This is a genomic window from Dolichospermum planctonicum, from assembly GCF_005402965.1.
Classification (GTDB): domain Bacteria; phylum Cyanobacteriota; class Cyanobacteriia; order Cyanobacteriales; family Nostocaceae; genus Dolichospermum; species Dolichospermum planctonicum.
In genome coordinates this window covers 1-40,847 of sequence record NZ_BJCF01000043.1, presented here as the reverse complement: position 1 = coordinate 40,847, position 40,847 = coordinate 1, and the positions used below count along the sequence as shown (strand labels likewise).

Here is a 40,847-nt window from a genome sequence, read left to right as displayed (position 1 = left end):
GACGTTTTTGGTGATTTACTGTTTCTCAAATGCCTTTTTTCACTTTATATGTTTGTTTTGATGCTCTCTTTAATTTTTTCTCTACGTAATTTACCTCTGTGACAGTTTGGGGTGCGGAATGTGGGTTTTAACTGGAGTGTGAGAAATAGTATTATGATCTGGCACAATAAAGATAATTTATATTTGATAACTTCATGATATTGCAGGATTTTCAAGTTGGTGACGGCGATTTAAGTGATGCTGCCCTTTCTGAGTATTTAAAAGCTTCAGCGATCGCTGTTGATACAGAAACAATGGGACTTTTGCCACAACGAGACCGTTTGTGTCTGGTTCAACTTTGTAACCCAGAAGGCCAAGTCACCGCTATTCGCGTATCTAAAGGACAAACAGCCGCACCTAATTTAAAAACACTTATGGAAGCAACCCATATCGTCAAAGTTTTTCACTTTGCTAGGTTTGATATGGCTACTTTAAGGCACAATTTAAACATTTTTGTTCAGCCCGTCTTTTGTACTAAAATTGCTAGTAAGTTAGCACGTACTTATACAAATCGTCACGGGCTAAAAGACGTAGTATTAGAAATAGAAAAAGTAGAATTAGATAAAAGCGCCCAAAGTTCTGATTGGGGTAATGCTAGTAATTTATCCCAAGTACAATTAAGTTATGCTGCTAATGACGTTCGTTACCTACTGAGTATACAGCAAAAACTTACAGTTATGTTAAAACGGGAAGAACGTTGGCAACTGGCCCAAGAATGTTTTCAAACTTTATCCACAATTGTCACCTTAGATTTATTACAATTCAAAGACTTATTTGAACATTAGACATCTTAGGGACTTACGCAAAGTAGGGCTAATTTATGAAGTTCCCCTGAATAAGATAGGACTTACCCACGAGTCACGGAATAGCGTTCGCGTAGCGTGTCCATAGCTTGCGTAGCGACGCAGGAGCTATACACCACTCCAGGTACAGAGGTCACGGAGAAATGGGGGTTTAGGGAGAGATATTTTGCGTAAGTCTTGTAAGAATAGGCTTTCAATAATCCAAAAACTTGATAATCATCTTCTCAGTCGCTTTAATAAGTTGGGTATTTCGTGATCAGGTGTAACTAATTTAGCTAGAGAATTAAAAATAACCAATAACCAAAAAAATTTCCACTACTATAGGGGCTATTTAAGATTTTGTAAATACTGCTTATGACACTATTTAAACAGTCATACAATATTGAATTACCTCTGATCTACATTTTTGTAAATACTCCTTATGACACTATTTAAACAGTCATTTGATACGCAATTGAAGCCTGACATTTTCTCTACTATTTAGAGGCACAAAGTGCCAATTTGGCTGACTAGTTACTGAAAACATAGTATTCTATATGTAATAGTGTCACAATGGGTATTTACAAAACTGTAGATAGCAAATGTCAGGAAATATTTCAATATTGTATGACTATTTAAATAGTGTCATAATTAGAGTAGCTGTATTTCCTATTCGTTATCAAACAATCAAATTAAGTATAAAATCTGGGAATTTACCTATATTTTTTACTAATAGAAGGGTAGTGAGTTTAGTAATTTACCAATTTATACACTCAAACAATTCAGAATCTAATCTATGTAGATAAAAAATTGCCCATGATATAACAAAGATTACAAAACTAATAATTACTTGACAGATATAGGGTTACTTGAATGTCAACCACTTCTGAACAAAGCTCACAAAAACTTAATAAAGTTCTCTGATAACCACAAATAATATTGATATTTAATCGAAAAGTTATCGCTATACTCGAATTTAGATATCAAAGTTACTTACCAAGAGAATTGAATCCTTTGCATATTACGTGCATATAACGCTGTGAGATCAGATATCCCATGAATTTCTCCATGTAAGTGGGGATTTAGAGGATTAGAAGTCAGGAGTTAAAAGACTGATCAAATCAGGATAAAAATTCCCAAATTTGACCATAAAAGTCTTATTAATTTGGACTAGAAAGATTCTCTATTCTCAGTTATTACGACTTATTAACTTTCAGTCCTACAAGATTAAATCAGGGTTAGTTATGAACTATCAAGCTTCTTATTCTCAGAAAGATTTTCATAGTGTTATCACTCCTGAACAATTCAATCATATCATCGAAGCTATTGCTGATGGTCGGTATTCTTGGGCTTGTGTGCTGATTTTACGTTATATTGGTTATAATCCAATCCATTATATTCCTCAACGTACTTACAGCCGATTAATTAAAGAAAACCGTCAAATTTCTGCACTGGTAACAGCTAGTAAACAAAAAACGAAAGCTGATATTCAAGCTTCTGTCAATAGTCCTAATTACAGAGATTTATCTCAACTTATAACCGCAGGAGAAAGGTAGACTCAACTGTAAATGATTTCGGATACCTGTTGTTATATATCCCATGCTAAAGTTAGTATGGGGTATTTTATAGTATGGCAGGGAATTAGTTTGAATATTAGCCAATAGATAGATGAAAATTATGATAATTTTTGCCAGTCTAGAAGACAGAGTAATCTTTAATTCATGAAGATATAAGACAATGGCTAAAATATTACAGTCCAATACCGATATTTATCAAATTGATGTCAAGTTGCTTCTGGAAGATATTACTCCAGAGCAAACAGAGGTTTTTTTAGGGGGTTATTGCGATATTGATTTATTCAAAAATAAGTTAAAAAAACAAAATATCAGTGGAGATGATAAATACAGTAAGCAGAAAATTAACAGTATAGATAATTCCAAAAAAACCTACTTTAATGGGGTATCTATACCCAGGAAAGGAAACACTGTAATTATATACGAATAATATAAAGATATAAATAATATAAATATGAAAAATAAAATTTTTGCCACTATAGACGGTAATGAAGCTGTTGCTCAGGTTGTTTATCAATTAAACGAGGTAATTGCTATTTACCCTATTACACCATCTTCACCTATGGCTGAATGGTCTGATACTTGGATGAATGAGGGAAAACCGAACATTTGGGGAACTGTTCCCTCAGTGGTGCAGTTACAGAGTGAAGGGGGGGTTGCTGGTGCTGTACACGGTGCTTTACAGACGGGTTCACTGACAACCACATTTACAGCTTCCCAGGGATTGATGTTAATGCTCCCAAATATGTATAAAATTGCGGGAGAGCTTACACCTACAGTATTTCATATTGCGGCGCGATCGCTGGCAGTGCAAGCGCTCTCAATTTTTGGAGATCATAGTGATGTCATGGCCGCAAGAAGTACCGGTTTTGCTATGTTGTGCGCTGCTTCTGTGCAAGAAGCCCATGATTTTGCCCTTATTTCTACACGCGCAAGTTTAGAATCACGGATACCTTATTTACATTTTTTTGATGGTTTTCGCACTTCTCACGAAGTAGATAAAATAGAAATATTAACAACTCAAGACTTAGAGAAATTCATTCCCATAGAGTTAGTAATTGCCCATCGTTTACGAGCTTTAACACCTGATAACCCGGTATTACGAGGAACGGCACAAAACCCTGATGTTTATTTTCAAAGCAGGGAAACGGTAAATTCTTTTTATTTAGCTTGTTCAGATATAACTCAAAGGGTCATGGATGAATTTTTAGAAATGACAGGAAGAGAATATAAAATATTTGATTATTATGGACATTCAGCAGCAGAAAAAATCATTATTCTCATGGGTTCTGGTTGTGAAACCGTCCAGGAGACTGTAGATTATCTTAACCAACACGGGGAAAAAGTTGGAGTAATCAAAGTGAGATTATATCGTCCCTTTGATGTCCAAAAATTTATTGATTCTCTGCCCAAAACTACCCGCAGTATTGCAGTTTTAGATAGAACAAAAGAACCGGGTGCTATTGGTGAACCTTTATATTTAGATGTGGTGACAGCGTTAGCAGAAAACCAAATTAATCAAATTAAAGTTGTTGGTGGTAGATATGGTTTATCATCTAAAGAATTTACACCGACGATGGTAAAATCAGTATTTGATAATTTAGATATTGAAATACCAAAAAATCATTTTACGATTGGAATTAATGATGATATTACACATACTAGTTTAGGATATAATCCAGAATTTAATATTGAACCGGATAATATAGTCAGGGCAATTTTCTACGGTTTGGGTGCAGATGGTACAGTGAGTGCAAATAAAAATTCAATTAAAATTATTGGAGAAGAAACTGATAATTATAGCCAAGGTTATTTTGTTTATGATTCTAAAAAATCTGGTTCTGTAACGGTTTCTCATTTGCGCTTTGGCTCTGAGAAAATTCGCTCTCATTATTTAATTACGAAAGCCAATTTTATCGCTTGTCATCAATGGGACTTTTTAGAAAAATTCCCGATCTTAAAAGAGATAATTCCTGGTGGTACTTTTTTATTAAATGCACCTGATCATCAAGATGAAATTTGGGATAAATTACCAGCTTCCATACAGCAGGAGATAATTAATAAAAATCTCAACTTTTATGTGATTAATGCCTATAAAGTCGCTCGTGAAGCGGGAATAGGTGGACATATTAACATAGTTATGCAGGTTTGTTTCTTTGCTATTTCCGGTATTTTACCAAAGGCAGAAGCTATTGCTAAAATTAAGGAATCTATCCATAAAACCTACGGTAAAAAAGGTGAAGAAATTGTCGAATTGAATATTAAAGCAGTTGATAAAACTCTGGAAAATCTTCATCAGATTATAGCCAAAGCAGCAAAAACAGAACTATCATCTATTCCCGAACCTACAGCAGATTTTGTTCATAATGTATTAGGTAAAATCATAGCCCGTCAAGGAGATGATTTACCCGTGAGTGCATTACCAATAGATGGTACATATCCCACGGGAACATCTAAATGGGAAAAACGCAATATTGCGGCAGAAATTCCTGTTTGGGATAGTGACGTTTGTATTCAATGTGGTAAATGTGTAATGGTGTGTCCTCATAGTGTAATTCGTGCTAAAGTATATGCAGCAGAAGTATTAGAAAATGCACCAAAAACTTTTAAAAGTGCCAATGCGAAAGAACATGATTGGCATAATTTAAAATTTACCATTCAAGTAGCAGCGGAAGATTGTACAGGTTGCGGTATTTGTGTTGATATTTGTCCTGCAAAAAATAAGGCCGAACCTCGCAGAAAAGCCATTAATATGGAACCACAAAGACCATTGCGAGAACAAGAGCGAGAAAACTGGGATTTCTTCTTAAATATTCCTAACCCAGATAGAAAAAATTTGCAGTTGCATCATATTAATCAACAACAAATGCAAGAACCTTTATTTGAGTTTTCTGGTGCTTGTGCGGGATGTGGAGAAACACCCTATATTAAATTAGTAACACAATTATTTGGCGATCGCATGATCGTCGCTAATGCCACCGGTTGTTCATCTATCTATGGGGGTAATTTACCCACCACTCCTTGGACAAAAAACGCCGCAGGTAGGGGTCCTGCATGGTCTAATAGTTTATTTGAAGATAATGCCGAATTTGGCTTAGGTTTCCGCATTTCTATAGATAAACAAGGGGAATTTGCAGCCTATTTACTTCAACAATTTGCACCAGAAATAGGTGAAACTTTAGTAACAGATATCCTCAATGCTGAACAAAAAGATGAAGCAGATATTTATGAACAACGAGAACGAATTTCTCTTCTCAAACAAAAATTAGATCAACTTCTCGAATCTATAACCAAAAGCAATCTCAAATCCCAAATCCAAAATTTAAAATCCTTAGCTGATTATTTAGTTAAAAAAAGTGTTTGGATCATTGGTGGTGACGGTTGGGCTTATGATATTGGTTATGGTGGTTTAGATCATGTAATTGCTAGTGGCCGCAACGTTAATATTTTGGTATTAGACACAGAAGTTTATTCTAATACCGGAGGTCAAATGTCTAAATCTACTCCTAAAGGTGCAGTTACAAAATTTGCAGCAGGTGGTAAAAGAACAACTAAGAAAGACTTGGGTTTAATGGCTATGACCTATGGTAATGTTTATGTTGCTAGTGTAGCAATGGGTGCAAAAGATGAACAAACTTTAAAAACTTTTTTAGAAGCTGAAGCTTATAATGGTCCATCCTTAATTATTGCCTATAGTCATTGTATTGCTCACGGAATTAATATGAGTACAGCAATGCAAAATCAAAAAGCCGCTGTGGACTCTGGACGCTGGTTATTATATCGTTATCACCCCGACCGCATTAAACAGGGGAAAAACCCTCTACAACTCGATTCCCGCACTCCTAAGATACCAATAGAAAATTCCATGTATATGGAAAATCGTTTTCAAATGTTGACGAAAATTAATCCAGAAACAGCAAAACAACTTTTAAAAGAAGCACAAGTTGATGTTAACAATCGGTGGCAAATGTATCAATATTTAGCCGCAGGAAAATTGCAAGAAACCTAAATCAGAACTCAGGAAAAGGAAGAAAATCATTAAATTACCAAATTATTAACCCAAATTATTAACCCAAATTATTAACCCAAATTATTAACCCAAATTATTAAAATTATGAATTTAACTACCACATATTTAGGCTTAGAATTAAAATCACCTTTAGTTCCTTCCGCTTCTCCACTTTCACGGGAAATTGATAATATTAAAAGTATGGAAGATGCGGGTGCGGGTGCTGTGGTTATGCACTCATTATTTGAAGAACAATTAACTTTAGAAAAATCCCAACTTCATCATCATCTCAGTTATGGTACAGAAAGTTTTCCCGAAGCTTTAACCTATTTCCCCGATATAACTAATTTTCGGGTAGGACCTGAAGAATATTTAGATCATATTCAGAAAGCTAAGGAAACAGTAGATATTCCCATTATTGGCAGTCTTAATGGTTGTTCTGTTGGTGGTTGGACTAAATATGGTAAACTCATGGAAGAAGCGGGGGTATCAGCACTAGAATTAAATATTTATGATGTTCCTACAGACCCAGATTTAATAAGTGCAGAAATTGAACAGAATTATATTGATATTCTCACATCGGTGAAAGCCGCAGTTACCATTCCTGTAGCTGTTAAACTCAGTCCCTATTTCACTAATATGGCAAATATGGCCAAACGTTTAGATCTTGCCGGTGCTGATGGTTTAGTATTATTTAATCGCTTTTATCAACCAGATATTAATTTAGAAATTCTAGAGGTTGAACCTAATGTATTATTAAGTACCCCCCAAGCCATGCGTTTACCTCTGCGCTGGATAGCCATTCTCTATGGACATATTCACGGTAGTCTTGCTGCAACTAGTGGTATTCATAATGCTCAGGATGTAATTAAAATGCTGATGGTAGGCGCAAATATTACTATGCTTTGCTCTGTATTATTGCGGAGAAAAATTACTTATATACAGTGTTTAGAAAAAGACCTGCGTGAATGGATGGAAATACACGAATATGAATCTGTACAACAAATGCAAGGTAGTATGAGCCAGTTAAATTGTCCTCATCCTAGTGCTTTTGAACGCGCTCAATATATGAAGGCTTTACAAACTTATAATCCAGATTCGGGTAGAGTTTATACAAAAAGTTAGGTAATAGGTAATAGGTAATAGGTAATAGGTAATAGGTAATAGGTAATAGGTAATAGGTAATAGGTAATAGGTAATAGGTAATAGGTAATAACTAAAAACTAACAAATAATGAAAAAACGTATTGGTATTCTTACTAGTGGTGGTGACTGTCCTGGGTTAAATTGTGTGATTCGCGCCGTTGTCAGTCATGCAATACAGACTTATGATTGGGAAGTGGTGGGTATTCCCTACGCGACTCAAGGACTGCTAGAGCGGAAAACTGTCCCTTTAAGTATCCACAGTTGGAATTTGCACGGTATTGACCCGCTGCTCAACATGGGGGGAACAATTTTAGGTACTATTAATCAAGGAGATACCTTAGCCCATGCTGATGAAATATTATCAGGTTATGAAGCGATCGCTTTAGATGCTTTAATTGCTATTGGTGGAGATGGTAGTTTAAATATTATTCACCAATTAGCAGTTTTAGGTAATTGGCATTTAGTCGCTATTCCTAAAACTATTGACAATGATGTCGCTTTTACAGAACGTTCCATTGGCTTTGATACCGCAGTTAATACCATTGTTGATGCTATTAATCGGCTTACATTCACTGCTGCTAGTCATGACCGAGTCATGATTATCGAAGTTATGGGACGGACTGCGGGACATTTAGCATTATACTCAGGAATTGCTGGCGGTGCTGATGTGATTTTAATTCCCGAAGTTCCCTATAGTATTCAGGGTATATGCAATCATTTAGGGGAATTACGCCATGGCCGTGACGGCCAAAGCGATGGCTGGTACAGGAAATTTGCTATTATTGTCGTATCTGAGGGTGTATCTGTTTCTGCGGAAGATACAGATGGTGCTGCTAGTTGTATGATTGATAAATGTGGTAAAGGTCAATACATTGCCGAAAAAATCGCTAATGGTAGTAATTATTTAATTGATACTAGGGTTTCTGTGTTAGGACATATTCAGCGCGGTGGTATTCCCTCAGCTTTAGACAGACTCACAGCTACTATGTTTGGTAAAGTTGCGGTTGATTTAATTGCTCAAGAACAGTACGACAGAATGTTAGCTTGGCAAAATGGAAAAGTTGTAACTTTCCCCATTGAAGATGTTATCAATCATAATCCCTCCCTTGTTGATCCTCACGGTGATTTAATCCGAACCGCTCAATGTTTAGGGATTTATACTGGTGAAGAAGTCTAAGTAGTTTAATTTAATCTCTCAATAACACAATCAACTTGAGCGGGCAAGATGCCCACACTACAAGATTTTTATTGAAAATGCTATTTTCCTGCTTCCGCAAGTGCTTCTAAATGAAAAGCCACATTTTTAAGTGCCATTTGAATTTCGTTACTGTAACCAATACTTCTCCACCTTGGGGTTGTGGCATTGTCTAGCGCGGTTGTATCAAGGTATTGTGCAAAAACTATCAGTTTTTCGGTGTCTGTTGCTGCTGTTGCCAAATTTTCTAAAAATTCTTGAGGTGTCATAGATTTGCCAGAAAAGGGTAAAAGTCTCAGAAATCAGTCAATTGTATGAGCATAAGTTGTGTAATCTCAAAAATCTGTCCAAAATATCCAAATATTCATTCAAATATTCATTCAATCACGACTTTACTCCTGTCTTCAAGACACTATGGTAACACTCACCAAGGCTAAATCCCTGACTACAAACAGAGGACAAGATTTAATTTTTCCAGTAATTCTTGATTGCTATAGGGTTTTAATAAAATCGCGGCAACTTGAGCTTCATTATCTGGTTCTATATTGCGTCCACTACAAGCAATTATTTGCACTTGGGGATTAATTTCTTTTAATTTGCAAATGGCGGCATTTCCATCCATTTCTGGCATCATTATATCCATTAATACTAGTTTGATTTTGTCCTGATTTTGGGTATATATATCAATAGCTTCTTTGCCATTTCTAGCAGTGATAATTTGATAATTGTAGTTCTCTAAAATGGTTTTTGTAACTTCAATAATTTGGGCTTCATCATCTACCAATAAAATCAACTCTCCCCGTCCTTGATACATTTTATGATCATCGGATTTTAAAAGTGAAATTTCCTGGTTTATTGATGGTAAAAATACCTGAAATTTGCTACCTTTTCCAACTTTACTATCAACATTAATAAACCCCTTGTGGCTTTTAATAATTCCTTGCACTGTTGATAGTCCTAATCCTGTTCCTTTACCAAAGTCTTTAGTAGTAAAAAATGGCTCAAATATTCTTTCTAATATTTCCGGTGACATTCCTATACCCGTATCCGTAACAGTAATAACAATATAATTCCCACCTTTAGCATGACAATTGATTTGCTGGATCTCCTCATCAATATATAAATTTTGCGCAGAAATAGAGAGATGTCCACCATTGGGCATAGCATCAGCAGCATTAACGACTAAGTTCATTACTACTTGATGCAGTTGGGTTTTATCCCCATAAACTGGATATAGTTGGGGAGAAAGATAGGTAGAAAATTTGATAGATTTGGAAACTGTTTGTTTGGCAAACTGTATAGTATCATTAATCAAATCATTAACTTGTAAAATCGTATATTTACCTTCAAATCCTCTAGCAAAGGATAACAGTTGTTTGACTAAAGCTGCTCCTTGTTTAGCATTATTTTCAATGATTGTCAGCATTTGTAAAACACGATTATTGTCTTGATAAAATCTAGCTTTAAGTAATTGAGCAGATCCTAAAATCGGAGTTAAGATATTATTGATATCGTGAGCAATACCACCAGCTAAAATACCTATACTTTCCAATCTCTGAGCGCGGAAATACTGCTGTTGTAGTCGTTTCTTTTCTGTAATATCAGTATCTACTGTCAGAATAGATTTGGGTTGTCCATCAGTATCTAACATTAATGTCCAGCGACTTTGAACAATAATTTCCTCCCCTGATTTTGTTTTTTTGTATAATTCACCCTCCCAGCTTCCAGATTTAAATACAGTTTTCAGGGCTGCTATTTCTTGTTCATTATCATTGGATTTATAGAAAATATCCTGGGTATTTCTCACTAAAACTTCCTGACTTTGCCAACCATAAATCCTTTCTGCTCCCTGATTCCAAAAGATGATTTGAGATTTTAAGTCTCGCACTAAAATTCCATCAGTAGCGATATCTAAAAGGGCAGCTTGTTCAGATATTTTCCGTTCTGTTTCCTTGCGGTCGGTAATGTCTCTAGTTGTGCCAATCATTCGTAGCGGCTGACCATTTTCATCATAGTGGAGTTTAGCCCTAGTACCCAACCACCTGAGACTACTATCACTAGATATCACCCGATATTCACAGGACAAATCAACTCCTTTCTCAAAAGTCTTATGCACACAATGACGAAAATGCTCACGATCTTCACTGTATATTAAATTGAGAAATTCTGCGTCTATAGGAGACAAAGCATGACCAGATAGACCACACATTAAACCCATATTTGGAGACCAAAAAACCTCATTCTTTTGGATATGCCAATCCCATATCGCTGTATTCCCCGCTGCCATTGCTAAACTAAGTCGTTCTTCACTTTCTTTCAATGACTGTTGAATATTTTCCCGTTCAATAATTTCCTGTTGTAACCGCTCATTAGCAATTATTAACTCTGCCGTGCGTTCCGCTACTTTGATTTCTAAAAGGTCACTATTTTGACGTAGTGCAGCTTCTAATTTTTCCCGTTCATGAAGTGCAGCGTGCTGTTCACTAACATCAGATATTGACCAGAGAAAACGAATGCTTTTATTTAGATGATCATACAAAGGATTAACTCTGACTTTGCTAGGAAAAGGTGAACCTTCACGAGGACATAAATACATTTCCCATTCCTGTAAATTCTGCAATTTCCCTAACCTGGATACAAAATCAAAAGGGCATTTGTCAGCAATATACACCACTAATGGCTTACCAATAAGTGCCTTTTGAGGGACAGATAATAAGAATGATGCAGCTTGATTAGCCTCTTGAATCACACCTAAACTATCAGTTACAAAATAACCATTGGGTGCAAATTCAAATAAATTTTGATAACGCAGTCTTTCTGCTTCGGTAATTTCCCGAGCCAGGATTAGTTGTTCATTTTGTTGACGCAGTTCCTCTTCCGCAATTTGCAATTCTTCTAAGGTTTCTTGAAGTTCTTCATTAACTTTTGGATGATCAGCAATTTGTTTTTCTGCCCATGCTTGCAAAGCATTAGAAAGTTGCCCACGGATTACTTCTATTTGTTGATTAACTGGGTTGTGTTCTGTCGTTGATTCTGCAAAATTTTCACGCAATGCTTGCATTCTACCAACTATTTTTTCTATATTTAAGGCTTGTAATAAGTTCTTCTCTGTGATGATACCTATTAATTTCCCTGCATTATCTACTATTGGTAAATGCTGAATACAATACTGCTCTAAAAGGGTGAATGCTGTTAAAATCTGCTCAGATGCTGATGCTTTTAAAGTAATTAGTGGCTGAGTCATCACTTCAGCTATTTTTACCCCTAATAGGTTGATATTTAAGGCAATTACTCTCAATACATCTTTAATGGTAAATATTCCTTGCAACTCGTTTTGATTTACTACTAAAACATAGTCGTTTGCTGTTTTAAGTGGGTTATTAACTTGATAATTTGGTGATTGATTTATTAAGTTAATAGCATCCATAACACAACTATCGGAACTAATAGTTAAAGGAGAATAATCAATGATTTGACCTAAACTAGGTAAGTTAATAAATTGCTGGTGAAAACCGTTATTTAATGAATCCATTGGTTTGATATCAGGGGTAGATGTTGTTGTCACTAATTTTATACTTATAAAACTCTAATAATGAGTAGCTAATCAATTTGATAGATATGAATACTTTGGTTTTGGAGAATTAGAAGATTTATTTCTATCAAAATAGAAAGTCAAATCTGGCACAATTTGGTACTAGAGATATAATGGAGATATAATTCGATTATAAACTTCCTCCTTAGATTGTAACCTGAAAACTTGATATATAAAGTTTTAATTTTATAAATATTTCCCATGGTGAGTATTCACAATTACTATATATAGTTTTGTGAAGACATCGGCAGAAAGGAAGATTTATGTTGAATTTTTTTTCATACCAATTACCAAGAATGTAAAGCTCTTAACTGGGGTGTTTTCTTAACTTGGTGGGCTTGCATTCTGGTGAGGACATCATCTAAAATACCCACAGCTTCAACAATATAAGCACCTTTGTTCAGCATAACACATTCTGCTCGTTCTGACATGGCCGCATCGGTAATTTCTGCCCGTGAAGGCATTCCATGTTTGACGAGATTTTCTAATACTTGGGTTGCCCAAATTACGGGTATATGGGCAGCTTCGCATAACCATAATATTTCCTCTTGAATTTCCGCTAGACGTTGATAACCAATCTCAATAGCTAAATCTCCCCTAGCAATCATAATTCCAAAGGGTTGTTTACCTGCGGCTTGAATAATTAATTCTGGAAGATTGCTAACGGCTAGGGGTGTTTCTATTTTAGCAACTATGGCAGGTATGGGAGAATTTTCTGGTAATCTTGCTGTTAATTCCTGTTGTAAAAGCTGAATATCTTCAGCAGTTTGTACATAGGAATAGCCGATAATATCAACTTGAGCCGCATGACTAGCAATAAAGTCTAAATCCTGCTTATCTTTTGCCGTCAGGGAACTCAAATGCAAATCAGTCTCAGGAAAATTGATGCCTTTTTCTGGTAATATCTTTTCACCTTTAAGCCGCGCATGGGTGATTTTTAACCATACACCCTGGGGTGTAATTGACTCTACATAAGCGCCAATACGTCCATCATCAATCCAAACTATTGTGCCAACTTTGAGTTCTTTTAATACCTCTGGCATTGTACAACTAACTTGAAAATATTGAGAATTAATTGCAGTTGGTAAATCCTGGACCAGGAGGAGAGATTCACCTTTAAATATCCGCTGTTTGGGGCTGGGGGTAAGAGCAGATTTAATTCGGGCTTTGGGACCACTCAAGTCCATGAGAATTTTACAGACAGATCCTAATTCTAATTCTGCTTGTTTGACATGATTAATCATTGCTAACCACTCAACAGATGTATCATGAGCGCAATTTATTCTAACACAGTTTGTGCCTTGACGAATTATATTTTCTATAAATTCATAATTAGTCGCGGCTTCATTTGGTAACGTCACCATAATTCGGACGCGACGCTTATCGACCGTGTTACCAAATAAATCTTCAGTATTTTGTTGCAGCAAGCGATCGCCTTCAAAAAATAATTCCAAAGCAGGATGTATAATTGTTGAGTCTTGTTCTGGGCGACAAACTGCCTGTAAGGTGGCAATGACAGCATCTAAAGTCGGTAAAACCTTAGCTTCTATCCTCCCTAAAGAGGATAAACCCCAAGGCATTAAGGCCGCTTGTAGTTCTCTTAAATCGTGTCTTCTCAGTGCTAGATAATAGGCCAAATTGAGGCTACTTTTAATGAAAGATTGACGGTGAATTTGCTTTTTCCATTGTTGAAATATTTCTGTTCCTTCTTCACTAATAGATTGACGAAGTTCCTGTAATGTGGTAAGCAAAATACAGGGATTAGATAAGTCTAAATCTAGATTTGTTGTTTGCATATTGGTTAGTTGTCAGTGGTAAGTTGTTAGTTGTAAAACTATTACCTATTACCCATTACCCATTACCCATTACCCATTACCCATTACCCATTACCTATTCCCCTTTTTCTGCTTTGGCAATTTCTAACATTGTTTTGATCACAGAATCAGGATTTAGACTAATAGAATCTATACCTTGTGCAACGAGGAAACGAGCAAATTCTGGATAATCACTGGGCGCTTGTCCACAAATACCGATTTTGCGGCCATTTCGTTTAACTGTAGTTATGGCTTTAGCAATTATTCGTTTTACAGCTTCATTGCGTTCATCAAATAAATGTGCAACTAATTCAGAATCTCGATCTAATCCTAATGTTAATTGGGTTAAGTCATTAGAACCAATGGAGAAACCATCAAATACTTGGCTAAATTCATCAGCTAATAAAACGTTACTGGGTAATTCGCACATGACGTAAACTTCTAAGGCATTTTCACCTTTAACTAAGCCATTTTTTGCCATTTCTGCTAATACCTGTTTTCCTTCTTCGGGAGTACGACAAAAGGGAACCATCAAAATCATATTGGTTAAACCCATTTCATTTCTTACCCGTTTCATGGCTTGACATTCTAAAGCAAAACCTTCACGATAACGAGGATCATAATAACGAGAAGCACCACGCCAACCAATCATCGGATTTTCTTCTTTGGGTTCAAATTGTCTACCTCCTAAAAGATTAGCATATTCATTACTTTTGAAATCAGACAATCTCACAATTACAGGTTTAGGATAAAATGCTGCTGCAATTGTACCGATACCTTGGGCTAATTTAGTAATAAAAAATTCGGCTTTGTTTTCATATTGTGCCGTTAATTCGCTAATTTTATATTTGGCAAGTTCGTCTTCTAATTTGTCAAAATGTAATAATGCTAAAGGGTGGGCTTTAATATGGTTAGCAATAATAAATTCCATTCTCGCTAAACCAACACCATCATTAGGAATTGCTGTCAAACCCAAAGCCTCCTCTGGATTACCCACATTCATCATAATTTTAGTGCGGGTACGGGGTAAATTATCTAATGGTAATTCTTGGATGTCAAACTTTAATAAACCTGAGTAAACTTGACCCGTTTCCCCTTCGGCACAACTAACAGTAATCTCTTGTCCAGTTTCTAAAATTGTAGTTCCATTTCCGCAACCAACGATAGCAGGAATGCCCATTTCTCTAGCAATAATTGCTGCATGACAGGTTCTGCCTCCAGAGTTAGTGACAATAGCACTGGCTTTTTTCATGATTGGTTCCCAGTCCGGGTCTGTGCGATTGGTAACTAGCACTTCTCCGGCTTGGAAAAGGTTAATTTGATGGACATCAAGTATGATTCTAGCTTTACCTTGACCGATCATTTCGCCCACGCTACGACCTGTTAATAAAACTTGACTTTTTTCCTTGAGTTGATAAGTTCTGAGAACGGTTTTTGATTTTTGAGATTGAACTGTTTCTGGTCTAGCTTGGACGATAAATAATTCACCAGTTACCCCATCTTTTGCCCATTCAATATCCATTGGTGTGGTTATTCCCCGAATTTGGGAATAATGATCTTCAATGATACAAGCCCAGTCAGCTAATTGTAATATTTCTTGATCATTGAGGGCGAATTGATGACGTTCAATTTCAGGAACACGAACATTTTTAGTTAATTTTGACCCACCTATGTCATAAATCATTTTAATTTCTTTTGTTCCCAAACGCTTTTGGAGGATGGGCTTATAACCCTGTTTTAAAGTGGGTTTAAATACTAAGTATTCATCGGGATTAACAGCGCCTTGAACAATAGTTTCACCCAAACCATAAGCAGCGGTAATTAAAGCTGCATCTTGAAAACCTGTTTCCGTATCAATAGAGAACATTACTCCAGAAGATGCTAAATCAGAACGTACCATTTTTTGGACACCGACAGATAAAGCCACTTCAAAATGATCAAAACCTTTAATTTGTCGGTAGGAAATCGCCCTATCTGTAAAAATAGAAGCAAAACATTTATGACAAGATTCTAATACTCCTTGCAGTCCATGAACATTCAGGTAAGTTTCTTGTTGTCCCGCAAAACTCGCATCTGGTAAGTCTTCGGCTGTGGCACTAGAACGTACAGCTACATCAGTATTAATACCATATTCTGCACATAAACTTTGATAGGAATTAGCGATCGCTTCTTGTAATTCTAGCGGAAATGGAGTTTCTAACATCAATGATCTGGCTTTTTTTCCACATTCCCGCAGATTATCCATATCTTCGACATCTAAATGTGCAAAAATCTTCCTTAATTTTACCTCTAAACCAGCCGCAGTTATAAAATATCTATAAGCACCAGCAGTAGTCGCAAAACCATGGGGAACTTTCACCCCTTTGGAATTTAATTGTTGAATCATTTCCCCCAAAGAGGCGTTTTTACCACCTACCAAGGGAATATCTGCAATTCCCACGGAATTAAAGGGTAATACTAAAGCTTCTGGGATAGTTTGGCTATTTTCTTGATTGCGTTTAATTTCCAGCATCTTCTGAAATTCCTTAAATAGCTAATATTATTTAATTCAGAACCGAATTTAAATGTATATCTTTGAGAATGTTGCTGATATATTTGTATTCTAGACTATAATTCGACTTGAGAATAATATGGCGAAATAATACGTAATATATATAGGGTTTGCTGAATAAAATTTATTTTTACAAAGTTTTATTTTTACAAAGTGACATAAGTATAAATTCATCCTACTCTGTGATCTCTGCGGCTATGGGTGAGACAAATTCATACTTTTATTTAATTTAATTTATTTAATTTATTTAATTTAATTTATTTAATTTAATTTATTTATCACCAAATCTCACTTAAATCTAACACAAATCCCGGCAAAATATCCTCACCAGTTAATGTTTGCGGATTATCTAATTCTTCAACTCCACAATTAGGCCGATAAATAAATACTTGGCGTTGTTTTCTATCAATTAACCAAGCTAATTGTGTGCCATTGTCTATATATTCTTGCATTTTTTCTTTTAATGTAGATAAACTATCATTTTCTGAACGCAATTCTACTACAAATTCGGGACAAATAGGCGCGAATTTCTTTCTTTTGTCTGCGGGTATTATTTCCCATTTTGTCCGTTTTATCCATGCTGCGTCGGGAGAACGGACTGCACCATTAGGTAGGGTAAAACCACCACTAGAACCAAACCCTACTCCTGTACCATCTTGTTTTGTCCAAATACCTAATTCACCAATTAAATTAAAATTGCGTTGACCTGTTTCTGAATCTGTAGGAGACATAATGAATAAATCTCCAATTTGATTACGTTCGATTCTAAAATGACGATTTAACTGACAGAAATCAAAAAACTGATCATCTGTCATGACCATATTGGGTAGCATTTGTAATACCATTGGTAATATTTCTAAATCTACAGATAATTGTGTGTTCATGATCATTAAAAATGGTAAGATGATTCAGATCCCCGACTTCTTTTTAGTAGAAGTCGGAGATATTATGGTTCTAAAACTCTCCAGCTAAAGCAGGAATACACCGTTCACAGAGTAAAGGATGTTCTGCTGATTCACCAACATGGGGCGAATAATTCCAACAGCGATCGCATTTCTGATATAATTTACCATTATGGTCTTGTTCTGCGGCGTTGACTACCCCAATATCCCAATTATCCTCACCTTGAACTCGCAAAGTTTTTAATCCTTGTAATGTGTCAGGTGTATCTAATAATTGCACCTCAGAAGTGAGGAATAAATATCGTAATTCATCAATGCCATTACCGCTAACATTCAAAGGTTCAATAGCAGCGCGTAATTTTTCATCACTGAAATAAATCAAAGCAATAGCTTCTAAAGAAGAACCAATTAACTTTTCTACCCGCGCTTGTTCCAATACTTTATTAACATCACTGCGAATGCGTCGCAATGTTTTCCAAAATTCCGCTAATTCGGGATGATCCCATTCATCATTCACCTTAATCCAACCAGCTTGAAAAACTGATTTATATTGTGTTTCGTAGGGAATAAATTGCCAGATATCCTCCGCAGTATGACACAAAACGGGAGCGATCGCTTTAGCTAAATTTTCCAAAGCAATTTGCAAAACTGTTTGACAACTACGACGACGGAAAGCATCAGCAGAACTGATATATAATCTATCTTTCGCAATGTCTAAATAGAAATTTGACAAATCTACAACACAGAAATTCTGCACAGTTTGAAAAAAGCGGAAAAATTGGAAACTATCAAAAGCTTCCGTCACCTCATTAAACACCTCACGAATGCGATGCAGCATATATTTATCCAAATCTGGTAAATCATCAAAGGCTACAGCATCCTTCTGAGGATCAAAATCATGCAAACTACCCAATAAAAACCGTGCCGTATTGCGGATTTTATTCCTTACATCAGCTAATTGCTTGATGATATTACCACCCAAACGGACATCACCAGAATAATCTACCGAAGAAACCCACAACCGCAAAACATCAGCGCCATAAGCGGGTTCTTTTTTCTGGTCTTTTCCACCCAAAATCATTAATTGAGGGTCTACCACATTTCCCACAGACTTACTCATTTTCCGTCCATGTTCATCCAAGACGAAACCATGAGTTAAAACAGTTTTATAAGGTGCAATACCATTAACCGCTACACTAGTCAACAAAGAAGATTGAAACCAACCGCGATGTTGGTCAGAACCTTCCAAATACATATCCACAGGATAACACAACTCCGGTCTTTGCTTCGCCACCGCTGCCCAGGAAGAACCAGAATCAAACCAGACATCCATTGTATCAGTACCCCGGCGGTAAGTCTTGCCATGATTGCGGTATTGTTCCGGTAATAACTCCTCCACAGACAACTCCCACCAAGCATCAGAACCCCTGGCAGCGATGATAGCTTGAACATGATTAATCGTGTCCGCATTCAGCAAAATTTCCCCAGTTGCTTCATCATAAAACACCGGAATCGGCACACCCCAAGAACGTTGACGAGAAATACACCAATCCGATCTTTCTGCTACCATTGGCGTAATGCGGTTTTCACCTTGGGGAGGAATCCAGCGTACCGAGGAAATAGCCGTTAAAGCCTCATCCCTAAATCCTGCCACAGAAGCAAACCATTGTTCAGTAGCGCGGAAAATCGTCGGTTTCTTCGTTCTCCAGTCATAAGGATACTTGTGAGGATATGCTTCCTCCTTCAACAGAGAACCAACCTCATGCAAAGCGTCAATAATCGCTTGATTGCCTTCGCCCAAAACATTTAAGCCAGAAAACTTACCAGCTTCATCCGTAAAATTACCACTATCATCAACAGGAGCAAGAATCGGCAAACCGTAACGCTGACCAACGATGTAATCTTCTTGACCATGACCAGGAGCAGTATGTACCAACCCAGTCCCCGACTCAGTAGTGATATAATCACCACCAACCACAACCGGACTTTCACGGTCAAAAAGAGGATGACGGTAAATAGTACCTTCCAAATCCTTGCCGACAAATTTGGCTTTTACCGTTAACTGCATATTCAACTTAGTAGCTAAATCTGCTACCAAATCAGCCGCAACAATCAGATATTTGGGAAGTTGTTTTCGTTTTCCCTCTGTTGCTAGATGTCCCAAAGCTTGCATATAGTCAGCATCTTGACCAAGTTTATTTTGCTGCGGTCTGCCTTTTGCTTCCCAAATTTCTCTAGCTCTATTTTCAACGTCTTGTTTTGTAAGTCCGTGTTCTAGTTCTAGTAAAGCCTGCATATAGTCAGCATCTTGACCAAGTTTATCCTGCTGCGGCCTGCCTTTTGCTTCCCAAATTTCTCTAGCTCTATTTTCAACGTCCTGTTTCGCAAATTCCTGTCTAGTTGACACTAAAGCATATTCCAACGCACCATTTACAGCCACAGCCAAATTACCGGGGATAGTCCAGGGGGTAGTAGTCCACACAGCCACGCCCAAATCAGGCAGGAACGGCTCTAAAACTGATTTTAATAGTTCCGTAACCTTCACCACCGGAAAAGCGGCGTAAATGCTGCGAGAAACGTGACCTTCAGGATATTCTAACTCAGCTTCGGCTAAAGCGGTTTTAGAACTAGGACTCCAGTGTACAGGCTTGAGACCGCGATAAATATAACCTTTGAGGAACATTTCCCCAAAAACGCCAATTTGCGCGGCTTCGTATTCTGGCTGTAGAGTTAAATAAGGATTTTCCCAATCACCCCAAATCCCATAGCGTTTAAAACTTTCTCGTTGCTCATCTACGGTTTTTAGTGCGAACTGTTTCGCTTTTTGACGCAATTGCAAAGGAGTGAGATTTTGGCGTTCTGCCTGTTTCATATTTTGCAGAACTTTCAACTCAATGGGCAACCCGTGACAATCCCAGCCAGGAACGTAACGAATCTTACGACCTTTTAGCAATTGGTAGCGGTTAATAATATCTTTGAGAATCTTATTTAAGGCATGACCAATATGTAATTGACCGTTAGCATAGGGAGGACCATCGTGCAGTATAAATAATTCGCCGGGGTTGTTTTCAGCCAGTTGAGAATAAATGTTGTTTTCTGCCCAGAATTTTTGGATTTCCGGTTCGCGCTTAATGGCGTTTGCCCGCATATCGAAGTTAGTCTTGGGTAAGTTGACGGTATCTTTGTATTTTCCAGTTTCGGTCACAGGTTCATGCCTAAATGTAGGTGTGCAGGTTATCCGATCAATTATAAGTCGTCGGTTGGGTTGAGAAAACCCAACAACGGTTATTGGTATTTTGGGGTTAATTTTTTGTTTTTGCAGGTTTACAACATATACAATATATAAAGTTACCCACAATAGACTTATGACACTAACCCTCAGCTTACCACCAGAATTAGAACAGTATTTAATACAGGAAGCACAACAACAAGGTCTTTCTGTGGAAACTTATACATTGCAACTTATTCAAAAATCTATTTTCCAATTAGAGAAAAATTCATCTCTTGAAGAAACACCCACAGAAATTGTCATTGAAGGTATTCATCAGGGAATAAAGGAAGCATTAAGTGGACAAACTATACCTCTTTCACAAATGTGGGAAGGAATAGATGCAGAATAATGAACCACTATCAATTGAAATTGCTATTACTCCTCGTTTTCAAAGAGATTTGCGAGAACTAGCTAAACGCTATCGTTCCATTCGTTGAAATAATTGAACAAGCAATAGCTCAATATGAAGAAGAAAATACCATTCCAGAACAATAAAAATATAAAATTCAACTACTTGAGTAAATAGAAATTAATGAATATATTCAACGTAATTTTGAAAATCAATTTCATCTCTAATTAAATGTTCCCAAAAACGATATTGCCATATAGTCCGTTGTTTTTTCTTTTTTCTAGATATAGATATATTTTCTGGTGAACTAGTTTCACATTGACGACTAAAATAACTTTTAATTAACCGCCAACGAGTAGAAAAATCATGATCATTTTCTGGTAATGTCCAAATACAGTGGAGATGATCAGGTAAAATAACAGTAGCATCTATAATAAATGGATGTTTCTGCATTACATAACCAAAAGCATCTCTTAATCAGGATTTATGCAGTAGTAAAGCACCCTACCAATGTGCCAGTTGCGTAAGTCCTGATAATATGTTGGTGGGTGATGTTGGGTTTCGTTCCTCAACCCAACCTACAAATATTGGCGGTTATAAAGAATGAGTAATTATAATATGTCGGTGGGTGATGTTGGGTTTCGTTTAGGTTTAATCACAAATCCAAAATTATCAGATAAAAGCCTTGCTTGTGCTAAATGGCTACAAATGCTAATTTTTTCAGGGCGGAGTTTGGGTTACATAACTGGTTGCTCACAAATCAAAAATAACTCAACAAAGATACAATTTTATTAGGTGGAAAATACCCACCTAATTATTTACCAAATATAGAAAATATCAGTTATTCAACTGTTACTGACTTCGCTAAGTTCCTCGGCTGATCTACATCCAAACCCCGCCGCGCCGCAATATGATAAGCTAATAATTGCAACGGTATAACTGTGAGAATTGGTGACAGAATTTCCTCTACTTCCGCAACCGGAATTAAATCATTAAATATCTCCCCCGCTTCACTATCTTTAACAGATGTTACCCCAATTAAACGGGAATCTCTAGCCTTTGCTTCTTGAGCATTAGAAATCACCTTTTCATATACATTACCAGGAACAGCGATCGCTACTACAGGAACTTTAGCATCTAATAACGCAATTGGTCCATGTTTCATTTCCCCCGCAGGATAACCCTCCGCGTGAATATAGCTAATTTCCTTTAATTTTAAAGCTCCTTCTAAAGCAATGGGAAAATTAATTCCTCTCCCAATAAAGATAAAATCTTGCGTTTCTGCAAAATCATGTACTAAATGCTCAATATAACGTTCTTGAGTTTCTAAAATCGCTTCAATTTCCCCCGGTAATTCCCGTAAACCAGTGAGAATTTCCTCAAATCTAACAGCATTAATCTCATGACGACGATAAGCCAAATCTAGCGCCAAAGCATAAAAAGCCATCAATTGCGCTACAAAAGTTTTCGTCGCGGCCACACCAATTTCAATTCCCCCATGAGTATTGATAATATTTGTAACCATATTACCCAAACTACTTTCCGGGCGATTCGTGATTCCTAAAAGTCGCGCTTGATACTTAGCCTCTTTACCCTGTCTTCTTTCCTTCTCCATAGACAAAGCCGCCAAAGTATCAGCAGTTTCTCCCGACTGAGTTACGCCAATAGTTAGAGTATTAGGCGTTAGCGGTGATGGTGCATACCTAAATTCAGAAGCATATTGTACCTGAGTGGGAATTCCCGCCAATTGTTCTAATAAGTATTTACCCACTAATGCTGCGTGCCAACTTGTACCACAGGCGACAATTTGAATCTGTTCTATATCTGCGTAAAATTCGCTACCTAAACCGAAATTTACTGGTGATTGATCACTATTTACGCTCTCTTCCGTAGAAAAATAAGCCTCCAAACAATCCCGTACTACCCCCGGTTGCTCATAGATTTCCTTGAGCATAAAATGTTTGAATCCCTGCTTTTCTATCATAATAGGATTCCAGTTCAGGGTGCGAGGATGCTTTTTCAAGCGGTGTCCAGCGAAGTTATAGACCTCCACCCCCAAAGGAGTTAAACGAGCGATTTCGCCGTTTTCTAGGGTCAATACAGCGCGGGTATAGGGAACAATTGCCGGCGTATCTGAAGCACAGAAAAACTCACCTTGGCCAAAACCAATGACTAAAGGCGCTTGTTGACGAACTACAATCATTTCATCAGGGTAGTCAGCAGAAATAACAGCGATCGCATAAGCTCCCTCTAACTTACTTACAGCTTCCCTAACCGCGTCTAAAAACACAGAAGCGGAAACTTGAGTTTTAGAAGAATGCTTTAAACATTCAGCAATCAAATGAGGAATTACCTCTGTATCTGTTTCCGAACGGAATGTGTGACCTAAAGCCTTTAATTGTTCCCGTAACTCTCGATAATTCTCAATAATGCCATTTTGCACTACCGCTACCCGCAGAGCCGTATCTAAATGAGGATGAGCATTGTACTCTTCTGGTTTACCATGAGTTGCCCAACGGGTGTGACCAATACCAATTTGGGCAGGATTTTCCATTTGTTCCAGTTTAGAGCGCAAGTTGAGTAATTTACCCTTAGCCCGCACACAATGCACGTCACCTTCCAAAATAGTGGCAATTCCTGCCGAGTCGTAACCCCGATATTCTAACTTCTCCAGACCAGTCAGTAAAATATTTGTCGCTGCCTGGGTGCCTATATATCCGACTATTCCACACATTGCTTAAACAACTCCAATTACAGGATGATTAAATTTTAAGTATAGTTGCTGGGATACTTCAGCCACTTTAGCAAATAAAAGCAAATTAGTAATGGGTAATGGGTAATGGGTAATGGGTAATGGGTAATTGGTAATGGGTAATTGGTAATGGGTAATTGGTAATTGAAAACCAACTAACAAGTAACAACAAAAATGCTGAGGAATGAGAGAAGAATCTCAATATTTCTCCTCTTCTCACTCCCCAGCACTAAACTACCAAGAATTTAGAAATTTTAGAAATTTGAAATTCTTAGTAAGCCAAGCCCATACTGCGAGTTGTTTCAGCGCCTAAATAAACGCGAATACTCAAAAAGTCGGTGGGGCAAGCAGTTTCACACCGCTTACAACCTACACAGTCTTCAGTGCGGGGAGACGCAGCCACTTGAGCAGCTTTACAGCCGTCCCAAGGAACCATTTCTAGCACGTCAGTGGGGCAAGCGCGGACGCATTGTGTACAGCCAATGCAGGTGTCGTAGATTTTTACGGTATGAGACATTGAAAAACTTCTCCTCTTGGGTGTTCTTCTAGAATGACAAAATCATAATCAAGGCATAGTTTACCCCAGGGCTTGATAGCTTGTAAGCAAAAGGCTACATAACTTTAAACAATGTAATAGACACTTTGGACAATTTATCTACCAATATCCCTCTGATTCAGTCATAATCAGCAACATAGACATCAAGTCTTTACCTAAATCACCCTCTCCCATAAATGCCGATTTGTAAAGATATGTAAACTAATCGTGATTTTCCTAGAAGTTATCTACAGTACCTATAATTAATCATCTATACTAATTGTTCAGATACTTATCAAGTTATGATTTAATAAATATTAAATAATATAAAGTTATATGTAAATTATATTTTATATATTATACAATTTGACAAAATACGCTTAATCTTATTTATACAAAATCTAAGTTATAGCAAAAACATCCTAATTAGTGATCATAAGCTCAACAAGTATACCAGATAACATATTATGGAGCTAAATTCCTTACCCACAGAGGTAATTTTAACACATCCGCGTCAATCTCTTGGTAAATTACAGCTTGATTGGACACCTCAACCAGGAAACTATTTAGATTTTGAAGGTAAAACCTATGCAGTCTTGGAGCGTCTTCATAGGTATCAGCTTCAAGGTGGACGCTATATTTTATATAATATCGCTATTTACGTACAAACAGCCCAAAGACCAGAAGAAAAAACTTTAGTAGAGGGACGTTGGGTTATTGGTGATGCTACTTGTAACTATAATGCTCTTTCGGAAATTATTCGTTGTGCAGTTAACCCAGCAGGACCCTGTAAGTCCTGCCGTTTCTACGAAAGTTATTAGTCCATTACCCATTACCCATTACCCATTACCCATTACCCATTACCCATTACCCATTACCTCACCCACTGTCAGCCGAGTTCCATTGACAAAATCCCATCCTGACTGAGGCCGTTTACCCATTAATTGTACTTCTCGCAATAGCAATAAACCCTCACCAGTTTGGATAATTGCCCCTACTCCTTTAATAATATTAACTACTTCTCCTTCTTTCCCTGATACCATTGAGTTAGAGATTTTATGTATTTTTTCTCGTAACTGCTCTGGTAATTCTTCAATATACGGAATATCTAGGGGAATACTAGCAGTGATTTTAAATGGTTGGTTACGAAAAACAGTAGTACAATGAGGATAAAAGCCGCGAATTTGATTGTGTAATTGGATAGCACTTCGTCCCCAGTCCAAATTATAATCAGGCTTTTGAATCAAAGATGCGTAAGTAGCACAGTCATGATCTTGGGGAATAGGTTGAATTTCCTGACGTTCCAGTTTATACAGGGTTTCTATTAGTAAACCTGCACCAATAATAGCCAACTTTTCCCCTAAAATCTGAGCATTGTCTAGTAATTCAATCTCTGTAGTAGCTTTTAGAAGCATATCCCCTGTATCCATCCCCTTATCCATTAAAATAGTTGTAATTCCCGTTTCTTTTTCTCCGTTATATAAACTCCATTGAATTGGTGCAGCCCCCCGATATTGAGGTAAAATTGAACCATGTACATTAATGCAACCTAGCTTTGGCATATCTAATATCTTCTTAGACAGAATTTGACCATAAGCAATAACTACAAATACATCAGCTTCCATTTGTTTGAGTTGTGTTAAGGTTTCCACATCTTTTTTCACCCTCTCAGGTTGCCAAACTGGAATATGATGATCTGTAGCGTAAGTTTTCACAGGTGAAGGTGTTAATTTATTCCCACGTTCTCGACGTTTATCCGGTTGAGTGACAACGGCTAATACCTGAAAATCACTATTTCCTAAGAGTTTTTCCAAGGTGGGAACTGCAAAATCAGGAGTGCCAAAAAATACTACTTTCATTAGTTATTAATTATTAATCACGAGTCATAAGTCATTAATCAATATTAGGTGTGTTCCCCGTCGCTGACAACCGCAAAATCTAAATATCAATGGAATTATCTGTTCTGGCGAATTTGATTACAGAATTTTTGGTGGCAGGATATGAATTTTAAGGGTTTCATGGTATAGTGTCTACTATTAGTCTAGTGAAAATGGCCGAAATCAACTATGATGTCAAGTCAATTAGTTAAGTGATGCTAACCACTATCTTGGCTATGGAGGGAAAGCAAGCTACGCGGAGCGTTTTCTAAATCTTACAGGCTGCACTAACGCAAAGCGTCTCAAAGAGAAGTTATCGCTAATTGCATCTACTATTGATAGGTTTTGTGTATCTCACTCAGTTTTTGAATTGGCCATTTCTCTACTAAATCAAAATTGTTAAGTAATTACCCAAGTTGCAAATAAACTGTGTTTGCTTAATTCTAGCATTTACCAGTGTAAGTATAAATTATAAATTTGTGAATTTGGGTATGTGTATTTAGTGTTCTTGTTTATTTTTGATTGTGCATCAGTTGGTTTAAATTTGCCAAAAATAGATGAATTTTATTTGTATAAAGGTTTGACTATTACAGCAAGCTATATACAAAACAAGCTATTTTAGACTAGTTTGAACTAAGGTTATTTTGAATACCATTTAGTCAAATCAAAACTTAATGATGATCACTGTAAAAATCTCTATCTCTATATTCAAGTTAAGTTGAATATGGATGTTACTGGAAGTGACAGCAATGACCGTATTTATTAACAGATGTAATTTACTGTTAATTTTAATAACGTCCTTGTCCTTATGTATATTATGTAAAAATTATGAGAGGTTAATAGTGACACTAAAACTTTTGTAAAGCCTTGTAACATTTGCCTAAATTATCCTGTAAAAGCTTTTGCTTTATTGATATATATAGTTATAGCTTTTACCATTCCTGTATAAATACTGCCCGCACTTAGCAACTGCCTCTAGAGAGTCTCATCATGCTTAAATCACTTTTGGTGTTAGGATGGTTCCGTGTTAAACCATATATCAAGTACATTGCTATTAGTATAGTAATTTCACCCTTTGTAGGAATGTCTCTTCACGCTACTTTAGCTAAACAATCCCAAGTAGCAAATACCAATTTAGAAAACGACAAATCTGAAGCCAATGGGAAAATAAATTTACAATTTGCTCAAGTCAATTCTCAGACGGGAAAAATATCTATTGGGGAAGGAATACAGTCATTATCAACCAATAAGGTGATAACCGAGGCAAAAACAGAGAATCATCGAGTCGAGAATAATCTTGTTAAGGAAACTGCACCATCAGTTGATGTTGTAGAATATCAAGAACAAATATCTGTTAATCAAGTTAATTTAAGTCAAAAATTAAAAAACAGAAAGGAAGAAGCTGAATTTAATTCTCTAGAGAATCAGGGTTCTGAATCAGAAGTATTAGCAACATCAGCAACATCAACGGTTATACCTGAGGAGAATAAATTCCAACCACCTGAAACCGGCGAAATACCTGTAATTGAAGAGAAAAATGAGTCAGAAATGACACAAAATGATCCTATAGGTAGCCCCCATCCCATACCTTGGCAATGGATTATGTCAACCCAGGAAGCGATTGGTGGCAAAGGTCTTTCTGGTGTCCGTTATTATCGCAGTCTACCTGTAGTTTCTCCTGATGGCAAATATGCGATTTATAGCCGGGTGCAAATGGAAGTAAAGCCGGAAATGCACAATAGCCGAGTTAAGAGCGTGTTGTTTATGGAAGATAGACAAACTAAGAGGTTGCGGGTGATGACATCAACCGATAAGGAGATTGATCCTCTATTAAATAAAGAGGCCAGTTTGTCTGAAGAAGCTGATAATGATGGTAAAATTGGGGTGTTAGTGCCTGTTAGCTGGTCTGAAAAAGGCGATCGCTTTCTAGCACGTAAATTTGTGGCTGTTTTCAACACAGCAGATGCTACAGATCAGGCTGTAATTTGGAATCGTCAACAAAATAATATCAATGTAGTTAATCCTGTGCAATCAGAAGATGACCACGAAAAAATAGCCATCTTGTTAGGTTGGAGTAAAAAGCAGCCTAACAATGTCTTATTTCGTGCTGGTGAACTAGGGGAAGAAAATTGGCCTTTGGTGCAAGTGGCTAATGATGGTAAAACCGTAGATATGTCAGCAGAGGAAGATCAGCCGATAACTTTTGGTGAAAGTGCTAAAATTTGGGCTGATCCACAGGTTGCGTCTCGATAAGAGATTAATCACTAATCCATACCCGTTGTCAACCGTAACAACTAAAAACAACGGGTAATCTTGATACCAATTGAATAAGTTCTTTAATAGTCGCGTCACAAGTAAGGCTATTTTCTGGACAAACAACAAACTATAAAAGTAAAATATCAGTGTTTTCTAACTGGTTTTCATCGAGAGCTTCCTTAACCCGACGGATTGGTAAATTAGCGATTAAAGCGGTTGTCCGTTGATTGCTTTCTAGGGAAAACTCCAAACCGTCTGTTTCTATTTCCACATAGCGACAAACGATTTCCAGGATTTCCTGACGCATTTTTTCTAAGGTTTGGGGGTTTAAGTCAGCACGGTCATGGGAGATAACAAATTGCAGACGACGTTTAACGTCATTGCGACTGTTATCGGGACTACGAACAAAAAGTTTTTCTAAAATTTCAAGAATCATTGCTGGTATGTGTAAGGCACAAGAAACTGGGAAGTTAATTAAACAAGTTTTGACCAAAACATCTTTCTCAAGCGGGAAAAGATGTTTTTACTAGATGAGTCAAGCTCAAGAAATTCGACAGTTTCCCCTTGCAATCTCCGAGCAATGTTCTCAAAAGCTGTGGCGGCTAAAGATGGCGTATCTGATAATACTAAGGGTTCGCCACGGTTGGTAGAGACAATCACACGCTCATCATCGGGGATTACTCCTATTATGGGGATAGCGAGAAGTTCTTGAACATCCTGTACAGACATCATATCATTTGCTTGTACCATTGCTGGTCTAATTCGGTTAACTATTAAGTTAATCTTTTTCACGCCTTGTGCTTCTAATAATCCCACTACACGGTCAGCATCACGGACAGCGGAAATTTCGGGAGTGGTGACAATAAGAGCTTCCTTGGCTGGGGCGGTAGCATTTTTAAACCCCATTTCAATTCCGGCTGGACAGTCAATGATTACATACTCATACTTTTGTGACAGTGCATTTACCAGTAACTTCATTTGGTCAGGTGTCACTGCTTCTTTATTGCGATGTTGGGCTGCTGGTAGGAGTACCAAATTAGGTTGTCGCTTATCTTTTACCAAAGCTTGTTCTAGACGACATTCTCTAGCTAAGACCTCCACAGCTGTATAAACAATGCGATTTTCTAATCCTAGTAGTAAATCTAAATTTCTCAGACCAAAATCCGCATCAATTAAGGCTACTTGCTTGCCTATTTTGGCTAAGGCCATCCCCAAATTAGCTGAAACTGTGGTTTTACCCACTCCTCCTTTACCGGAGGTAATGACAATAATGCGACTCATGGTAATGCTGTATAAGATTCAGGAACAATAAAATATTTCCGGCTATTCATTGATTCTAATTAAGTCACCTGACGGAATTAATTACATTTGTGATTCTTGCCTAGTCAAGAATTTTAGATCAGATTTTGTGTAATTAATCGCGTCCGACTATTTAATTGGCTGCGGGAAAAATCAGCGGCTTTAACAATGCGAATTCCTTCGCTGGTAATATGTGCAACTTCAGGCAGGAAGTTAGTTGAGGACTTTTCTGGCGCTCTGGCGACTGCATCGGCAATTCGCAATTGGGTTGGTTCCATTTGCAAGGCCATGATCAGAGATTCCCGATTACCACCAGCTCCAGCATGGGCAACTCCCCGCAACCGACCCCAAACTAGAATATCTCCATCTGCAATTATGATGCCACTGGGGTTGATATCTCCCAAAATAATCACTGTCCCGCCATGGCGAATTTCCACACCTGATCTGACTGTCATTTGCAAATAAAGAGCATCTGCCAGTGGGGCGGGGGTAGTTTGAAAATCGGCGGTCGGGGATGTTTCTAGTTGGATTTGTTCTACGGAATAACCAAGGGTACAAGCAGCGATCGCCGTTTGTCTCCGACTGGTGGCTACGGATTTTAGTTGTATTTGATATGTATTTAAAGTTTCTGCCAAATCTTGCAGTTGTCTGTTATCTAATAACCGATCTTTAGCTACCAGATGCAGGGCTGTGTTCGGCTTACGTAAGCGATCGCCTGCATTCAAACGCTGTTTCATTTGTTGCCATATCTCCCACCAACTAAATTCTGATGGTGGTACTTGAGATTCAGTGGGCAAAATTAATAACAGTCGCTCTCCTTGAGTTTTTAACTGAACTTGAGTATTTTGTTCTGCCTTTTGTAGCTGGTAATTTAAATCCTCATCTGTGAAATCAGATAAAATATAACCTTCTGCCATCAGATTAGGAATATGAGATTCTGATAGACTACCAGACCTAGCCATATTTTCAGCAGCAGAATTATCTTTAGCAGAATTATCTTTAAAATAGGCAATAACAGGGTTTAACTCCAGATTGGAGGGTATAGAATTAGATTCTACCTGATCAGTAGAATCTGTATTTACCCCCCCAGAATTAGAATTATTCACCTCTATATCAACCTCATGGCCGATATGTGACTCTGACTTAGGAACTTCCGAGTTTATTGCATCAGCTTTAGCATCATCTTTAGCATCAGCTTTAGCATCATCTGTATTTACCTCACCTGAATTAGAATTATTCACCTCTATATCAACCTCAGGATCAATTGACTCCGACTTAAGAACTTCAGAGTTGATTGCATCAGGTTTAGCAGAATTAGAATTCATGCAGCACTAGCCAAAATATACTAACAGTGAGATTTGAAATTGATAATTGTCAACTGTTAATTGTCAATTTACATACTAATCTTTGATAAACCGTCCCCAAAGCATCAGCATTACCAACATTACCGGGAAACAACACCACTGGCAAATTAGGAAACAGGGGATGATCAGATGGTGTGATTACCATTGAACAACCTGCTAAAATTTGACCAAGTAACCTAGCCGAAGTTAAAGCCAGCCCTTTACTCAAGACATCATTTGAAGTAATACCCCCCTTACTGATTAGGAATCCTATATCAGATGGTAAACCTTGGACAATATCCATGAGTAAAGCTGAAACCGTGCTGCCAAAATCTAACCTAGTTTTGACATCTTTAAAAGTTAATTCTTGACGGCTAGTGTAAACTACTGGAGTTTTACCAGCATTATGTACTGTTTTGACATTTTCTAGAATCTCCCTTAGCAGTTTAGCAGATTCCTCTACCCCATGATCAAGCAATCTACCCACATTAACTTCTATGCCTACCGTTCCCTCCAGTTGTAATAACGATTCTAACTGTTGAGTTGTCTTTTTAACGTGAGAACCGACAATGATGGCACCAGGTTTGTCACCGCGCACATATTCTGCCATATTTTCAGCGGCAATTGGTTGAGGGGGTAAAGCAGCCAAAGCTGTTAAAATACTAGCAGCAGAACGGAATAAAAATCGTTTTCCCTGACTTGCGGCCGTTAATACATCTAGTGCAAAGGTGTTCAGATCCTGTTGATTTTCTCCGTCTACTACACCACACTGATTGTTCTCCAATTGTAACAAGCGTTCTAAACTACCAGCGCGGATATCTGTAAGTAAAAATCTGTTGACAGTATCTTCTTTGATCTGTCCTTTGGTTTTTTCTTCTACATACTTAGGAAGATAGCTATAATTGTAACTGAAGACAGAATCACGGGCAAATTCTGTTTCATGTACGGGAGTGGGAACACCATCAATCATTAAATAATGAATGCTGTCTCGGGTAATTCTTCCCCCTTCAAAAAATGCCGGGACGAGAAAATGAGCATCAAATGGACCTAATTCTTCGGCAATCACATCGGTTTCTATGGGATAATGTCCCCGCAAAGTGGAGTCAGAACGACTAACTACCAGAAAATCGGCGATTTTTTCGGCTGCTAATGCCAGTTTGAGATGATGACAAACTTCTCTAGTCACAGCTGCAGCTGCTTCCGGGGTGAGGGAACGAGTATTGGTTAAAATAAAGAAAATGGGGGCATCGTCTTTTAATCCTAAACCCAGGGTTTCCACGTCCCAACGCATCAATAGTAAACAACTGTGGACGGTTTGGGAACCGGTAGGATCATCATCGAGGACAATTATTTTGGGTTTGTTATTCATAAGTTGTGTTGTTGACTAAAAACATGAGACACAAGCCCCGTCCTAGAAGGACGGCTTGGCGATTATTGTGGTACTATTTTGAATAGTCGCCTTATGGCATTGGGAGACTGTAAACGAACGTCGAGGGATGCTAAGACTACTTCGGTAGCACAACCCAATGAAGCGTTCAGGAATCCTCTCTCATGAAAGGAAGAGGAGCTATGTCAAACTTTTGTCAGTTTTCTGAGTTTTTTGCATATCTTACATAGTCTGGAATGAATGATATTTATGTTCAGCTACTCAAAAAATGATATCATCTTAGTTCATGATCCTTCTTAAAAGAGAATTATACACAGGACAACAAAATCTGGTCTTTTGGCAAAGGAGAAGTAAACTTTGTAATAATTGTTACATCTTATTGATTTACACCTAAGGTGAATTAATAGAATTGATGATCAGTTTATAAAACATCATTAATAAAACTTTAATGATTATGTTAATAGAAATTACACCCACTCAGGCAAGAAAATGGTATGGTAAAGAAGATAATTGAGAATTTATAAATGACACTTATGTCAATGTCACAAGGTGGCTTTTGTTTTTTTGTAAAAAAACGGTTCAACTCAACCTGTAATAGTGCCTAACCAACAAATAAAATATTCCATAACGGAAAAAAGGTCTCAAGATAGATGAAGTATAAAGGTTATTAGGATAAAAAACCACAAAAAATCAGGCAATTCTGATTAATAAACCCTCAAAAACACAACTATTTCCGCTAATATACATGAACCAATCTGCGAAACATTACTCACCGCTCCAGGCTGCCTTGATTGGTGGAGCGATCGCCACAACTGCTACCATATCTGTATTTGGTCAAGCTTGGACAAAATCAGTTCATGCTGCTTTACAAGATAGTCCTAAAGCATTAGTTGACCAAGTTTGGCAGTTGGTGAATCGTGAATATGTTGATGATAAATTTAATCAACAAGATTGGCAAGCAATCAGGCAGAGCCTATTAAGTAAAGACTATACTTCTAAAGATGAAGCCTACGTAGCAATCCGCGCAGCTTTGCAAAAGCTCGGTGATCCCTACACTCGGTTTATGAACCCCCAACAGTATGAATCCCTAACTAGTCAAACATCTGGGGAAGTATCCGGGATTGGTATTCGGATGCAAGTAAACGAAAACACCAAGCGTCTCACCGTGATAGAGGCTATAGACAATTCTCCAGCCTTTAAAGCCGGACTAAGATCAGGGGATGAGATATTAGCCATTAATGGTAAATCTACCCTGAAAATGACAGTAGAAGATGGCTCAAAATTAATTCGTGGTCAAGTAGGTACTAGTGTTAGCCTGGAGCTAGAACGACCAGGAAGCAAATTCAAAATTAAATTAACAAGGGCAACAATAGAAGTTCCTACTGTTCGGTATACCCTCAAACAAGAAGCGAATCGGCGGGTTGGATATATTCGCTTACAAGAATTTAGCTCCCACGCAGCTGATCAAATGCGTGCAGCTATTCGCAGAGGGAATAGTGATCAAGTTGATTCCTATGTTTTAGACCTACGAGGTAATCCCGGTGGTTTGTTGAATGCGAGTATAGAAATTGCCCGGATGTGGCTAAATGACGGTCATATCGTCAAAACCGTAGACCGCAAAGGATCGAGCGCCCAAACCACAGCTAATGGTACAGCTATTACTAAACTACCCTTAGCAATTTTAGTAGATGGTAATTCTGCTAGTGCCAGTGAAATTCTCACCGGCGCTCTCAAAGACAACAAACGGGCTGTAATTGTTGGTAGTCAAACCTTTGGTAAAGCTTTGGTACAGTCAGTCCATGAACTAGAAGATGGTTCAGGTTTAGCCGTCACCATTGCCCATTATTATACACCCAATGGTACAGATATCAACCATAAGGGGATTGCACCTGATATCAAGCTAGACTTAACACAAACGCAAGAACGCCAGTTGGCTTCTAATCCGAGTTTAATCGCTACAAATAGTGATCCCCAATACGCTCGTGCTATTGCTGCTCTCTCTAATGGCAAATTAGCACAGACTGTGAAAAGTCAAAATTCCCAATCTGTTAGTGTCAGTTCTGAAGACTTGAAATTTTAAAATTTGAGTTTTAATTCCACCCTTGGGGGACAGTTAGAATTAGGTAATAACTAATGTAATGAACCATGAAGGCACGACTTCTTTGTGGTTTATTTTCTCTTATCCTCTTATATATAGTCTATCATGCAGCAATGATATATTGAATTGCCACCGCTTAGGTTAAAATTGTTGAGAATGAAAGTTTATTTTTCCTGCATTAAATTCTATCTATGGCTAATCCTAAATCTGACAAAAACTTTGTCTACCAGGAATTTGGTAACGGTAGTTCACCCCCACTAGAACGGGCTTTGGAGCGGGGAATCCAAGATTTACCCCCAAATCAGCAAAATGTAAGAATCCAAGCCACTCGCGCTGGACGGAAGGGGAAAACTGTCACGGTTATTACTGGTTTTCAAACTAAACCGGAAACTTTGGCTAATTTATTAAAACAGTTAAAAGCCCAATGCGGTACCGGTGGCACGGTTAAAGATCATGAAATTGAGGTTCAGGGAGACCATAAACAGAAGATCTTAGAAATTTTGGTAAAATTAGGTTACAAGGCTAAAATTAGTGGTGGTTGAAGAGTACGGTTTACTGTATCTTTTCAGGAATGATCCGGACAGACGGTGATGTTAACTCTAGAAATGTCAGCTATTCACAAAAGGTATTGATGAATATGGATGTAATTAGAATTATAGTGGCAATTTTTCTCCCACCTTTGGGAGTGTTTTTACAAGTGGGTTTTGGTCTAGATTTTTGGATTAATTTACTTTTGACTATCTTTGGTTTTTATATTCTTGGCATTGTTCACGCGGTCTGGATAATTGCCAAGAAATAATGAAGCTGTTTCATTGTGTATCTCTACTGTGGGTAGAGTAAATAGGTGAACGGAAAAAAACCGACACAAGTAACGAAAAGTAAAGTTGCCCAAAACCTCTTTCCTGTTCCCAGTTAAGAGTTCCCAGTTAAGAGTTCCCAGTTAAGAGTTCCCTCACTATCAATTTTTAACGCCAACCTACTTACGCTTTTGTGGTTGGCAGTTTCCTCCCAAGAATTACTTGTTGATCAATATCTAACTTTAGGTAGATGACAATGGTTTTTCTGATTATTTACCGTATTATTTCTGCCTATATTTGTATACCTTAAATTAAGGCATATTCTAAAGTGATGGTGACAGTGTGAAACTAGACCAACTGAAAGCAAATGTAATTGTTCGTGGTTCAATCTTTCCCGAACCTGTACAGGTATTGGTAGTTGTACCAATGGGTGATTCGATAAAACTGATTGGGACGGGAATTAATACCAATCATACTTATCAAGCAATTCTCAATGCTCAACAGTTGGAAAAGTTAGAATCCTCACCTGAAAAAGAACCCTTTGATGGTAACGCCCAATATTTTCGCTTTGGTGTGGAAGCTTTGCGGTTGGGATTAGCTTATGAGTATGATCCCTATTTTGCATTAGCGATCGCTCGTGTAGACCCCTTACCACACCAATTAGAAGCGGTTTATGAGTATTTTTTAAAACAGCCTCGCATTCGTTTTTTACTAGCTGATGATCCTGGAGCAGGGAAAACCATTATGGCAGGATTATTAATTAAAGAACTAAAAATTAGAGGATTAGTTAAACGCACCCTGATTATTACCCCTGCTAACCTAACATTTCAATGGCAACGAGAACTAAAAGACAAATTTCGAGAAGAATTTGAAGTTGTACGCGGTGATGTCCTCCGCGCTAACTATGGTTTTAATCCCTGGCAAGAAAAAAATCAAGTTGTCACTTCTGTATCTTGGGTTTCGCGCATTGAGGACGCAAAAGATAGTTTATTAAGAAGTAATTGGGATTTAATCATTGTAGACGAAGCTCATAAAATGAGTGCCTATAGTTCCGATAATAAAACCTTGGCTTATAAACTCGGTGAAGAACTGGGAAAAATTACCGACCACTATTTATTAATGACAGCTACACCCCATAAAGGTGATCCGAAAAACTTTTGTTTATTTCTAGAATTATTAGACCGAGATGTTTATGGAGATGTCAGCAGTTTAGAGGACGCAATGAAACGGAATAATGCTCCTTTTTACCTACGTCGAACTAAAGAAGCTCTAGTTACATTCCCTGAAGAAACAGGAATTGTCAAAAAACTATTCACTAACCGTAAAGTTGACACCATTGAATTTCAAATTGATGCAGAAGAATTAGAATTTTATCATGCACTCACTGATTATGTAGAAGACCAATCAGTTAAAGCTGCTAGTGATGATACAGCCAGAGGTAGGGCTTTAGGTTTTACAATGGCCATGTTACAACGTCGCTTTGCTTCTAGTATTTACGCTGTCAGACGAAGTTTAGAAAGAATGCGTGATAAACGCCAGAGGATTTTAGAAGACCCAGAAAGCTATCGTCAAGAGCAAATTAATAAAAAACTTCCAGAGGATTTTGAAGAATTAACAGAAACAGATCAGCAAAAAATTATCAGTGATTTAGAAAGTGTAGTTGCTTCTATTGACCCTGTTACTTTAAAAAAAGAAATTTTGCAACTTAATGAATTAATTAGTCAAGCACTGATATTAGAAAAGAGAGAAATTGAATCTAAATTAGTCAAGCTGAAAGAAGTAATTACCCAAGAAGGAATATTTAAAGATCCGAAAATGAAAATGCTCATTTTTACCGAGCATAAAGATACCTTAGATTATTTAGTTGGGAAATTAAGAGAATGGGGATTAACTGTCACCCAAATTCATGGGGGGATGAAAATAGGTGATAGAGATACCCCCCATACTCGGATTTATTCAGAACGGGAATTTAGAGAAGATTGTCAAGTTTTAGTAGCTACAGAAGCCGCAGGGGAAGGTATTAATTTACAATTCTGCTGGTTTATGATTAATTATGATATTCCCTGGAATCCTGTCAGGTTAGAGCAGCGCATGGGACGGATTCACCGCTATGGACAGGATAAGGATTGTTTGATTTTTAACTTTGTAGCTCTTAACACCAGCGAAGGCAAGGTATTATGGAAACTGTTTGAACGGATTCGCGCTATTGAGATAGATTTAGATCCAGAGAGGACGGGTAAAGTATTTAACGTACTGGGTGATATTTTCCCTGCTAATCAGTTAGAACGGATGATGCGGGATATGTACGCTCATAATCTTACTGAGTCTGTAATTATGAATCAGATTGTGGAACAGGTAGATACGGAGCATTTCCGTAAAATTAGCGATTCAGCCCTGGAAGGACTGGCGAAACGGGAGTTAAATTTATCACAAATTATTGGTAAATCTGCTGAAGCTAAGGAACGGAGATTAGTACCTGAAGTGATTCATGATTTCTTTGTACAAGCAGCACCTATAGCGGGGATTCATCCCAAGGAAACAGCTAAGGGTAAGAAAATATATAGAATTGGGCGTGTTCCTCGGACTCTATGGGGAACAGGAGATAGGTTAGAAAACCGCTTTGGTAAATTGGGACGAGACTATAAAAAGATTACCTTTGATAAAAATATCTTAATAGATGACCCGACATTGGAATGGGTCACACCAGGACATCCCTTATTTGAATGTGTACGGGATGAAGTTTCTGCACAGGTACAGGAAGATTTGCGTCGGGGTGCGATATTCTTAGATTTGCATAGTAAATCACCAGCGAGATTAGATGTATTTTCGGCTGCTATTACCGATGGACGGGGTAGAAAACTCCATGAACGTTTATATGTGGTACAGACAGAGTTAAATGGAACAATGACAGTCCGCCAACCAACTTTATTTTTAGATTTAGTACCAGCAAAAAAAGCAGATTTTCCGATTAAAAATGGAGAAAATATAGATAATCATAACTTAGTTGATTATTTACCAGATGATGGTAATTTACCCAGACGAGAACAGGTAGAACAAGCATTAATTGAACAGGAGTTAAATAGATTTTTAACAGAAATTAGGACTCAGCGACAAAAGGAAATAGAGACAATTTCTAATTATATAGAAAACAGTTTGACTATAATTATTGATAAAATCCAGATTCAATATGGAGAATTATTGCAACAGAAAGAATCTGGTGATAAAGAACAGGGTTTAGATGGGAGAATGAAACAATTAGATGACCGATCATTTGAATTAAATGGGAGGTTAGAACAACGTCGGGAAGAATTGCAGCAAGAAGCCAGTTGTGCAATTACCGATATTCATCATCATGGCCGTGCTTGGGTATTACCCCATCCTGAAAGAAGTTCTCCAGAAATCGCACCAATGGTAGCTGATGATGAAATTGAAAAAATAGCAATTCAAGCAGTGATAGAATATGAAACAGCCAGAGGTTGGCAAGTTATGAGTGTAGAAAAAGAAAATCGCGGCTTTGATTTGATATCCCGTCAACCTGATTCTGGAGATCCATTAAAAGCTAGTTTAGTCAGATTTATTGAAGTCAAAGGACGGGCAAATTTTGGTGAAGTGGCGTTAACAACCAATGAATATAAAACAGCAGCAAGATTAAAGAGGGATTACTGGTTATATGTAGTATTTAATTGTGCTTTATCTCCAGAAGTTCATACTATTCAAGACCCAGTAAAATTAGATTGGCAACCCTATGTAAAAATAGAACATTATCAGTTAAAAGCAGAAGACCTTTTAAAAGGTATAATATAAGAGTGCTTAGATCCCCGACTTCTTAAAAAAAACCGGGATCTGGAAGTCCAAGATTAAAGGATTTACAGGATTATGAAACTACAAATTACTACTCAAGAAATCAAAACAGTTACAGCCTACTATACTCCAGAAGAATATTTAGAACTAGAGGCAAAATCTGATCATAAAAATGAATACAGAAACGGAGAAATTATATCTATGACTGGTGGAACAACAAATCATAATAAATTAGCATTAAATTTAGCTACTGGCTTGAATATAGCCTTAAATGATTTAGATTATGAAGTCTATATTGGTGATGTTAAACTGTGGATACCAAAATATCAAGTATTTACTTATCCTGACGTGATGGTAATTGAAGGTGAACCTATTTATTATGGAAATAACACCACTATAGTTACTAACCCGTTATTAATTGGTGAAGTTTTATCTAAATCTACAAAAGATTATGATCAGGGAGATAAATTTCTCTATTATCGTTCCATTCCTGAATTTAAAGAATATATTTTAATTGACCAAACTAAATATTATATAATGCAGTACGTAAAAAATCATCAAAATCAATGGGTTTTAACTGAATATGAAACAGAAGATGCTATTTTACATTTGGCATCAATTAATGTGAAATTACCATTAAAGCAATTGTATAGAAAGATTAATTTTTGGGAAAACATCGAGTAAAATGAGTAATAATTTATAAGATATTGTCAGAATCAGGATACCCAAGATTTAAGGATTTACAGGATGATACCCAAAAAACTTGGTTTTAAATTAGGTCAAAAGTTACGCGAAACCTGCTATAATCAAAGCAGAAACTTTAACAATTAACTACCATGACTATCAAAGAATTACTGTTACAAGAAATTGATAATAGTCCCAAAGAATTACTAGAGGATCTTTTAGGTTTTCTCCGCTCCCTCAAAACTACACCAAAATCATCTCTAAGTACATACCAAGAACTATTAGAAAGAATTGATTACTTGGAAGCAATAGTAGGTATTCGTAAAGGATTAGATGAATTTAATCAAAGACAAGGAATACCAGCAGAGGAAGCCTTAGCAACATTAAAAAACCAGTTTAATATTCCTCTCACAGACAACTGATAAACAACAATCCTGTAAATCCTCTAATCCTGGACATTATCTCGACTTACTTCGACAAGCTCAGTACAAGTCGCTCGATAACCACCTGATTCTGACAAATAAAATGTGATTAACTCACAGACAACTGATAAACAACAATCCTGTAAATCCTTAAATCCTGGACATCCTGATTCTGACAAATAAAATGTGATTAACTCACAGACAACTGATAAACAACAATCCTGTAAATCCTCTAATCCTGGACATCCTGATTCTGACAAATAAAATGTGATTAACTCACAGACAACTGATAAACAACAATCCTGTAAATCCTTAAATCCTGGACATCCTGATTCTGACAAATAAAATGTGATTAACTCACAGACAACTGATA

At 37.3% G+C, this 40,847-nt stretch carries 30 protein-coding genes and 1 pseudogene; 15 read left to right on the top strand and 16 right to left on the bottom strand.

The features are described 5' to 3' along the window. Positions 1–194: 194 nt before the first annotated feature. From FFO06_RS16510 to FFO06_RS16485, 6 genes are all read left to right on the top strand, one after another. A complete protein-coding gene (locus FFO06_RS16510) occupies positions 195–824 on the top strand; it encodes a ribonuclease D (protein WP_137909014.1) in 630 nt (209 codons plus the stop codon). 1,241 nt (positions 825–2,065) lie between these two features. Further along, positions 2,066–2,377: a HetP family heterocyst commitment protein gene (locus tag FFO06_RS16505; protein WP_137909013.1), complete on the top strand. Its 312-nt coding sequence runs from the start codon at positions 2,066–2,068 to the stop codon at positions 2,375–2,377. Positions 2,378–2,558: 181 nt separating this feature from the next. Then, entirely contained in the window at positions 2,559–2,825 is a 267-nt protein-coding gene (locus FFO06_RS16500; protein ID WP_137909012.1) for a hypothetical protein, read from the top strand. 24 nt (positions 2,826–2,849) lie between these two features. Then, positions 2,850–6,404 carry a pyruvate:ferredoxin (flavodoxin) oxidoreductase gene (nifJ, locus tag FFO06_RS16495; protein WP_137909011.1) on the top strand — a complete coding sequence of 1,185 codons (3,555 nt, stop codon included), beginning with the start codon at positions 2,850–2,852 and terminating at the stop codon, positions 6,402–6,404. A 105-nt stretch (positions 6,405–6,509) separates the two neighbouring features. Continuing rightward, on the top strand, positions 6,510–7,529 hold the full coding sequence (locus FFO06_RS16490; protein ID WP_137909010.1) for a dihydroorotate dehydrogenase-like protein: 1,020 nt from the start codon (positions 6,510–6,512) through the stop codon (positions 7,527–7,529). Positions 7,530–7,637: 108 nt separating this feature from the next. Then, entirely contained in the window at positions 7,638–8,726 is a 1,089-nt protein-coding gene (locus FFO06_RS16485) for an ATP-dependent 6-phosphofructokinase (protein ID WP_137909009.1), read from the top strand. Between the two features lie 80 nt (positions 8,727–8,806). On the opposite strand, the gene FFO06_RS16480 is transcribed toward FFO06_RS16485, so the two are convergent. The 6 genes from FFO06_RS16480 to ileS form a co-directional block, all read right to left on the bottom strand. After that, positions 8,807–9,013: a hypothetical protein gene (locus FFO06_RS16480; protein ID WP_028084306.1), complete on the bottom strand. Its 207-nt coding sequence runs from the start codon at positions 9,011–9,013 to the stop codon at positions 8,807–8,809. Between the two features lie 176 nt (positions 9,014–9,189). Then, positions 9,190–12,309, bottom strand: a complete 3,120-nt coding sequence (locus FFO06_RS16475) for a PAS domain S-box protein (protein ID WP_306420245.1) — start codon at positions 12,307–12,309, stop codon at positions 9,190–9,192. Positions 12,310–12,623: 314 nt separating this feature from the next. Next, positions 12,624–14,132, bottom strand: a complete 1,509-nt coding sequence (locus tag FFO06_RS16470) for a pyruvate kinase (RefSeq protein WP_137909008.1) — start codon at positions 14,130–14,132, stop codon at positions 12,624–12,626. A gap of 94 nt (positions 14,133–14,226) precedes the next feature. Beyond that, positions 14,227–16,662, bottom strand: a complete 2,436-nt coding sequence (gene ppsA / locus FFO06_RS16465; protein WP_137909007.1) for a phosphoenolpyruvate synthase — start codon at positions 16,660–16,662, stop codon at positions 14,227–14,229. 317 nt (positions 16,663–16,979) lie between these two features. After that, positions 16,980–17,585, bottom strand: coding sequence for a Uma2 family endonuclease (locus tag FFO06_RS16460; protein WP_137909006.1), 606 nt, complete (start codon positions 17,583–17,585; stop codon positions 16,980–16,982). A gap of 70 nt (positions 17,586–17,655) precedes the next feature. Beyond that, positions 17,656–20,808: an isoleucine--tRNA ligase gene (ileS, locus tag FFO06_RS16455; protein ID WP_137909005.1), complete on the bottom strand. Its 3,153-nt coding sequence runs from the start codon at positions 20,806–20,808 to the stop codon at positions 17,656–17,658. 160 nt (positions 20,809–20,968) lie between these two features. On the opposite strand from ileS, the gene FFO06_RS16450 reads away from it, so the two are divergent. Then, positions 20,969–21,223 carry a hypothetical protein gene (locus FFO06_RS16450; RefSeq protein ID WP_137909004.1) on the top strand — a complete coding sequence of 85 codons (255 nt, stop codon included), beginning with the start codon at positions 20,969–20,971 and terminating at the stop codon, positions 21,221–21,223. A 183-nt stretch (positions 21,224–21,406) separates the two neighbouring features. On the opposite strand, the pseudogene FFO06_RS16440 reads toward FFO06_RS16450, so the two are convergent. From FFO06_RS16440 to psaC, 4 genes and pseudogenes are all read right to left on the bottom strand, one after another. Next, positions 21,407–21,700, bottom strand: a pseudogene (locus FFO06_RS16440) (REP-associated tyrosine transposase); the annotation flags it as partial. Between the two features lie 364 nt (positions 21,701–22,064). After that, entirely contained in the window at positions 22,065–23,957 is a 1,893-nt protein-coding gene (gene glmS, locus FFO06_RS16430) for a glutamine--fructose-6-phosphate transaminase (isomerizing) (RefSeq protein ID WP_137909002.1), read from the bottom strand. A gap of 3 nt (positions 23,958–23,960) precedes the next feature. After that, positions 23,961–24,137, bottom strand: a complete 177-nt coding sequence (locus FFO06_RS21650; RefSeq protein ID WP_201275477.1) for a hypothetical protein — start codon at positions 24,135–24,137, stop codon at positions 23,961–23,963. A 109-nt stretch (positions 24,138–24,246) separates the two neighbouring features. Further along, positions 24,247–24,492 carry a photosystem I iron-sulfur center protein PsaC gene (psaC, locus tag FFO06_RS16425; RefSeq protein WP_015080270.1) on the bottom strand — a complete coding sequence of 82 codons (246 nt, stop codon included), beginning with the start codon at positions 24,490–24,492 and terminating at the stop codon, positions 24,247–24,249. Between the two features lie 485 nt (positions 24,493–24,977). Here psaC and FFO06_RS16420 point away from each other — a divergent pair, with 485 nt between their 5' ends. Then, entirely contained in the window at positions 24,978–25,331 is a 354-nt protein-coding gene (locus FFO06_RS16420; protein WP_137909001.1) for a DUF6464 family protein, read from the top strand. A gap of 39 nt (positions 25,332–25,370) precedes the next feature. Here FFO06_RS16420 and fmt read toward each other — a convergent pair whose 3' ends face one another. Next, on the bottom strand, positions 25,371–26,369 hold the full coding sequence (fmt, locus tag FFO06_RS16415) for a methionyl-tRNA formyltransferase (protein ID WP_137909000.1): 999 nt from the start codon (positions 26,367–26,369) through the stop codon (positions 25,371–25,373). A gap of 1,008 nt (positions 26,370–27,377) precedes the next feature. On the opposite strand from fmt, the gene FFO06_RS16410 reads away from it, so the two are divergent. Further along, positions 27,378–28,640 carry a hypothetical protein gene (locus FFO06_RS16410; RefSeq protein ID WP_137908999.1) on the top strand — a complete coding sequence of 421 codons (1,263 nt, stop codon included), beginning with the start codon at positions 27,378–27,380 and terminating at the stop codon, positions 28,638–28,640. A 130-nt stretch (positions 28,641–28,770) separates the two neighbouring features. On the opposite strand, the gene minE is transcribed toward FFO06_RS16410, so the two are convergent. The 4 genes from minE to FFO06_RS16390 form a co-directional block, all read right to left on the bottom strand. After that, positions 28,771–29,079: a cell division topological specificity factor MinE gene (minE, locus tag FFO06_RS16405; protein ID WP_137908998.1), complete on the bottom strand. Its 309-nt coding sequence runs from the start codon at positions 29,077–29,079 to the stop codon at positions 28,771–28,773. A gap of 38 nt (positions 29,080–29,117) precedes the next feature. Next, positions 29,118–29,924 carry a septum site-determining protein MinD gene (minD, locus tag FFO06_RS16400; protein WP_028084400.1) on the bottom strand — a complete coding sequence of 269 codons (807 nt, stop codon included), beginning with the start codon at positions 29,922–29,924 and terminating at the stop codon, positions 29,118–29,120. A 113-nt stretch (positions 29,925–30,037) separates the two neighbouring features. Further along, positions 30,038–31,105, bottom strand: a complete 1,068-nt coding sequence (gene minC / locus FFO06_RS16395; RefSeq protein ID WP_370743901.1) for a septum site-determining protein MinC — start codon at positions 31,103–31,105, stop codon at positions 30,038–30,040. Positions 31,106–31,316: 211 nt separating this feature from the next. Then, positions 31,317–32,654 carry a four-carbon acid sugar kinase family protein gene (locus tag FFO06_RS16390; RefSeq protein WP_137908996.1) on the bottom strand — a complete coding sequence of 446 codons (1,338 nt, stop codon included), beginning with the start codon at positions 32,652–32,654 and terminating at the stop codon, positions 31,317–31,319. A 763-nt stretch (positions 32,655–33,417) separates the two neighbouring features. On the opposite strand from FFO06_RS16390, the gene ctpB reads away from it, so the two are divergent. The 6 genes from ctpB (at position 33,418) to FFO06_RS16360 (ending at position 40,474) form a co-directional block, all read left to right on the top strand. Next, positions 33,418–34,752: a carboxyl-terminal processing protease CtpB gene (ctpB, locus tag FFO06_RS16385; protein WP_137908995.1), complete on the top strand. Its 1,335-nt coding sequence runs from the start codon at positions 33,418–33,420 to the stop codon at positions 34,750–34,752. Between the two features lie 209 nt (positions 34,753–34,961). Further along, positions 34,962–35,312, top strand: a complete 351-nt coding sequence (locus FFO06_RS16380) for a translation initiation factor (protein ID WP_137908994.1) — start codon at positions 34,962–34,964, stop codon at positions 35,310–35,312. A 95-nt stretch (positions 35,313–35,407) separates the two neighbouring features. Beyond that, the gene (locus FFO06_RS16375) at positions 35,408–35,569 is read left to right on the top strand and encodes a YqaE/Pmp3 family membrane protein (protein ID WP_137909015.1); all 162 of its coding nucleotides are present in this window, start codon (positions 35,408–35,410) and stop codon (positions 35,567–35,569) included. Between the two features lie 340 nt (positions 35,570–35,909). Next, positions 35,910–39,371 (top strand): helicase-related protein, encoded by a 3,462-nt coding sequence (locus tag FFO06_RS16370; RefSeq protein WP_137908993.1) that lies wholly within the window; start codon positions 35,910–35,912, stop codon positions 39,369–39,371. A 72-nt stretch (positions 39,372–39,443) separates the two neighbouring features. Further along, positions 39,444–40,052, top strand: a complete 609-nt coding sequence (locus FFO06_RS16365; RefSeq protein WP_137908992.1) for a Uma2 family endonuclease — start codon at positions 39,444–39,446, stop codon at positions 40,050–40,052. Between the two features lie 152 nt (positions 40,053–40,204). Continuing rightward, on the top strand, positions 40,205–40,474 hold the full coding sequence (locus tag FFO06_RS16360) for a prevent-host-death family protein (protein WP_137908991.1): 270 nt from the start codon (positions 40,205–40,207) through the stop codon (positions 40,472–40,474). Between the two features lie 23 nt (positions 40,475–40,497). On the opposite strand, the gene FFO06_RS22060 is transcribed toward FFO06_RS16360, so the two are convergent. Beyond that, positions 40,498–40,847: hypothetical protein (locus tag FFO06_RS22060; protein ID WP_236097168.1), on the bottom strand; the 350-nt coding region annotated here is incomplete at its 5' end.

Bases quoted from the DNA above. Each gene is read 5' to 3' on its own strand.
- FFO06_RS16510 (WP_137909014.1), top strand. From the start codon at position 195: ATGATATTGCAGGATTTTCAAGTTGGTGACGGCGATTTAAGTGATGCT.
- FFO06_RS16505 (WP_137909013.1), top strand. From the start codon at position 2,066: ATGAACTATCAAGCTTCTTATTCTCAGAAAGATTTTCATAGTGTTATC.
- FFO06_RS16500 (WP_137909012.1), top strand. From the start codon at position 2,559: ATGGCTAAAATATTACAGTCCAATACCGATATTTATCAAATTGATGTC.
- nifJ (WP_137909011.1), top strand. From the start codon at position 2,850: ATGAAAAATAAAATTTTTGCCACTATAGACGGTAATGAAGCTGTTGCT.
- FFO06_RS16490 (WP_137909010.1), top strand. From the start codon at position 6,510: ATGAATTTAACTACCACATATTTAGGCTTAGAATTAAAATCACCTTTA.
- FFO06_RS16485 (WP_137909009.1), top strand. From the start codon at position 7,638: ATGAAAAAACGTATTGGTATTCTTACTAGTGGTGGTGACTGTCCTGGG.
- FFO06_RS16480 (WP_028084306.1), bottom strand. From the start codon at position 9,013: ATGACACCTCAAGAATTTTTAGAAAATTTGGCAACAGCAGCAACAGAC.
- FFO06_RS16470 (WP_137909008.1), bottom strand. From the start codon at position 14,132: ATGCAAACAACAAATCTAGATTTAGACTTATCTAATCCCTGTATTTTG.
- ppsA (WP_137909007.1), bottom strand. From the start codon at position 16,662: ATGCTGGAAATTAAACGCAATCAAGAAAATAGCCAAACTATCCCAGAA.
- FFO06_RS16460 (WP_137909006.1), bottom strand. From the start codon at position 17,585: ATGAACACACAATTATCTGTAGATTTAGAAATATTACCAATGGTATTA.
- FFO06_RS16450 (WP_137909004.1), top strand. From the start codon at position 20,969: ATGACACTAACCCTCAGCTTACCACCAGAATTAGAACAGTATTTAATA.
- glmS (WP_137909002.1), bottom strand. From the start codon at position 23,957: ATGTGTGGAATAGTCGGATATATAGGCACCCAGGCAGCGACAAATATT.
- psaC (WP_015080270.1), bottom strand. From the start codon at position 24,492: ATGTCTCATACCGTAAAAATCTACGACACCTGCATTGGCTGTACACAA.
- FFO06_RS16420 (WP_137909001.1), top strand. From the start codon at position 24,978: ATGGAGCTAAATTCCTTACCCACAGAGGTAATTTTAACACATCCGCGT.
- fmt (WP_137909000.1), bottom strand. From the start codon at position 26,369: ATGAAAGTAGTATTTTTTGGCACTCCTGATTTTGCAGTTCCCACCTTG.
- FFO06_RS16410 (WP_137908999.1), top strand. From the start codon at position 27,378: ATGCTTAAATCACTTTTGGTGTTAGGATGGTTCCGTGTTAAACCATAT.
- minE (WP_137908998.1), bottom strand. From the start codon at position 29,079: ATGATTCTTGAAATTTTAGAAAAACTTTTTGTTCGTAGTCCCGATAAC.
- minD (WP_028084400.1), bottom strand. From the start codon at position 29,924: ATGAGTCGCATTATTGTCATTACCTCCGGTAAAGGAGGAGTGGGTAAA.
- FFO06_RS16390 (WP_137908996.1), bottom strand. From the start codon at position 32,654: ATGAATAACAAACCCAAAATAATTGTCCTCGATGATGATCCTACCGGT.
- ctpB (WP_137908995.1), top strand. From the start codon at position 33,418: ATGAACCAATCTGCGAAACATTACTCACCGCTCCAGGCTGCCTTGATT.
- FFO06_RS16380 (WP_137908994.1), top strand. From the start codon at position 34,962: ATGGCTAATCCTAAATCTGACAAAAACTTTGTCTACCAGGAATTTGGT.
- FFO06_RS16375 (WP_137909015.1), top strand. From the start codon at position 35,408: ATGGATGTAATTAGAATTATAGTGGCAATTTTTCTCCCACCTTTGGGA.
- FFO06_RS16365 (WP_137908992.1), top strand. From the start codon at position 39,444: ATGAAACTACAAATTACTACTCAAGAAATCAAAACAGTTACAGCCTAC.
- FFO06_RS16360 (WP_137908991.1), top strand. From the start codon at position 40,205: ATGACTATCAAAGAATTACTGTTACAAGAAATTGATAATAGTCCCAAA.